This window comes from Pseudomonas capeferrum (assembly GCF_013523055.1).
GTDB classification, from domain to species: Bacteria; Pseudomonadota; Gammaproteobacteria; order Pseudomonadales; family Pseudomonadaceae; genus Aquipseudomonas; species Aquipseudomonas capeferrum_A.
Map to the genome: position 1 here is coordinate 1 of NZ_JAAMQM010000015.1, position 56,697 is coordinate 56,697.

58 protein-coding genes (1 of these 58 only partly in view) are annotated in these 56,697 nt (G+C 55.6%); 45 read left to right on the forward strand and 13 right to left on the reverse strand.

Translation table 11 applies throughout. The features are described from left to right. Window positions 1-42 precede the first annotated feature (42 nt). Window positions 43-2,385, reverse strand: coding sequence for an autotransporter domain-containing protein (locus G7009_RS17270; protein WP_181131274.1), 2,343 nt, complete (start codon window positions 2,383-2,385; stop codon window positions 43-45). Window positions 2,386-2,602: 217 nt separating this feature from the next. Here G7009_RS17270 and G7009_RS17275 point away from each other — a divergent pair, with 217 nt between their 5' ends. From G7009_RS17275 to G7009_RS17330, 12 genes are all read left to right on the forward strand, one after another. Next, window positions 2,603-2,992, forward strand: coding sequence for a hypothetical protein (locus tag G7009_RS17275; RefSeq protein ID WP_060515420.1), 390 nt, complete (start codon window positions 2,603-2,605; stop codon window positions 2,990-2,992). A gap of 13 nt (window positions 2,993-3,005) precedes the next feature. Then, window positions 3,006-3,305: a hypothetical protein gene (locus G7009_RS17280; protein WP_060515421.1), complete on the forward strand. Its 300-nt coding sequence runs from the start codon at window positions 3,006-3,008 to the stop codon at window positions 3,303-3,305. Window positions 3,306-3,410: 105 nt separating this feature from the next. After that, on the forward strand, window positions 3,411-4,265 hold the full coding sequence (locus G7009_RS17285; protein WP_060515422.1) for a hypothetical protein: 855 nt from the start codon (window positions 3,411-3,413) through the stop codon (window positions 4,263-4,265). Window positions 4,266-4,380: 115 nt separating this feature from the next. Continuing rightward, complete coding sequence (locus G7009_RS17290) at window positions 4,381-5,073, forward strand: N-6 DNA methylase (RefSeq protein ID WP_181131275.1); 693 nt, start codon at window positions 4,381-4,383, stop codon at window positions 5,071-5,073. Beyond that, a complete protein-coding gene (locus G7009_RS17295; RefSeq protein ID WP_181131276.1) occupies window positions 5,070-5,558 on the forward strand; it encodes a hypothetical protein in 489 nt (162 codons plus the stop codon). Before G7009_RS17290 ends, G7009_RS17295 begins: the two co-directional genes overlap by 4 nt. 143 nt (window positions 5,559-5,701) lie before the next feature. Further along, window positions 5,702-6,331: a hypothetical protein gene (locus tag G7009_RS27790; RefSeq protein ID WP_223843666.1), complete on the forward strand. Its 630-nt coding sequence runs from the start codon at window positions 5,702-5,704 to the stop codon at window positions 6,329-6,331. Window positions 6,332-6,595: 264 nt separating this feature from the next. Then, window positions 6,596-7,177, forward strand: coding sequence for a hypothetical protein (locus G7009_RS17305; RefSeq protein ID WP_181131277.1), 582 nt, complete (start codon window positions 6,596-6,598; stop codon window positions 7,175-7,177). 20 nt (window positions 7,178-7,197) lie between these two features. Further along, window positions 7,198-7,380, forward strand: coding sequence for a hypothetical protein (locus tag G7009_RS17310; protein ID WP_181131278.1), 183 nt, complete (start codon window positions 7,198-7,200; stop codon window positions 7,378-7,380). Between the two features lie 1,056 nt (window positions 7,381-8,436). Next, entirely contained in the window at window positions 8,437-9,129 is a 693-nt protein-coding gene (locus tag G7009_RS17315) for a hypothetical protein (RefSeq protein ID WP_060515427.1), read from the forward strand. A 33-nt stretch (window positions 9,130-9,162) separates the two neighbouring features. After that, window positions 9,163-9,570, forward strand: coding sequence for a hypothetical protein (locus G7009_RS17320; protein WP_060515428.1), 408 nt, complete (start codon window positions 9,163-9,165; stop codon window positions 9,568-9,570). Between the two features lie 617 nt (window positions 9,571-10,187). After that, window positions 10,188-10,697, forward strand: a complete 510-nt coding sequence (locus tag G7009_RS17325) for a hypothetical protein (protein ID WP_181131279.1) — start codon at window positions 10,188-10,190, stop codon at window positions 10,695-10,697. A gap of 84 nt (window positions 10,698-10,781) precedes the next feature. Then, entirely contained in the window at window positions 10,782-11,576 is a 795-nt protein-coding gene (locus G7009_RS17330; RefSeq protein WP_181131280.1) for a hypothetical protein, read from the forward strand. Window positions 11,577-11,672: 96 nt separating this feature from the next. On the opposite strand, the gene G7009_RS17335 is transcribed toward G7009_RS17330, so the two are convergent. Then, window positions 11,673-12,248 (reverse strand): hypothetical protein, encoded by a 576-nt coding sequence (locus G7009_RS17335; protein ID WP_181131281.1) that lies wholly within the window; start codon window positions 12,246-12,248, stop codon window positions 11,673-11,675. 127 nt (window positions 12,249-12,375) lie between these two features. Between G7009_RS17335 and G7009_RS17340 the strand changes: the two genes are divergently transcribed. The 5 genes from G7009_RS17340 to G7009_RS17360 all read left to right on the forward strand — a co-directional run bounded on the left by G7009_RS17340 (window position 12,376) and on the right by G7009_RS17360 (window position 15,127). Further along, window positions 12,376-12,843 (forward strand): hypothetical protein, encoded by a 468-nt coding sequence (locus G7009_RS17340; RefSeq protein WP_060515432.1) that lies wholly within the window; start codon window positions 12,376-12,378, stop codon window positions 12,841-12,843. A 185-nt stretch (window positions 12,844-13,028) separates the two neighbouring features. Then, window positions 13,029-13,436: a hypothetical protein gene (locus G7009_RS17345; RefSeq protein ID WP_060515468.1), complete on the forward strand. Its 408-nt coding sequence runs from the start codon at window positions 13,029-13,031 to the stop codon at window positions 13,434-13,436. Further along, window positions 13,433-13,948 carry a hypothetical protein gene (locus G7009_RS17350; RefSeq protein WP_060515469.1) on the forward strand — a complete coding sequence of 172 codons (516 nt, stop codon included), beginning with the start codon at window positions 13,433-13,435 and terminating at the stop codon, window positions 13,946-13,948. Before G7009_RS17345 ends, G7009_RS17350 begins: the two co-directional genes overlap by 4 nt. A gap of 58 nt (window positions 13,949-14,006) precedes the next feature. Next, window positions 14,007-14,297, forward strand: a complete 291-nt coding sequence (locus G7009_RS17355) for a hypothetical protein (protein WP_060515470.1) — start codon at window positions 14,007-14,009, stop codon at window positions 14,295-14,297. Window positions 14,298-14,467: 170 nt separating this feature from the next. Then, window positions 14,468-15,127, forward strand: a complete 660-nt coding sequence (locus G7009_RS17360; protein WP_060515471.1) for a hypothetical protein — start codon at window positions 14,468-14,470, stop codon at window positions 15,125-15,127. Between the two features lie 95 nt (window positions 15,128-15,222). Here the strand turns inward: G7009_RS17360 and G7009_RS17365 are convergent, their stop codons facing one another. Further along, window positions 15,223-16,083: a hypothetical protein gene (locus G7009_RS17365; protein WP_181131282.1), complete on the reverse strand. Its 861-nt coding sequence runs from the start codon at window positions 16,081-16,083 to the stop codon at window positions 15,223-15,225. Window positions 16,084-16,334: 251 nt separating this feature from the next. Between G7009_RS17365 and G7009_RS17370 the strand changes: the two genes are divergently transcribed. The 6 genes from G7009_RS17370 to G7009_RS17395 all read left to right on the forward strand — a co-directional run bounded on the left by G7009_RS17370 (window position 16,335) and on the right by G7009_RS17395 (window position 21,543). Further along, the gene (locus tag G7009_RS17370; protein WP_181131283.1) at window positions 16,335-17,393 is read left to right on the forward strand and encodes a tyrosine-type recombinase/integrase; all 1,059 of its coding nucleotides are present in this window, start codon (window positions 16,335-16,337) and stop codon (window positions 17,391-17,393) included. A 1,174-nt stretch (window positions 17,394-18,567) separates the two neighbouring features. Beyond that, entirely contained in the window at window positions 18,568-20,058 is a 1,491-nt protein-coding gene (locus G7009_RS17375) for a hypothetical protein (protein WP_181131284.1), read from the forward strand. A 300-nt stretch (window positions 20,059-20,358) separates the two neighbouring features. Next, window positions 20,359-20,622, forward strand: a complete 264-nt coding sequence (locus tag G7009_RS17380) for a hypothetical protein (RefSeq protein WP_181131285.1) — start codon at window positions 20,359-20,361, stop codon at window positions 20,620-20,622. Between the two features lie 11 nt (window positions 20,623-20,633). Beyond that, window positions 20,634-20,882 carry a hypothetical protein gene (locus G7009_RS17385; protein WP_060515501.1) on the forward strand — a complete coding sequence of 83 codons (249 nt, stop codon included), beginning with the start codon at window positions 20,634-20,636 and terminating at the stop codon, window positions 20,880-20,882. Between the two features lie 138 nt (window positions 20,883-21,020). After that, the gene (locus tag G7009_RS27795; RefSeq protein ID WP_060515476.1) at window positions 21,021-21,245 is read left to right on the forward strand and encodes a hypothetical protein; all 225 of its coding nucleotides are present in this window, start codon (window positions 21,021-21,023) and stop codon (window positions 21,243-21,245) included. A 34-nt stretch (window positions 21,246-21,279) separates the two neighbouring features. After that, window positions 21,280-21,543, forward strand: coding sequence for a hypothetical protein (locus G7009_RS17395; RefSeq protein WP_060515477.1), 264 nt, complete (start codon window positions 21,280-21,282; stop codon window positions 21,541-21,543). Window positions 21,544-21,621: 78 nt separating this feature from the next. Here G7009_RS17395 and G7009_RS17400 read toward each other — a convergent pair whose 3' ends face one another. Further along, a complete protein-coding gene (locus tag G7009_RS17400) occupies window positions 21,622-22,350 on the reverse strand; it encodes a hypothetical protein (RefSeq protein WP_181131286.1) in 729 nt (242 codons plus the stop codon). Window positions 22,351-22,460: 110 nt separating this feature from the next. Between G7009_RS17400 and G7009_RS17405 the strand changes: the two genes are divergently transcribed. The 4 genes from G7009_RS17405 to trbC are packed head-to-tail and all read left to right on the forward strand — an operon-like array spanning window position 22,461 to window position 25,706. After that, entirely contained in the window at window positions 22,461-23,258 is a 798-nt protein-coding gene (locus tag G7009_RS17405) for a DsbC family protein (protein WP_181131287.1), read from the forward strand. A 36-nt stretch (window positions 23,259-23,294) separates the two neighbouring features. Beyond that, a complete protein-coding gene (traW, locus tag G7009_RS17410) occupies window positions 23,295-23,993 on the forward strand; it encodes a type-F conjugative transfer system protein TraW (protein ID WP_082425845.1) in 699 nt (232 codons plus the stop codon). Continuing rightward, complete coding sequence (locus G7009_RS17415; RefSeq protein WP_060515480.1) at window positions 23,990-25,027, forward strand: TraU family protein; 1,038 nt, start codon at window positions 23,990-23,992, stop codon at window positions 25,025-25,027. Before traW ends, G7009_RS17415 begins: the two co-directional genes overlap by 4 nt. Further along, the gene (trbC, locus tag G7009_RS17420) at window positions 24,975-25,706 is read left to right on the forward strand and encodes a type-F conjugative transfer system pilin assembly protein TrbC (protein WP_258197967.1); all 732 of its coding nucleotides are present in this window, start codon (window positions 24,975-24,977) and stop codon (window positions 25,704-25,706) included. The genes G7009_RS17415 and trbC overlap by 53 nt, the downstream gene beginning before the upstream one ends. 177 nt (window positions 25,707-25,883) lie before the next feature. Here the strand turns inward: trbC and G7009_RS17425 are convergent, their stop codons facing one another. Together G7009_RS17425 and G7009_RS17430 are read right to left on the reverse strand one after the other, a co-directional pair. Then, on the reverse strand, window positions 25,884-26,264 hold the full coding sequence (locus G7009_RS17425) for a hypothetical protein (RefSeq protein WP_060515481.1): 381 nt from the start codon (window positions 26,262-26,264) through the stop codon (window positions 25,884-25,886). 80 nt (window positions 26,265-26,344) lie between these two features. Next, window positions 26,345-27,337, reverse strand: a complete 993-nt coding sequence (locus G7009_RS17430) for a recombination-associated protein RdgC (RefSeq protein ID WP_256817004.1) — start codon at window positions 27,335-27,337, stop codon at window positions 26,345-26,347. A 26-nt stretch (window positions 27,338-27,363) separates the two neighbouring features. On the opposite strand from G7009_RS17430, the gene ligA reads away from it, so the two are divergent. From ligA to G7009_RS17450, 4 genes are all read left to right on the forward strand, one after another. Continuing rightward, window positions 27,364-29,370 carry an NAD-dependent DNA ligase LigA gene (gene ligA, locus G7009_RS17435; protein ID WP_181131288.1) on the forward strand — a complete coding sequence of 669 codons (2,007 nt, stop codon included), beginning with the start codon at window positions 27,364-27,366 and terminating at the stop codon, window positions 29,368-29,370. A 15-nt stretch (window positions 29,371-29,385) separates the two neighbouring features. Next, the gene (locus G7009_RS17440; RefSeq protein WP_256213817.1) at window positions 29,386-30,498 is read left to right on the forward strand and encodes a toprim domain-containing protein; all 1,113 of its coding nucleotides are present in this window, start codon (window positions 29,386-29,388) and stop codon (window positions 30,496-30,498) included. Between the two features lie 145 nt (window positions 30,499-30,643). Continuing rightward, entirely contained in the window at window positions 30,644-31,741 is a 1,098-nt protein-coding gene (locus tag G7009_RS17445; RefSeq protein WP_181131289.1) for a hypothetical protein, read from the forward strand. 106 nt (window positions 31,742-31,847) lie between these two features. Continuing rightward, window positions 31,848-32,390, forward strand: coding sequence for a YcbK family protein (locus G7009_RS17450; protein WP_082425846.1), 543 nt, complete (start codon window positions 31,848-31,850; stop codon window positions 32,388-32,390). Between the two features lie 51 nt (window positions 32,391-32,441). Here the strand turns inward: G7009_RS17450 and G7009_RS17455 are convergent, their stop codons facing one another. From G7009_RS17455 to G7009_RS17470, 4 genes are all read right to left on the reverse strand, one after another. After that, on the reverse strand, window positions 32,442-33,347 hold the full coding sequence (locus tag G7009_RS17455; RefSeq protein ID WP_060515487.1) for a hypothetical protein: 906 nt from the start codon (window positions 33,345-33,347) through the stop codon (window positions 32,442-32,444). A gap of 11 nt (window positions 33,348-33,358) precedes the next feature. Next, on the reverse strand, window positions 33,359-34,633 hold the full coding sequence (locus G7009_RS17460) for a hypothetical protein (protein ID WP_181131290.1): 1,275 nt from the start codon (window positions 34,631-34,633) through the stop codon (window positions 33,359-33,361). Continuing rightward, a complete protein-coding gene (locus G7009_RS17465) occupies window positions 34,626-36,386 on the reverse strand; it encodes a type IV secretory system conjugative DNA transfer family protein (RefSeq protein WP_060515489.1) in 1,761 nt (586 codons plus the stop codon). Before G7009_RS17465 ends, G7009_RS17460 begins: the two co-directional genes overlap by 8 nt. Window positions 36,387-36,449: 63 nt before the next feature. Further along, on the reverse strand, window positions 36,450-37,322 hold the full coding sequence (locus tag G7009_RS17470; RefSeq protein ID WP_060515490.1) for a hypothetical protein: 873 nt from the start codon (window positions 37,320-37,322) through the stop codon (window positions 36,450-36,452). Window positions 37,323-37,542: 220 nt separating this feature from the next. On the opposite strand from G7009_RS17470, the gene G7009_RS17475 reads away from it, so the two are divergent. The 13 genes from G7009_RS17475 (at window position 37,543) to G7009_RS17535 (ending at window position 53,560) form a co-directional block, all read left to right on the forward strand. Beyond that, window positions 37,543-38,154, forward strand: a complete 612-nt coding sequence (locus tag G7009_RS17475) for an OmpA family protein (protein WP_060515491.1) — start codon at window positions 37,543-37,545, stop codon at window positions 38,152-38,154. Further along, entirely contained in the window at window positions 38,151-38,435 is a 285-nt protein-coding gene (gene traL, locus G7009_RS17480) for a type IV conjugative transfer system protein TraL (RefSeq protein WP_023383785.1), read from the forward strand. The genes G7009_RS17475 and traL overlap by 4 nt, the downstream gene beginning before the upstream one ends. 58 nt (window positions 38,436-38,493) lie before the next feature. Further along, window positions 38,494-39,126 (forward strand): TraE/TraK family type IV conjugative transfer system protein, encoded by a 633-nt coding sequence (locus G7009_RS17485; RefSeq protein WP_181131291.1) that lies wholly within the window; start codon window positions 38,494-38,496, stop codon window positions 39,124-39,126. After that, window positions 39,123-39,968 (forward strand): TraK domain-containing protein, encoded by an 846-nt coding sequence (locus G7009_RS17490; protein WP_060515493.1) that lies wholly within the window; start codon window positions 39,123-39,125, stop codon window positions 39,966-39,968. Before G7009_RS17485 ends, G7009_RS17490 begins: the two co-directional genes overlap by 4 nt. A gap of 2 nt (window positions 39,969-39,970) precedes the next feature. Next, window positions 39,971-41,173, forward strand: a complete 1,203-nt coding sequence (locus G7009_RS17495) for a TraB/VirB10 family protein (protein WP_181131292.1) — start codon at window positions 39,971-39,973, stop codon at window positions 41,171-41,173. Window positions 41,174-41,187: 14 nt separating this feature from the next. Beyond that, entirely contained in the window at window positions 41,188-41,796 is a 609-nt protein-coding gene (gene traV / locus G7009_RS17500; protein ID WP_082425847.1) for a type IV conjugative transfer system lipoprotein TraV, read from the forward strand. 19 nt (window positions 41,797-41,815) lie between these two features. Further along, the gene (gene traA / locus G7009_RS17505; RefSeq protein ID WP_060515495.1) at window positions 41,816-42,157 is read left to right on the forward strand and encodes a TraA family conjugative transfer protein; all 342 of its coding nucleotides are present in this window, start codon (window positions 41,816-41,818) and stop codon (window positions 42,155-42,157) included. A 112-nt stretch (window positions 42,158-42,269) separates the two neighbouring features. Continuing rightward, window positions 42,270-44,702 (forward strand): type IV secretion system protein TraC, encoded by a 2,433-nt coding sequence (gene traC / locus G7009_RS17510; protein WP_060515496.1) that lies wholly within the window; start codon window positions 42,270-42,272, stop codon window positions 44,700-44,702. Window positions 44,703-44,886: 184 nt separating this feature from the next. Next, window positions 44,887-45,351: a hypothetical protein gene (locus G7009_RS17515; RefSeq protein WP_060515497.1), complete on the forward strand. Its 465-nt coding sequence runs from the start codon at window positions 44,887-44,889 to the stop codon at window positions 45,349-45,351. A gap of 4 nt (window positions 45,352-45,355) precedes the next feature. Continuing rightward, window positions 45,356-45,919, forward strand: coding sequence for a S26 family signal peptidase (locus G7009_RS17520; RefSeq protein WP_060515498.1), 564 nt, complete (start codon window positions 45,356-45,358; stop codon window positions 45,917-45,919). Next, window positions 45,919-46,929, forward strand: a complete 1,011-nt coding sequence (gene traF / locus G7009_RS17525; RefSeq protein WP_256213818.1) for a conjugal transfer protein TraF — start codon at window positions 45,919-45,921, stop codon at window positions 46,927-46,929. Before G7009_RS17520 ends, traF begins: the two co-directional genes overlap by 1 nt. Beyond that, a complete protein-coding gene (locus G7009_RS17530; protein WP_060515499.1) occupies window positions 46,919-48,370 on the forward strand; it encodes a conjugal transfer protein TraH in 1,452 nt (483 codons plus the stop codon). The genes traF and G7009_RS17530 overlap by 11 nt, the downstream gene beginning before the upstream one ends. 9 nt (window positions 48,371-48,379) lie before the next feature. Further along, on the forward strand, window positions 48,380-53,560 hold the full coding sequence (locus G7009_RS17535; RefSeq protein ID WP_258197968.1) for a conjugal transfer protein TraG N-terminal domain-containing protein: 5,181 nt from the start codon (window positions 48,380-48,382) through the stop codon (window positions 53,558-53,560). 176 nt (window positions 53,561-53,736) lie between these two features. Here G7009_RS17535 and G7009_RS17540 read toward each other — a convergent pair whose 3' ends face one another. From G7009_RS17540 to G7009_RS17550, 3 genes are all read right to left on the reverse strand, one after another. Continuing rightward, window positions 53,737-54,357, reverse strand: a complete 621-nt coding sequence (locus G7009_RS17540; protein ID WP_256213733.1) for a thiol:disulfide interchange protein DsbA/DsbL — start codon at window positions 54,355-54,357, stop codon at window positions 53,737-53,739. After that, on the reverse strand, window positions 54,263-55,897 hold the full coding sequence (locus tag G7009_RS17545; RefSeq protein ID WP_060514582.1) for a GspE/PulE family protein: 1,635 nt from the start codon (window positions 55,895-55,897) through the stop codon (window positions 54,263-54,265). The genes G7009_RS17540 and G7009_RS17545 overlap by 95 nt, the downstream gene beginning before the upstream one ends. A gap of 288 nt (window positions 55,898-56,185) precedes the next feature. Then, window positions 56,186-56,617, reverse strand: a complete 432-nt coding sequence (locus tag G7009_RS17550; protein ID WP_181131293.1) for a lytic transglycosylase domain-containing protein — start codon at window positions 56,615-56,617, stop codon at window positions 56,186-56,188. Window positions 56,618-56,665: 48 nt separating this feature from the next. On the opposite strand from G7009_RS17550, the gene G7009_RS17555 reads away from it, so the two are divergent. Further along, window positions 56,666-56,697, forward strand: the 5' end (the start) of a protein-coding gene (locus tag G7009_RS17555) for a tetratricopeptide repeat protein (protein WP_181131294.1). The gene runs 931 nt beyond the window's last position; the window shows 32 of its 963 coding nt (coding positions 1-32); it begins with the start codon at window positions 56,666-56,668; the stop codon falls past the right edge of the window.

Sequence of the window (56,697 nt, forward strand, 5' to 3'; positions counted from 1 at the left end):
CGCCCCACTGGGGAGTGGGGCGCTTGGTGAATCAGTTTCCGATTAGAAACCGACCGACAGGGACAACGTCGCGACGTCCGAGGCAACGGCTTTGTCGCTGCCGAAGCGGTGGCCGTAGGTGATGCCCACGCGGGAGGCCTTGAACGGGCCGGCAACCTGCAGCCCTACGCCCACTTCGTTCCAGCGCTCAGTGGTGTCCTGCTTCATGTCGAAGCGCGACACGCCCATCACCTCACCGGTCAGATCGTCTTGCGAGTTGTTCAGGCGGCTGACGTGCTTGATGTTGGCCGAGACGATGGCCTTGTTTGCCAGGTTCATGCTGGCGTTCAGGCCCGCGGTACCGTAGATATTCTCCTCGGTACGCTTATCGAAGTGCGCCGGGAAGGAACCACTGGTCTCGGTGTAGCTGTCCAGCTTGGTGTTGAGGTAGTCCAAGCCCAGGAAAGGCATCACCGCGATGTTGTCTTGCAGGATGAATACGTAACCGACCTGGCCCGATACAGCACGCTGGCTGACATCGGCCTTGCCTTTCGATTCGACGTCGCCGGCACCCGTTTTGTAGGAGCGCTTGATGGTGGCATCGCCTTCGGAAACAGCCACGGCGCCCCGGGCGAATACGCCTTCGCGAAGACGGTTACCGTACTCGACGAAAGCACCGATCGTGTTGGTATCACCCTCGACGCGGTCATCGTTTATCTTGAGCGAGGTGTTCGGGCCTTGGTAGCCGATGCCGGCAACCAAGTCAGGAGTCAGTCGATATGCAGCGGTAACGCCGCCGTACACGTTGTCACCCTGGACCGTGCCCGAGTGGTGAGTCATCTGGCTGCTGACGCTGACACAGATGCCGCTGGTGTCGAATGTCGAGCAGGACAGTTGGTCCTGGACGAAGCCTTGCAGCTGATTCTGCATAGCTTGCGCGTACAGGGTCGCATTCTGCAACGAGTCACCGAGGTCCAGCAAACCGATCACGCCAGTCGGTGGAGTAGTGACGTCAGCGCCACCCGCGCCAGTGCCAGTTCCGCCGGTACCACCAGTACCCGTGTCAGTGCCCCCAGTGCCACCGGTACCCGAATCGGTTTCGGTACCACCGGCGCTGGTGCCCGTGCCTGCATCGCTACCGCCAGTAGAAGTGTCCCCTGCATTGGAGGAGCCTCCGGTGCTTGGCGGCGTTGGGTCAGTAACTGGCGGGGTGACGACGGGAGGGGTTACCTCTGGAGTGGTCTCTTCAGGCGGAGTGGTTACGACTGGTGGGGTAGTGACCACAGGTTCAGAGATCGGGCCATAGGAACGCGCTACGAACGGCTGCGAGCGGCCGTTCAGGAAGCCCAGGCCGAAGACGGTGTTGCCATCAGCGGACACCGAGGTGGCGGTGTTCAGGGTGTTGTTGGCCAGCAGTGTGTAAGACGGGTCGTTGTCCTGCAGCCACTCAACCAGCGATTGCATGCCAGTCTCTGCTGTCCAACGGAACCCGGAGAGGACGCTGCCAGTGGTATCCGCGACACCGACGACCACGGCGCCATTGGCAGAGACGCCTTCAGCCTTGGACAGGGTACCGTCGGCCAGCAAGCCCAAGCCCTTCATGCCAGACAGCTCGGACCAGATCATAGCTTCGCTCAGGGCGAGCGAAGAGTCACTCGCACCGACGATGTAAGTGCCATCGGCACTGGTCGCCGTGGCGATGGATTGAGTACCTCCCTCCAAGGTGCCGAGGCTCTCGGCGCTACCGCCGCCCACCCAACGAGTGGCGATATCACCATTGCCTGCGCCGTTCTGCGCGTACCCCACGACCACATTGCCGTCAGCACTGATGCCCATGGCGTAGCTGTAGGTGCCGTCGTTCAGGTAGCCCAACTGAGTCACAGCGCCAGCCAGGTCCCAGGTCACTGCCGATCGGTTGCCGGTCAGGCCATCGTCGGCGGAGCCCGCGATGACGCTGCCATCAGCCGAAACAGCGCGAGCTTCGGCCTCGGCCCCACCGTTCAGGAAGTCCAGCTTGTGAATGCCGGCGCTGTTCCAGTACACGGCGGTTTCGTTGTCCGTGAGGCTGTCTACGGAGCTACCGACGATGACGTCAGCTTCATTCGATACCGCGTATGCAGCGGCGTTGGTGCCGAGATTGGCCAGCAACTGCTTACCGCCCAGCAAGGTCCACTTGAAGGCCTCGGTGGTGTCGGTGCTCGGGTTGTATTGGGCGCCAACCAGGGTGGAACCATCACCCGAGCCGCCGATGTGCGGATCGTAGGTGGTATCGGAGGAGCCAAGCGTTGGCGCGTAGACATCAATGCCGGCGTAAGCGGCATGCGCAGTGCCTGCGTTCATGGCCAGTGCGATGGAGGCGACAAGCAGGGAGAGACGTGGCTTGAAGGGGGTTGCATTGTTGTGCATGGGCTGTTTCGTCCTGACCTTGTTAGGTGATATCAATTGGATGGCCGGATAATACTGTCAGGATTCAATACAAAGCAAATGGAATCTTATACGTACGTGTTATTTATTGGTTTGCACTCGCTCTGCGGTGATCGAGCATTAGGTTTGCATTCCTATGTAGCGCATCTCCCATGACCAGGTCTTCGCAAGAGACCGTCATTCCCTGAGGAGAAACCTCATGCTTCAAATCCCTAAAGCGCTGCTCGAAAAACGAATCACCAAAGAAACCCTTCACCGCTCGGGCAAGCGCTTGCTCAAAGAGATCGCCGGCCGCCTGAAGCTTCCAGAATCAAGCTACGAAATTCGTTCGTGCAAAGGCGGAAACGCAGTCATGGGGGAGGTGATCCTGCACAGCGATCATCTCTATCTGATGGTTCATCTCGGTTTCGATCGAGTGCTCAAAGTGCTCTATCGATCCTGTGAGGGCCGGAAGGACTATGCCGGCGGAATGAACCGTTTTGAGACTGTCTCTGAATTGGCCAGCACCACTGCGGCTGAGCGGTTCCTCGCAAAGCTGGACTCCCTCAATGAGTTCGGCAAGCACCAGCACATTCACCAGGCCGCTTAATCGAGAGGTTCGTATGTCTTCAGTTCTGAAGGAATTCCCGGAAGCCTTTGCCACCCGCATCAACAAGATCCTGGAAATGCCGGATCCGGTTCCTGGGAATCGCGAGAATGGGTTTTTCGCTGGATACGGCTGCCGCTGGTGCCATTTTTCTAACGCTTGGCACACGGTTTTGCCGTTTGAGATGCAGCCGGTGGCTGAAACTGTGGCGAGCATGTTCCGCAACGCTGGTCTGCAGGACGTGACAATCACGCTTGAAGGCGGCGTGACGCAGGCAGAAGGAGGCAAGGGTTACCAGGTCTCTGCTCGAATCTAAACCGCTGTACCGCCGCTCCTTATGGGGCGGTTTTTTTTCGCCTGTCGTTACAGCTGGCTGTGCTTCATCTCAGACCAAGATGACTACCCAAAGAGGCGCAGCACCATGGACGTAATTGCAAGCAACGCAGCTGGTACCCAAGAAATGGTCATGACCGAGGTCCTGCCGAATGGCGAGACGCTCATGCGGCCGTATTCACCGTCGGAGATGGCTTTCATGTTCAACGACGTGGAGATTCGCAACCCCTACTTTTCGCCGTGCGGAACAACAGTTGTTGACCCCATACAGGCGTATGGCTTCGAGGTTTATCACACCGGAAGCGGTTGCATGGCTTTGCGGAAGGAGTTCTGCAACGGTCAGTACCTGCTTCTTTCGATCGAGGTGTCCATCGCTGAACCTGAGGAGTGGGATGAGTGCACATTGGGCCTGTATGACGCCGATGGCGATGAGAAAGCCTACTGTGAGCTCAGGGATGTTCCCTATGCACATGTCGACCTGACTGGACATCTCGATGCCCCGGTGCGCTTGTTGTGCCCGTGCTGTGGTGCTCGAACCACCGGTCGGCAGTGGGGCAATCAAGATGCTGGTCACGGTCTGTGCAGTGATTGCATCGAGAAAGTGCTGGCCAAGATGACGGCAGAAGAGTTTTCCAAACGCTACGGGCACCAAGGAGTTCACTTCGGTCTGTCGCAGTGCGCTCCCTCTGTTCAGTTGCTCGATGATCTCGCTCAAAAGAAACTGCTGGAGCAAGAAGAGCCGGATCAGCAGGCAGTGGACTCGAACGCTCTCAAGGACCGGTACCGTTCATGGGCGCTGGACAACATCGCCAATGATGATCTGCAGGTCAATGAAGATGCCCAGGTAACGCTGTGTGAAGATGGCGCATTTGTCGCAACCTGGACATGGGTGCCGCGAGATTCCATTCCGGACGTTGCTGATCCGGAAGAGTCCGCTGACTAACGCTACGCAACCGCTCCCTCACCGGAGCGGTTTTTTTATGCCCGGGCGCCGGCCGGAGTTGTAGGTCGCTGTGATGCATCCCAATCCATACGACTAACCTCTCTGGAGATTGCCCATGGCAAGCAAACTAGCACGCGCGGTACCACCCACCATCAAGCCACTGGCAGAAGCATTGTGTGATGGCCACCGGTATCCACCGGCGGAGATGTTTCGTTTTTTCCTCGGGGCAGTGATGGAGCTTTGGGGCTTTCAGCCTTGGTATCCAATTCCTGATGATGCACGCGGAAAAATAGGACGAGTCATCACGCTGTACGATCAGGCGGTGGCCAATGAAGAACCGTTCAAGGACATTTTAGGCCCACTCTACGAAGAGCTGGCCAGCCATGGCGGCAAGCAAATGCTGGGGCAGTTCTTCACGCCCTGGTCGCTCGCCAGCATGATGGTTAGGATGAGCGATACCGACATCGACGCGCCTCGCGCCGGTGATCTCAAAGCGTACTCCGATCCGGCATGTGGCAGTGGGGTTATGCTGTTGGCAAAAGCAAACCACCTACTTGAGACGAAAGGGCCTGATGAGCTGCAGCAATGGCTCTTTCACGCGTGCGACATCGATGCAATCTGCGCACGTATGGTTGCAATTCAGCTGGCCGCGAATTGTGCCATTCATAGAGTCGAAATCGGGGAGATCATAGTGCTCCTTGGTGATACGCTCAGCACGGAACCCAAGCAGCAGATCTTGCACGCAACCTCTCCTACGCGAATGCGTTCACGTCAAATATCAATTCCGAAACTTGAGGTCGCCTCATGAAACGCTATTACGCGATCGCCGCGGCTCTAGCCTTTCAGGTGCTTCCGCATGCGGCAAGCGCTTCGGAGGCTTCAGATGCGGTTCAGTCGGTTGCCGCCTCAAAAATGTCCACCGTAGCTCGCATCAACGGCGCCACACGGCCGGTCATCTACGTGGGTAAATTTGAAGGCTGCGACTCAGTCTCGATTCAAAATGCCCCTGGGCGCTTTGAGCACTTCCGTGTATGCAGTAACCAGGTCAGTGCTCGCAACACAGTTTCACCCAGTTGGACTGAAGACGATGGCGCCGGGGATGTTCTCCGCGCAGTGGTCGATAATGCGGTTCTATTCGGTGCTTCATCGCAAGTGGACCCCAATGGTTACCTGATCGCAGCACGTGCTCTGGGGCCTTCCCAGCGCTCGTGCACCAATGTTGAGGTCATCTTGAGTTACGAAGGTGACCTGGTCGACAGGGCATTGAAGAGCATCTGCTTTCACCGCCGTTAACCCCATCAAACCCCGTCCTTGAGACGGGGTTTTCTTTTGGGCGTCATTCAAGCGGCCGAAGATATGGGCTTCAGTCCGTAGCGCCGATTCATGTTGGCTGTGACGCATCTCGCTTTACTAGACCAACACCTGAGGGTACCGCTATGCATTCGTCCGTAACCACCAAGAGCTACACCGTCGAAACCCGTGCCACCAATGGCGCAGAAGGCACACCGGATTATGCTTCCTTCAACATCGATTTGGCTGCAGCACAGGGCATCATGAACCTGGCTCGCCTAGTCAGAGAGAATGGGCTGCACAAGGTCGAAACGTTCGACAGCACTGCGTCATTCCATCAGTACGCCCCGGGCACGGAGGAGGCGGAGGAAATTGAAGCTGAAAACGATGTGCTACTGAAGGCCTGCTGCCTGAATGTGGACTCGACCAGCTTCTGGTTTTCGGGATTCGTCAGAAACACCGACGTCGAGGTTGTTAGCGCACGCCAGCCGATCGCCGAACTGGAAAGCCACTTCCGCTTGGCTGGAGGCACCGAAGAGGTTGAAGTTGATGGGGAACGACAGTATCTCGTTACTTGGAGTGCTGATGTTGAGGTTGAGGGGGATCACCATGCGGCAGCCCAGGCTGTCGCGGACCGGTATTTCCGCAGCCACATTGCCGCCGGTGAGCAGGACAGCGCGTGCACCTTCGTGGTGACCGCAAAATCCGATCAAAAGCCAGTAGAGATCGATCTCTCGGCTTGCCACTCCGATGACGAAGTCACGGAGTCGGCATGACTGCTGTACTTCAGCCTTTAGCGCCAGCATGATGCTCGCGTCAAACGCTGCACATGACCCGGTCAATAGACCGGGTTTTTTCGCCCGGGCCCCAGCGCATTTGTCCCAGGCCCTCCGTATCCTAACGCTACACCCAACCCGGCCATGTGCCGGGTTTTTTTATGGTGCCCCGGGCGCTGTGCCCGATCCGACAAAATTGGTGAGTTTCGCGGTTCATGTGACTCATCCCCTTGGACTTGATCAACGTTCTAAGGGGACACACTCATGCTCGCAACACTTGAACTGACTGATGGAATGATGGTGATGGTCCAGGCTGGTCGCCAGGGGCTGACCGGCATCCGGTGGTCGACCCCATTCGTTGACCGCCTGAACATCGAGACAGACCGTGAGGGTGCCACCTCTGGGCTTTCACTGAAGCACACCAGCTTCGCTGAGTTCGATCCGCGCTATCACCGTGATGGGCGGAATCAGTTTGTCGCGCAGGATCACGCGCTCCGGATCGTGAGCGGCAGACTTGAAGAACACCAGCAACGCTTCGACACCACGGTCGACAAGCTCGTAGCTGCGGGCACTTTGAAACGTAGTGAATTCCCTGCATTTGGGAATCTGCTCACGGCGATGACCGCCCTGGCAGCCTCAGAAGAGGTCTGCTTCGATCGGTTTATCGACTTTCACAGATACCGTCGGTTCTCCGACTTCCTGTGTGATTGGCAGGCGGAGAAAGCGAAAGCTGCTGGTGAGAGAGCATTGGAGCTCGCCCACCAAAAGCCGGCCCTCGAAATCGCATTCAGCACCCTTGTTGAGTTCGGGATTTTTGGTGAGACGAAACCAGCTGGTCGACTGTGACCGCGAAGGGGGATCAAAAAATGTCGCCTTACCAAGAGCAGAAGGTTGCTGAACTGAAACGCTTGGGCTGGTCTGAAGTCGGAAAACGCCATCTGCCAGGCCCCGGCCGGACACCAGCGAAGCAGGTGTATGAGCTGTCATGTCTGCAGGGAAAACTTCAGGTCTTCGTCTACCCGGCGGAACTGTTCTACCAGACCGCTTAACGCTATACCCACGCCCGACCTAGTCGGGCTTTTTTTGCCCGCGGCCAAGCTGCTTGCGTGGTGATCGATGTGCGCCATCTCCACGCACTAGGTCAAAAATCACAGGAGCAACCCCAATGATCACCGCAAGAACGCAGCAGTCATCCCGACCGAAAGCACATGCCCTGTTCAAGTTGAATTTCTGTCTACGAATGGCAAAGGAAAACTCGCTCTCCGCTCGCACAGAACCGCACCGCTATAGGCCCGAATACCGCCGTATGAGGAGGGAGTCGATGCAGGATGCCCGTTACTGGCGTGCCCTATGTAGCCGCTTAGATACCTGTTCAGAAGCTTGATCGCAATCACAGACAATGCCCAGGGGGCCACCATGCTGCAAACCCTTACTGCTGCCCACGGGGCTTCGGTGATCCCAACAGGATTCCACCTAGCACGTGTCGTAGGTGTGAAACCGAAGTTCAAATCTGTCCCTGACATGCGTGAGGTCGTGTTCTACCAATGCTTCCTCTCCGAATGCCATGGAGCCAACGGTCTTGAGCCTTGCGAGTACTTGGCAGAGAGAGACGTTATCTGTTGAGTGCAGCGAAATACATGGTCAATACCGGCCTTTCCACGTGCCCAGTGATCCAAGAGCTGGTGAGGTCCGAGACCGAGGTCAAGTATCTGCCGGCTTAGGCTGGATCATCTCCAAACGCAGCACAGACCCGACCCTAGTGGTCGGGTTTTTCATTAGTGAAAAGGTGGGGCAGGTCAGGTTGCTCACTGGATTGCAATTCGGATATTATTTTGAGGTTCGACCGTTTCAGTACGCGCATGCCAGATGAGCCTCTCAGCTCATTTAGCCTAAGAAAGCCGCCCATTCTCAGGCGGCTTTTTTTGTGCCTGCGATTTAGCCTTGTTCGGCCATATTGCTAGGGGTTGCGAAGCCCACACCGACGTTCTAGGGTTGCAGTGATGAAGCGAGGCCGAACCTGGCAGATGAATGCATAGCCGCAGATCTGGCGGTGCAGAACCCCATCCACCACAAGCTTTGCAATCAACTGTTTCAGAGGACGAACGATGTTTGATGCAGCCCACTATCACGTGAAAGCCACAGAGCTGTTGACCGCCTTCGGCGTCCACCAAGGTGCACTGAGCACGTGGTCGCTGAGTGATGTGGGAACGGCCAGTCACGGCTATATCCACCACTCGCAGAAGCCCGCAGCCCTCGCAGCATATGCTGCGGTCAACCCTACCTTCGCAGCCGGGCGCTTTCCTGGATATACGTTGGTGGACCTGGTCGACAAGATCCCGAGCCTGGACTATGCGGAATATGCTGCCCTGGCGATCGTGTGCGGGGCTGAGCTGCCTTCGTTCAAGGGGTCAGATGATCGAGCACGCATTTTCGGCGACGCGGTCTGGGCTATCGTTGATAAATACCAGCTGCATGGGTGCTTTGAACGCCACAACAAGCCGTTCCAGGCTGTTGGCGATCATTACAGCCTCCGCCCTCAGGGCTGTGATTGGGCGAGGGGCCACGCGGAGATCCCGGAAAAGCTCACCGCCATGCGCAAGGCGTACCGGGCAATGAGTCCCCTCCAGCAGGTTATGACTTTGACAGTTATGCACCTGTACAACCAGGGTAAGGACAAGCTGTTCCTCACCGGCGGTTGCCCAACGAAGATCCACGCCGCCGAGGCTCTGACCATTCTGCGCGACAACTCGGCTCTCGCTGACTGGGGCCACCTGGTGTCGCACTACGCCGGTTGGTAATCGGCGATCCCACACCCTTCAGGACGTTTACAGATGACCGAATCACCTTTCGCCACCTTCCGCTCAGTGCTGGTCGACAGCGACTATGCGGCTGCGGTTTTTCTGCAGTCGTTCGCGATGTCCATGTATGCCGGCGCTGCCTTCCCACTGGACGCTAGTGGCCTGCGTAATCTGGATGACCGGCACATGGTGATCTTCCAAATGATGTCGGCATCCTACCGTCGCCATGGTGAAGGCGATCCCGACTTCATGGACGTGTGCAAGGCGATCAAGGCCAAGCGCGCAGCTCACGCTCTCAGGGTCAAGGGTATGCTCGACGAGCTCTTGAACAGCGATCCAGACCAGTACGACGGCGGCCGACATGAGCATGCTAGAACCGTGAGTGCCTACGAGCGTGAGCATCAGCTGAACATTGAACGTCGCTGGTACGTACCTTCGTAAATCGTACCCGGCCAGCCTTACTGGGATGCATCCGTGGAAACAGAAAGGCCACCTCTGCTTTACGCTCGGGTGGCCTTTTTACATCTCAACACTGGACGGGCGTTTAGACCGCATCACAGTGGTCACGCATGAATCCCCACACAGCCGACAAAAGCCGGTAGAGAGTCCAGACGTGGCTCAGAAAATTCAGCATACGCTTCATAATCGTTGACCTCCGTTTCAGGAAGGCCAATCTTCCAACGCCTAACCGGCACTTCAGCGCTTTCAGAACGCACGTGGTGCATTCCAGAAGAGGCCCTGGTGGCCCTTCGAATGCAGCAAGCCGGCACGGTCTAAACACCGTGTCGAAAGGTGTATCTCATCCTCGGAACATCGAGATTCTCGGTAACCGAGCAGAGGACATATCACCAAAAGGGCCTCTTGAAATGCAGGTCCACACGCAAGCTGGCGCATCATACCTGTGCCGGGTTCAGAAAGCCTGAAAAAAATTCAAACTGTCGTGAAAATGATCTCCGCCTGCGGTCATCTCCAGCCGGCAGCTTTCCACAGTCGTGTGACGCATTCCTGCGGTACCAGGTCTTCGCAACACCTGGCTTACCTTTCAGGAGAGTCATGCAATGCACACCCAAACCGTAAATGCCGTAGCACAGTTGGACACCATTGACGATTTCAACCAGTCGAAGCTCCCTATTGACCGTGAGTCGATTCGCTCGCGACGTCTCTTGCGCTTGATCGAGCTGGTGGAGGTCCTTCGCGTCCCGGACAACGATCGCACCATCTGGCAAATGCTGCTTGATGCCGGTGCAAACCCCGATTTCATCCTGTTGCGTGACTGCGACGATGATTCTCGGCTTGCCCGCCGCCCGGCGCTGCAGGTGAATGTAAACACGAGTAAGCTGCATGGCTTTCTGGTGATCACCCACAACGCCGACGATACGGGCTACAAGCTCCTGCTCCAGGACAAGGGCCATTCGGTGCCTGTCAAAACGGTCGACAACGTCATCGTGCGCAAACTTGCCGCCACGCTCGTTGAGCTGATCGATGACGGCACCAAGCGTGTCGAAATCCCTTCACAGGGCCTGTCTACCAACGCTGTCATCGCCGGGGACTACCTGCTCAGTTCTTGAACGCTACACCTGACCCACCGTTCGCGGTGGGTTTTTTATTGGGTCCTGCAAAGCATTCCCTCAGACCAAGAAGAGGGTATACAGATGACCACCACCGTACAGTTCAACCACAGCTACAAGCCTCACGGCCGCATTGTGTTTCGCCTAACCGGAGGAGGGGAGACGGCACTTGCCGGCGTGCTGCACTTTGACCCTGCCTTTGAAATCGCCGAGGGAGCCAGTTACCTGGCGCGAATCGGCGCCGGTGGGTTTGAGGTGTTCGATGCTGTTGTCGACACTGATCTACCTGCGGACCTGGCGCCCTACAATATCGATTACCACCTGCGCGCTTGCATCTGGCGGAAGCCTCTTGTCGACGGCTCCCTGATGGTGAGATTCATCCGTCAGTGGGCTGGCTGCCAGAGCTGGGTGGTCTATGGTTGCGCACCAACGTCACCGATCAGCGCGGTTGCTTATTCGGCGACTGGCCATGCTTGGTTCGATGTTACAGGGCTCGAACTCTCGCCCATCGCTGCACCGGCAGAAGAGGCGGGCCTAACCATGGCACAACTGACGACCATTCCCCCGGTATGGCCCGATTCGGATGGCGTACATCACGCGCTTTGCGCTATCCCTTTAAGCTGGCGCCCAGACTACCTGGCGTACTCGAAACTGCAGGTCGCCCTCGGCCGTGGGGAATTGAGTCGAGAGGAGTTCAAGGCACATGTGCTCAACCACGAGCGGCTGAGGCACCTATGGTCGAATCCTGGTGATGATTACTTAAATTACCTGGTGCACCTCGATGACCTGGGCGGCGTCCAGGTGGTTGAGCCGTACAACTGCCAGCAATTGCTTGAACGCGAGGAGCGGAGCCGTATGGCAATGCTCGCTGCACGCTGAAGGAAACGCTACCGACCGGCCCTTGAGGCCGGTTTTTTTTCGGCCAAAAAAAACCGCTGACCTAGGTGGCCAGCGGTGGGGTATTGCGTTGGTACCTCATGCAGCAAGATTGCGCGTCTGGAAAGTCACGTTGTCCATACAGGCAAACAAGCTTTGCGCTCTCTGTTGGAAAAGGCACAGGGCGATTTGCTTGAAGTCAGTCTCTTCATCCCTGCTCGGTGTTGATTCGAAGGAGAAGCTGACGGTACCGCCGTATTGGCCTCGGTTGTACAACACCTCGATGTCAACCAGCGCAACGAGGCGGCCGCCTCGTTTGATGTGCCGTCCCTCGAACTTGTATTGCTGGTGCCGTAACAGGTCACGCCCCATCTCCACGGAGATAGGTTTAATCGTCGCAGCGCCATCCTTCAGCAGGGTGATTTCGAAAACCTGCAGTGCCTCCTTCATGTCGAGCGCGCATTCCACAAACTCAGTGAGCTTGGGATGCAGGCCGAGTGAAGCCAGGTGTGTGCCGTTTTCGCGGATGACCCAAACGTATCGACCGCCGACCGTCCCAGTTTTGGTGAGATGGAGCAGGTCAAACTGGTAAAAGTCTTGTTTGTATCCCCGCAGAAGGCAGTCATCAGCCTCAACGATGGCACGCATTTGCTCGAAGGCTTGTTGGAATTGCATAGGGTCTCTCCTTGAAAGGCTTTTCATGATGCAAGGAGATGTCCCACAGGCATGTAGAAAGGGGTTTGTAGGGCTGTGTGCAGCATCTCCTGAGGTCAGTTAAACAACCAACTACCTGGTGCCTCTCATGAGCCTGAACGATCCAAAAATCTCCCTGCAAGCTGTGGTCAAGCTTCTCAGCGCCGTCAACGCGCATGCCCGAGACCTCAACGACAAGGAATTGCCTCCCGATGGGGATAGCTACAACGAGCTCTTGCACCTGGTCACTGATCAGTTGAATGAGATTTTGGCCGCTGCCCAGGGCCTCACCGTTGATCCTGCACCTTACACAGCGAGCGCTGTAGCTAAAGCGACTCAGGTGTGTGGCTCTCCTGTTGCCATCGTGTTGGATGCCATAGTCGGTCGGCTCTCCTTAGGCAATCTCCGGTCAATTCTCCAGGCCTCTGAGTGCTGCTCTCAAGAGCAGCTCAACGGTAACGCAAACTCGCAGCAAATCGCTGGAAAGGCGCTCTCTGCTGCTATTTTGCGGGGCGTCGATTCGATGGTCGCAAGTGATCGTCAACACCTTGAGCTACTGCTGACGCCGCAAGCGTGAGCAGGTAACCCCATAGCCCGGCATTTGCCGGGTTTTTTTTCGCCCGCAGGATGAGCGTGCTTCACTGCAGGCCACAGTTATCTCTAATCGACTTATGTTTACGTGTTAAGTATCGATATTATTTAGAATGCATGGTTCAATTGGTGCACACACAATGGTGCCGGAGCCTTAGGGAGGGACCCAGCATGTGCAATCGGAATTTGATTGAAGAATGGTCGTGGGATGGATCATCGATCGAGGGCATCAAACGCTTCGCTGCCGAGCTCGGAATCGGCCTGCTGGAATTCGTCGAGTCATTCTTTTGCGACGGATGGCCCGAGACAGTTCCAGAGCCATACCGCGGGGTCGCCAAAGGGCCGATCAGTCGAGATCTTACTCAAAGTGAAAATAGCCTGGCAGGCCACCAAAACTACACCCACATCCTGGCAATCGACCTTGCCGGCGCTGCGCTCGTGATGGATACCACGGGCTGCCTGTACACCGATGGGGAAACGCAAACCCTAGTCGAGCGCTCGGCAGCAGACGCGCTGGCCAGGGTGGACGAGTACCGTCTCGGATGGTCTGCACATCGCCCGGAGGTGCGCGAAGCATGAACTATTTGGAGCGTGCAGCGGACGACGCAGGCTATCCCAACCTCGACTTCGAAGATATGTATCAGAAGGGCCTTGCGTGCTTTCAGTGGGGCCTACCAAGGCCTTTGGTTCGCCAGGCATTCAGGCATGCATGTGCAGGGTGGACTGAGCGAAACCGCCCGGTCTTGATGTGGCATGTCCGTGCATTCGTATATGGGTTGTCCGGCCGCTGTGACGGCGGAATTCGGAAGCGCCTGGGGCCGGCGGGCTACCAATGGCCAATCCCCCCTGATCCGTCCTGGGAGCTTGTGGTGTGCGCCTATCCCGACGGCACCTGTGAGCTTGACCTGGTTCATCCAGTGAGCGGCCGATTCTGGTCCGAGGACAACGGTTTTTTCGAACTCCCCACCGAGAAACGCACGTTGATGAACCCTGTGTGGTTCAAGTCCATGGGTTTTGACGTAATGCACATGCAGCCGGCGCTGCAGGTCCGTATAGGCGACCCTAAAAGACCCCATCTGAAGCTGGTGTGATGTAGGGACCAGAGGACCTAATCGCATCCCTGTTCCATTGACCTAGGAGATAACCGCTATGACCGATCAAGTGATGCACATTTTCGCGCCCGAGCAGTCCAAGATCACCCCGTTCATTACCAAAGTTGAGATGCTATTGGGCGGGATACCTCAGGTGATGTTCCCTGACGGCACCCTGCAGTTCGCAGATCAGGACCAGCGGCCAGTGATTCTATTCTCGCCGCGGTTACCCGAGCCTGAGCTGGAAGAGTTCTGCCGCCTCAACATCAAGATTTACGAGCAGCATTACCAGCAGCACAAGGAAGCCATCGACAATTTTGAGACCCGGCCTATCACGCAGTTTTGGTGATGCCCAGACCGTTGCCAGGCGGGTGGGCTAACCCAGCGGGCCAACTCGCCGTTGCAGCACTCGATCTGCCCGGGCCGGCCCCAGGCCTATGATCCCCGATCGCGCCATTGCCCGGATTTACCGCTCTGTGTTGCACATCTCCGGTTATACAGCCAACAGGAGATTTTCCAATGCAACATTTTCAAAAAGCCGCAGTGGACCGCACCGATCGTCAAGCGATGATCAGCTTCCTGGCTGGTCATTATCGCTATGACACAATGAACTCTTGGAACCGCGTCACCAGTTACGCTCACTGCGTGAAGATTCATGCCCTTGGCCTGGATCGGGAGCAGACAGAGAAGGCCTTTGAGCTGCTCAATGTCGACTACTGGGATGACTTGTCTCTGGTGATCGAGGACTTCGTCGTGGAAATGAATGGCGAGTTCACCATCAGCAGTAATGGACGTTCGAGCGGGTATCTGGTGCTCATGAAGAGCCACTGGGAGTCCACCGGCTATCAGTCCTACTGCCGAAGCTGCTCTCAACGCAATTACCAAGGCTGTTCCGAAGGTGACAACCGCTGCGGTCGCTGTGGCGCCGAAGGTCATGCAGGTCGTTTAAACTTCCAGCATCCACCCAAAACGCTTCGTGTCTCTGGCCAGGCGTTGGACCAGGATGAAGACTTCAACGAATGGTCTCTGGACCAACTCGCGAACCGCGTGGAGGTCGTCGAGGCATTTGACAATGCTTGTGACAATATCCGCTCAACCTTCATCGACATGCTGAGCCTAAACGTCGTCGAAGAAACAGTGCTCATTCCGCAGAAGCGCTATGTGCTGAAATCGGCATAGCCCACACAAACGCTCCATCCGCCGCTGGTCTTCGGACTGGCGGTTTTCTTTTGCCCAAAGAAAAGCCCCGACACAAGGTCGGGGCGGGTAGAGCGTTATACCCCCTCGGCATCAGCCTCAGGGTCTGCGATCAGTCGCAGCAAATCAGCGACAGGCAGAGAGCAGAGCTCGCGCATGTCGTCGTTCGTGTCTTCCAGTCGTTGACGCAGGCCCTGGAGCAACTCGTGGAGCTGCTTTTTCTCCAGAAGGTTGACCGCCATGACCAAGACTCGCCATACCAGCTCGGATTCTTCATCCAGAGTGTCGGTGCGTTTGCGAAGATCCGCGAAGAAATCGAGGATCTCACCGCTGTCCAGGTGGTCGTAGACGCAATCCGGACTCCAGGTGACCTCGGTACCGTAATCAGCCGCGAGCGCAGCCGTGACCTGGTCACGCAGTTGCGGCATCGAGGCCCAGTCCCATACGCCGAGTTGCGCGGCTTTGTTGAGTGTTTCCTGGACGGTGTTCAGCGTTGCAAGCATCTGCGGGAACAGCAACCGTCGGACTGACTTCGAACCTTCCCAGACAGCTACCTGCAGGGCATTTTGCATGGGCTTGGTTGGCAAGTGCCGGCGGCGATTAGCTTCCAGCAACAGTTCACGGAGCAAGGCATCGAGCTCGTTCGGCGTGCTGCAGTCGGGTTTGATTGTTGTCGTCTGCAGTAATTGCAGCGTCACCTCGCGGCCGTGAATATCCAGGCAGTGGAACGTGTCGTCGACCCAGTGACCAGCCGACAGTGCCTCAGCAGTGATCAGCGTCTCGCAGTTGCTCGACCACAACAGGCGAAGCAGGGTGATGGTGGAATCCGTTTGCTCGACCTCCGCAGTGCAGCGCGTGGTAAGCCCGGGCAGCGTCAGCTGCACGTGGGAGGCGCTGTGCAGCAGGTTGATGAAGCTGATGAGCGATACGTTGTTCATGGCGAACTCCTGAAAGTAGTTGAACTTGCCCTCAGGGATGCCACACACGCACGAATACCCCCTCCCTTGTTCTGTGCTCTTGAAGCCGCCGGTCCCTCTCGGCCCGCAGTGCCGGCGCCAGGCACACCCCATTCTGTCAGTGAAAAAACCAGGCGAGTACAAATGTTCTCCACTACACTTCATCGACATGCAATTAACAGTCAGAGCAGGCCGACCTAGCTCCCGTCCATCCTGTACCTCCGGAGTCGCCCATGAGCGCTACTGAAGACCTCTTCAAACCTGATAGTCCTTCTTGGAATGAACGGCCCAAGGAGACATTCGACCACTGGATCAGCCAGCAGGCGGGGCGGGGCACCTCAGTCCGGATTCGAGTGTCATCTGCAGAGGTCTACCGTGCACAGTGGGGCCGGTTTGTCGACTGGATTGAGCAAAAGAGCATTAAATTAGACGAAGTGGATGCAAGCGATATTTCAGACTTCCTCGATAGCCTAACCCCTGAGATCGAGAAGAACGAAAAGCGAGTGAACAATAGGCCGCAGCGCGACCGGTACCGCAAACTCATACAACGGGTGTTGGCCGACCTGTTCAAGGAAAAGGAAGAGCCAGGCTTCCTCAACCCGGCGGCGCAGGCGTTGAGGGCTGAAGGGGTCAAATGGAAGGATGTCGACGGCAACCTGCCTACGAGCTTTCTGCGGCCCCAGGAAGCCGAGCTGCTGGCCAATCACCTGGTGGCGCCGCTGACGGCGCAGAACGAGCGGGGGCGCTGGCGCGAAGCCCGCGATCGGGCGATGGTGGGTCTGTGTGTGGGGGCTGGGCTCAAGGTGCAGGACATCGTCGGCCTGACTGTTAATTGCATCACCCCGCAAGCCGCCCCATGGATCATCATTTCCTATGCGGATTCGAAGTTCGAGCACCGGACCAAGCCGTTTGACTACGCCGCCCGGGCGCTGGCCACCTGGTTGCACATCCGCCATCAGGCCGGTACCGAGGGCGACCTGGTGTTCCCGAGCGACATCACGCCGGTGGTCAAGAACGGTCGCAAAATCACCTCGATCAACCCGTCGACGGTGAACCGCATCACCGAGGCCGTGATCGTCGAATCCGGGGTGAAGGCCATTCGCGATCCTGAGCATCGAGCTAGCCCGCAGACCCTACGTAATACCTTTGCGGCTGAGTTGTTCGAAAGAGGTGAAACGCCGGCCCTGGTGGCGGAATGGATGGGCTTTGCACAGCCCGTATCCGCCGAGCGGCTTTATGAGTCCTGGAAACTGTGGCGGCAGTCCACCAAAGGCACAGAACAAGGGGAGTGATCTGTAGTTGGGTAGAGGCGTGATCACCTCCGCCCTCTGCGGACTCTTGTTTAGCGAACCCATGCACTGCGTAAGAAACGCGCATGATTCACGAACGCCAGAAACCACAAGGCCCACTACGAAGTAGCGGGCCTTGTGGTCGCAAGTTCAACCTTTCGGTTGATTTTCCCAGCCTTTCAGGAGATTGGGTAGGTTGAGGCTTGATCGCCTGCATGGGCCCTATTAGACACCGATTCCGCTGGCGATGCAACATGGATCTATAAAATTCTTCAGACCATCGCTTGCGCCCCCTAAAATGGCGGAAATTAGCCGCTTCTAGAGGATTAGGCATCCTTATACACTGCTTTAAAACCCTCTAATCAGCACTATAAATACTCACAGTATCGGAATGGGCAAAGGCAACCCATGCATTCAGAAGCACGAGGCGTATAGGTACGCGTTCCAGGCGCGACTTCTGCCTTAACCCAATAGGGACAACGATGGCCACCATACTCTCACACGAACAGCAGCAGCGCCGGGAAGATAACGAGCTCAGCATGCAGCCTATCAACCGAGCCAAGCCTCCAACCGTGCGGGCTATGATTTTGATCGGTTCAAAACATCCTCGGTCCAGCCAGATTCACCCTATGCTGGCCGGCTGAACTGCTTCCAGTACTCGGCCTCCTCGATCGCGAGAGCCTGGCATGCAGGCGATAATCATGAGTTCCTGATCTTTCGCTTATCAGCCACCTGAATTCCCCTAGTGGCTAATCCGCGGGAGGTACCGAGGACAACGAGGGGTGGGGGATAATAGCCACGCCCGATCAATGGCTCGAACGGGTCGAGGTACTCTGTAGGCTGCAGTTGTCCCTGGTGCAGAATACGAAGTGCTGTAATCGACATAAGCTTGTTGGCCACGTCCATTTTCGGCTTCTATGCAGGCCATCACCATTGCTACCTCCCTGCCATCAGTTGTGAGTCTCACAAACAGAGACATCAGGTCGCCAAAATCGGCCGATGAGTTGGATTTCAAGCTTCGCTGCCATGGACAAAGGTTATCCGAATCAGCCTCGGTAGTCGTCTCGACAAGCAAGATAGTGGCAGTGCCCAGCGCCGAGGGATAGTGTAAAGTACTACGCAATATCGTGCTTAGTTTCTACGCTTTTTTCTGACGTCAAATAATCAGGGAAGACTGATGTATCACCATTACAAGCCACTTCGTAATTTTGTTGCCAAGCTTGACCGTACTGCAGCCCTTCTACAAATATGTCGGTTTTTTCAGAATATCCAATATGGGGAATCTATTCCTCTGCACTTTTCACGCATTCATCCAAAGGGCAAGTGTTCTATAAAGGGTGTAGTATTTCCTTGGGAGCTCGATATCCTTGCGCGTGAGGTGATCTTGAACTCTGGAGTGGGTGCTACAAAAAACCTTTTTGACTTAAGAGATTTTGTTTCCGCCATCGAGAAAGTCAGGAAGCTGCAAGATCAACAGGTGCACGGCCGCCTTGAAAAGATGATCTTCCAAGAAGTGCATCGGATCATTCAGCAACAGTTCCCCTGGCAGGCCCACACTGTCGAATTGCGGCTTGCTCGATACTTTAGGATTTACAGAGCGCCTGAGGTTGAAGCCCTTTTGGAGAAGGAGACTGGCCTCACTATCAAGAAATTCTATCTCCTAGGTATGGCGACAGCCGGTGCGTTCATCTCAAAAAATTCATATGATCTGAATACTGATTTTACACAGCTCGGAGTTTCTGATCAGCAACGGGATTCATTTTTCAACTTGATTGTGATGGATTTTCAGCCCCTCCGAGAGCGGACCAAGTCAGTTCAAGAATACAATGAGAACTGGTCGTACACTATCAACCCTTTGCAAAGTACACCTTTGGTTCGTGTTTTTCCAGAGGCCCCTAATATTGTAATTTGCCCGGTTCCTCATTTTATCTTGTCGAGAGTGTCGGAAGGCTTATTTTTTGACTTGGGAAGAATTGAGGGGTTTGAGAATCCATACGGGGCGGCGGTTGAACGATATGTTGGTGAAATAAGTGCTGAGCTTATAACAACGGGCAATCTATCAATTCGAGCGGGAGAGGAGTATTTCGTTAAAAAGACTAAGAAGGATGGGGTGGACTGGTATGTGTACGATGGATCGGCGGCTATGCTTATTGAGTGTAAATCGAAGCGCCTTGGACTTCCAGCTCGTTACCAGCTAGAGGAGGGCGCTCTAGAGAAAGAGGTTAATCATCTGGCAAAATTCGTCGTTCAGAACTACAAGAATTTGGCGGATGTAGTTAGTGAGTATACGCCATGGAAGCCAGAGGGTCGGAAACTCTACCCGGTTGTATTGACTCTCTCAAACTGGTATCTCTTTGGCCCATCCATCTTCCAGAAACTTGAAGACGCTATTCTTAATCTCCTAGACAAGGCTGGTCTTGAAAAGAGCATGGTAGATCAGTACCCATACACAATCATGTCGATTGAGGAGTATGAGATCGCAATTCAGGTCATTAGTCAGGTTGGCTTGACGGAGTTTTTTGAAGAGCGATCAAAAAGCGAGCATAAAGGGTGGATGGTTTCCCCATTCATGGATTCCAAATATCCAGATGTAGTCGCTAATGCTCGCTTTGATTATTTGCGGTCTGAACTAGACTTCATGATCGATGATATTGAACCTGCGGTTTGAGGTATCAGGCTCTGCCTCGGAGTGTGCGCGAGCAGGGCCGAATTCCTGAGGATTTATCGGATTCAACAAAAAAACTCCGCATGGCTACCGCACCAAGTGTACAACCATGGCTGACCAACCAAAGTAGAGAAACCAGCACACATTGGAGCTGAGCTCTGTCCTGTCGGCCTATCACCGGAGCAGAGCTCGCACACTCGCATCAGCACCCCTACCTCAAACCGAGCCCAGCTTTATTGCTCGATGCTCACCATCTCCTGGGACCAGGTCATCGCAAGACCTGTTTCATTCAGGAGATTCAGCATGTCCAAGCAAATCCAAGCAACTCAAACTGCAGTTCTGGTCGATGACCGTGAACAAGGTACGATCCTCGCCTCACTTCGCCACTATCAGGAGTTCCTTCGAAGCGGCGAGTCAGCAACTCCGGGCTTGCTTGATATCGCAAGCAATTCCGGACAGCTCACCCCTCTGTCCATCCAAGAGATCGAAGGGCTCTGCGAGAAAGTAAATTTCGGCTCGACCGTTAAGGAACTCGAATCGTTCGTCGCCAACACCAAAGCTAAGTGAAGGGTGGCGGTATGCATCCCATCATCGAAGCCTCGCGACTGATGAAAGACGCGCAGATCACCCGTAAAGCAGCGGTGCATGCCAATGGTGGCACCATTTTCCTCTGGGAGCTTTCAACAGGAGGCACCATTGAGACCATCCGCTCAGCGCATGGCTTCAGTTCAACCGCGTTGAAGGCCATCCCCTTCATCGAACGCGTCAATTACTACAGCGCCATGCGCGGTACCAAGGTAACTGGTAGCTACCAGCTGCAAGCTTAGAAACGCTCCATCCAACCCGGCCACGCGCCGGGTTTTTCATGTGGATTTATAGGCCCATGAGGGACATCCCCAAAGGCAAGTTCAACGCCAGATGGCGACTCAAGTGCCTCGGCACACCTCACATGAATGGAGCAGGCGATGGCCACTCTCACCGCAGTTATAGCAAGGAAGAAAATTGAAGATCACCTGATGAAAGGGGCGGGCATCTACGCCTACCACCCGAAGCTGGGCGGGCGCTACTTCGATGCACGTGTGTCTGGCGAAACGCTGGAGGTCTGGGACGGTTACAGCTGGTTCGAAGTGCCTCGTGACACGAAGTTCAACAACGGCAATGGATCTGCGGGTGACCTGTTCACTTATTGATCTGCCAGCAATAAACGCCTTTCAGGAGATACACATGAGCACCCGCACCCCTGTCGCAAAACTGGGCAAGACCGTCATCGCCGCCACAATCGAGCTGAAGGTGGGCCGAAGCGCTTACCAAATTGACGTACCTGCTGGCACCACATGCTGTTTCCTCGTAGGAGGTAGCAATGGAGGACGTTGGGTCGTTGAGGATCTGTCATTCCTCAATCCGAACTCATCGGTGTACCACGATGCCGACCACTACGGGATTCCTATCCCGGAAAGCAACGTAATGGAGAATGCAGGCCGGACATGAGCCGTTTGGATTCTTGCGAGCGAACCAGCTCTGCATAACTGCTTCACCATCCCTCGGACCATTGGTTCGAGGGATTTTTTATGCCGCCGGCTGCACCAGAGTTCTGGCTGACGAATGCAGTATTGCACCCGACGTCGACATCTCGGCGCCTTCGCGCTCGATCGCTCCCGCAGTAGATACCTCAGCCGTTAGCGGCAGCTGGCAATCACCGCACACCAGGTTGAACTGGTCGCCGCCGAGCACAGATTTGTTGCAGCCAGCACATGTGTATTTCGTTCTGGCCCAGGCTTTTTTGTTCGCGCTTCGGAGGCCAGCACCAGCAGGCCCGGCCGCACCCGCCAGATTGATATTCAGCCCTTGATCGTGAAGCTCGCGGATGAGGAGACTCAGGCCCCCGCCTTCGAGAAGGTAGTGCGACACCTTCTGCCCAGTCACTCGGCCACCAGGCATACCGGTACTGGACGGTTGCAGACCGATCTCGACCATTTTCTCGGCCCAGACCTGGTCGTGGTAGGACCGCCGCGGGGGCGGTCCGGAGTGCTGGCGGTACTGATGACAGGCCTGATGCGCCAGCGATTCGATCATCTTGCTGCTCGAAAGGTGCGCCCCGATGGCGATTTGGTCCAGGGCCGGGCAGAGCTCCCCGCTCGGAAGAGCGCCAGGCCGGTAATGGCCTTCAGATCCATGGCGTGTCGAAAATCCGATTTCACAGCCAGGCAATGCCCCGGAAAAGAAACGCTCGTTGATGGCGTGATAGGCGTGCTGCAGTTGCTGCAACGGGTGAGATGGCGGCTTTGCGGTATCCATAACTCTCTTTTAATACTCGCTGCGTATAGTCACGCGTTGTCGGTATTGCTAGTATATGATCACACGTACACATAATTCTACCGATGCCATTTCTAAATCTGAGGTAACCGATGAAAAAGCTCGTTGTCGCTATCGCTCTCGCCAGTTGCTCGCTGGCTGCATTCGCCCAGGCCGAGTCTCCTGCACCAGAGGTGGCTCAGGCCCCTGCAGCAGCCATCGCTCCAGCTGCTGCGGCAGCGGCGCCAGCTGCTGACATCGAGATCATGACCGTGCTCAACACGCTCAAGGGCAAATACCCCTCCACCAACTTCACCAACGTGGAGCGGGCGCCGATTGATGGCCTCTACGAAATCACCATGGGCAAGAACATTGCCTATACCGACGCTTCAGGTCGCTACCTGTTGTTCGGCAGCGTCTACGACATGCAGACCCGCAAGGACCTGACGGCACCTAAGCGAGCTGCCGCTGAGAAAATCGACGTATCGAAGTTTCCTCTGGCCGATGCGATCACTCGCGTGAAGGGCAACGGCGCCCGCAAGCTCTACCTGTTCTCTGACCCTGACTGCCCGTTCTGCAAAACCCTGGAATCGGACGTCCTGGCCAAGCTCGACAACGTCACGATCTACACCTTCATGTATCCGCTTGACTCACTGCACCCGCAGGCTCGCGCCAAAGCAGAATCGGTTTGGTGTTTGCCTGAATCGGGCCGGGCTGCAGCATGGGAAGCACTGGCGCATGGCACCCAGCCTCCGGCGAAGAAATGCGACAACCCAATCGAGCGCAACATCGCCCTGGCTGAAAGCATCGGCTTCCAAGGCACCCCAGCCATGGTGAGCGAAGACGGCCGAAAGCTGCCGGGGCTGGTACCACTTGAGCGCCTGGATAACTTCCTCAACGGCGGTTCCTGATCCCCCTCCGACAGTTTTCTCCACGTGGCCATTTCGATGGCCACGTTGGTTTCTGATCACCTGATCATCATGAGCCCCGGGCTGGGCATTCTCATTGGAGTTGTGATGAAGCTACGCCGCTTATGCGCATCCGCTTTCCTTACCGCCCTCTACCTCACGTCATCCACTGTTCATGCCGAAGATCTCGGCAAGTACGGAAACACCTGGGAGATCCAGGAGCAGGATGCAATCGACATGATCCAAGGTCGATTGAAAGCGATGGACAAGAAAGGCGAACTCGACAAGTTCTGGAACGACTACCGCGACAAGCAGTTGGCCGGAGCAGAAAACCCCAAGCCGGTACCCGGCATTGGGCCCGTCGTTGAGCCACAGATCAGGATGTACGACCCGACCTACACGTACCCTGAGACCGTCAAAGATCATCTGGGCAACATCCTGGTGCCGGCGGGCACTCGCATCAACCCGCTGGACCACATCACCCTCAGCAAAGCGATCATCTTCATCGACGCTCGCGATCCGAAGCAGCTGCAGTACGCCAAGAAGCGCACCGATGAGCATCCCCGGGACAAAGTGATATTGGTCGCGGGTTCGTTCCTGAAGCTCAACCGGGAGTGGGGTCGCCCGGTCTACTTCGACCAGATGGGGATCCTCACGAAGAAGTTCGGGATCGAGCGCGTTCCCGCGGTCCTGACCCAAAAGGGCAGGGAACTCCAGATCGAGGAGTTGAAGCTATGAAGAAACTGCTTATGGCCCTGGGCTTTGTGGCAACGGCCCTGCTCAGTCCGGTCAGCTCTGCCGATGAAGGCGTGTGCACCGGTAAATTCCCGAACCTGATTTCGGATGTCTGCTGGTCCTGCATGTTCCCGATCAAGCTTTTCGGTTCAACGGAGCTCATCTCCGATGGCCAGGAGGACTTCGACAGTGGGAACAAAAGCGCATTCTGCACGTGCGACAACCCGCCCAAGGTCGGCATTCCCACATCGTTCTGGGAGTTCGACATGATGACCGACGTTACCACGGTGCCTGGATGCTTCCCCTTGCTTGGTGGGGTGAAAGTCAACGTAGGCGTGAACGCAGACGCCTTCGGCTACATCTCTGACGATCAGAGCAGCGGCATCGGGAGCACACGCGACTCGTTCATGCAGGTCAACTTCTACATCAACCCGGCCATGTATGTGATGGGCGCCATCCTGGACGATACCTGCATGGACAACCGCGGTATCGACGTCCCCTGGATGTCTTTTGCAGACCCCACCCACAACGACGACGAGCTCGCCGGCATCCTGACGCCATACGCATTCCCGTTCGGAAGCATGCTGGCGATTGGGGCCATGTCCGCCGATGCCGTTGCCGCCGCCGCGGGCTTTCCACTGTCCACGATCTTCTGGGCCGCCGGCTCGTACGGTCACATGTACCCGCTGACCGGCCGAAACGAGGCGCACCTGAGCATGGAGCAAACCGCCCGGCTGCAAACCACGCGAATCCTCGCAAAACTGCATGCCGCTGGTACCCAGTGGGCGGCAATGGGGGGTGACGCCATGTGCGGCTACTACCCGCAGATCATCATGGACAAGCGGCAGTACAAGCTGACTCGCCTCTACCCCAAGCCTGAGACCGCAAAAATCGCAGGCAAGTGCTGCTCTCCAATCGGGCGGTCGACCATTCTGACCGAATCGAACACTGAGTTCCCTCTCCCAGGTTACAAGGACTTTGGCTATGGCATTTTCCGTAAACGCGACTGCTGCGGCGGCGCTACTCTTAGTAACTAGCTTCATCGCCGTGCCTGCCGTGTCCCAGCAGCTGGAAATTCCTTCCAACGAAGCTATCCAGAAGATCATGCAGGAGCAGGCGGCATCTCGAAGTGCCGCTCTGAACGGGAAGATTGATCCGGTGAAGCCGGGCACGTTCAAGGCCACGGTACCGGTCATTGACGCCCCAGCACCCACCAAGACTGAATCGCTCGACGACGTGATTGCCCGATTCAACGCGGCCAAGGACGGGAAGAAGGTTAGCCATGGCGCGAACGACTTCATCATCTTCGTGTCGTTCTCAATGCCGAAAGATACGCTTGAGCGGCTGGCGCAACAGGCGCGTGAAACCGGTGCCGTCATGGTCGTGAGAGGGTTTAAAAACGGCTCCCAGATGCAGACCAAACAGGCTGCGCTGGAGGTGAACAAGGCCGGTGTGCCGTGGGAGATCAACCCCAATCTGTTCAAGGCCTTCAAGGTGGAATCGGTACCGACGTTCGTCGTGGCGTCTGCAGAAGCAGAATCCGTTCTGGACGATGGCTGCTCACCAGATGCTACCTTCACGTCGATCACTGGCGACATCAGCGCCATGTTGGCCCTGGATACCATCCGCCTCCGTGCGCAGCCTGAGATCGCGAAGCTTGCCGAGGCCAGGTTGCAGAAGATCTACAAACAACAAGCCCCAGGCCCCGTCCACTGATCACGATCAAGCCCGGCATCGCGCTGGGCTTCTCGTGAAACATGCCAGTGGGTATGCGACCGTCAGCCTGGGTGAGCTCAGCGACGCCTCGGACGAAGCAGTCCAAGAGGCATGGGACGCGCTGTACGGCGAGTAATAAAAAACCCGGCCTCAGGTGAGGCCGGGTGCTGTAAAACGTTAATCGGCTTGCGCCAAGCGCCCAGAACCGAATGCCACACGGCGGGCCACTGCATCCCATTCCTGCACAGTAACCAGCATGCTGGTGCGAGCCTTCTCGTGACCGTTCACCGTCTGGCGATACTGCAAGCGCACATGGCCAGGCGTGACGCTTGGATAACCTTCAAGCTCGAACACGTTACGGAAACCGTCAACATCAATGTTGCTGGTGGTGTAGATTTGCGAGAAGAACATCCTGTAGTAACCGGCCTTTGCCAGCATCACAGCAATCTCACAGAGCAGTTTCAAGCGCATGCAGCACGCGGTGATGAACAGAGCGAGTTCAAGCGACAGAGCTTGAGCCTTACGTTTGCAAACATCGGTGTCGATAGTCAGTTTCATGGTCATTCTCCCGGGTTGAGTGGCTAAGCCTTGCGTTTGCCTAGTACCCGGTAATGCACATCACGCATCTACAAATCTGATTACCCCTGTGCTGCCTCCTCGCCGCCGAGCGCTTCCATTAGAGCGGGCACGAGCTTTGACAGCACGCCAGCGTAAGTCAGGAACATTGCACCGAATGCGGCCTCTTCATCCTCCTCATCGGGAATCTCTTTATTCACGTTTTCGAGGAAGACGATGCGCTTGAGGGTCGACTTGTCCGTCAAAACGAAAGACACCTCTTCATTGAACGTCATGGCCAATCGTACGGGCCGCCGACCTTCCAGTAGATGCTGGCGGATCTCTTCTCGCTCCAGGCTGATCGAGGCGTAACCCACCTTTGACTTTTCAAGGTCCAGCCCCTGCAGGTTGACTTCACGGTCGACCGTGAATTCGTCAGGGGATTCGTTGTTCATCAACCAGGTGGCCATCGCAGAGGAGGGGTCCATCGAGGTCCGAATCAGTGATGCGGGTATATCGATGGCATCATGGATTTGAGTGACAACATCATCGGCTTTCGCCGGTGAGCCACAGTCAATGCCGATCAGCCCCGCCGCGGTATCGATCCACACCTTTTCCGTGCTCTGTGCTTCGAATGCCCTGGGCAGAAGTTCGATAAACGCTTCGTCCTTCATCGCCTTCAGCTGGTCCCGGCTGGGCTTGTAGCCCTTCTCTGAGAGCATTTTGGCCGCCTTCTTTGCCACGTGTCGCTGCAACACCGGCTCTGGGACTTTCTTTTCTTCAAAGCACAGATTCAGCAGGATCTGTTTCTGCACCTCAAGCACGAGACCACCGCCCACGCGGGGCTCCACCCACCCCTGGGTTTTGGTGACGCTACCCGAACAAGGGGTGAAAGCCTTTTTTTCCAGCCGTTTCGCAAGGTCGGCCGTAGACAAGCCCCAGGGCTCAGTAATCCGGTAGAGGTGAAGGTTCGAAAACATGATGCAACTCACTCCTGGCCGGCTTACCGCCAGCACAATTTGGCGCACGAAAAAGAAACATGTACGCATAATACTGGCAGATTTATAATCATGCACACACCTATCCTGCCAGTGGAAAAACCATGTCTGAATTCGCCCAGGTTGAGCAACGCCTTCTTCAACTCCGTGCAGAGGTCGCTGGACACATGGATGCGTACCACCGACTCGATGCCCCGACGATCCCGGACGGAGAATTCAACCTCCTGTTTCGTGAACTGGAGCAACTGGAAGCTGCGTATCCAGATCTGGCTACCGCCGACTCACCAACGCAGCGGGTCGGTGGCCGGGTTCTGGAGGAGTTCGTCCAAGCACCACACGATGTGCCAATGCTGTCGCTCAAGGACGCCATGAACGAGGAAGAGGCACGGGCATTTGCAAGCTCTGTGCTGGATGAGCTGTCACAGCCGGCGGACATCGAGTTCACCGCTGAACTGAAGTACGACGGCTTAGCGCTTTCGGCGCGATACCTGGCTGGCGTCCTGGTTCGCGCAGTCACCCGCGGGGATGGTACGACCGGGGAGGATGTAACGGCACAGGCCAAAACCATCCTGAACTTGCCTTTGACCCTCCCTGCGGCCATTGATTTGGAGGTTCGTGGCGAGGTTGTCATGCTCAATAGCGATTTTGAGATCGTGAATGAGCGCCTCAAGAGCCAGGGCTTGAAGACCCTCGCCAACCCCCGCAACGGCGCCGCCGGCAGTATGCGCCAGTTGGACCCCAAGGTGACTGCCTCCAGGAGGCTGTCCTTCTACGCGTATGGAGCCCAGGAGCTCGATGGCACGCCTGCGTTCAAGACAACCAAACAGTGGAAGATCATTGAGGGCTTGCTTGAGCTCGGATTCAGCATCGCCCCTGAAACGACCGTGGTCCGCGGCTGGGATGGCATCAAAGGGTTCTACGATGAGGTGGGTGCGAATCGAACCAACCTCCCAGTAGCCATCGACGGCGTCGTATTCAAGGTCAACTCCCTTGCCGACCAAGAAAGCCTTGGCTGGAACAATCGCACCCCCCGCTTCGCCATTGCGTTTAAGTATCCGGCAGAAGAGGCCGTGTCCATCGTCGAAGACATCGTGGTGCAGATCGGCCGAACTGGGCCTGCAACCCCTGTGGCGAAGCTTAAACCTGTGCGAGTCGGAGGTGTAGTGGTGTCCAGCGCCACTCTCCATAACGCTGATCAGATTGAGGCCAAGGGCATCAAGGTCGGTAGCACCGTTATCGTTCGCCGAGCTGGGGATGTGGTACCGGAGATCGTTCGGACAGTGCCCTCGATCGGCGATGAGTCCCTCTCCCGCTATGTGATGCCGACAAAGTGCCCGTCGTGCGATAGCCCCCTAGTTCGCCTGCAGGGCGCCGTCGAGTTGTATTGCCCAGGTGGCATCAAATGCCCAGCACAGAAGCAGGGCAAGCTCGCTCACTTCGGCTCTCGGCTGGGAATGAACATCGACAACCTGGGCGACAAGTCGGTCTCTACTCTGGTCGCCGCCGGCCTGATCAGCATGCCCTCCGACTTGTACAGCCTGAACGACAAGGTAGTCGCACCGCTCCCGGGGTTTGGGACGGTCTCCGCGAAGAACCTGATCGCGGGCATTGAGGGCTCCAAGGCTCCTGAACTCCCGCGGTTCATTTTCTCGCTGGGGATCGAGGGTGTCGGCGAGGCCACCAGCAAAGCTCTGGCGGCGCAGTTCGGGTCCTGGTCAGCATTCCGCGCAGCGACATACGCGCAACTGCTGGCCACCGCGGATGTTGGAGACGGTACCGCCACCAACATCACCCGATTCTTCGAGGATTCAACACTCGGTGCTGAGGCGGATCGCCTAGCCGTGATCACCACACCGAACGACTTCATTGCCATCAGTGGAACCTCGCTGAAGGGCAAGGTCGTCGTCCTCACTGGCACTTTTCCAACCCTTAGCAGAGAGGCTGCCAAAGCCCTGGTCGAGGGAGCAGGGGGGAAGGTCTCCAGCAAGGTTTCAAGCAAAACCAGTTTCGTCGTTGCCGGCGAAGAAGCAGGCTCGAAACTCGAAGCTGCCCGGGAGCTAGACATTGATATATGGGATGAGGCTCGGCTGCTGGCCACGGCCGCGGGCTGAGGTTTACAGGCCGGCGTGAAGCATCACAAAGCATCAAGTTTTCATCTGGAGAACCAGAAAATGTCAGTAACTAATGGACCATACAAGCGCGATGCTAATGGAGTCGCCTATGAGGTCGACTTTGAGTATGTGCGAGATAATGTCCCGCTCGACTGGTTCTTCGAGCACATGCTCGGTGCGAAGGCGAGACCGTCAGCAGGTGCTATCCGGTACAACATCTGTCCAAACCCTGGGTGCGGAGCTTCTTCCGCTCACTCGGTGAAAATCAGCGTAAAAAATGGCGGGTGGCTTTGCTACTCGTGCGGTGAGCAAGGTGACGTGGTCGCTGCGGCGGCTTACTACTGGGAAAAATCACATCGTGAGGCTGGCCTGGAACTCATGAGCGCCGACGTGGAGCTGCTTAAGCACTACATTCCGCCGAAGCCCATGGACGCGATCCAACGCGATGACAGTGCTCTTGCGCTGGTATTGCAACGGGTCGCCGAATCTCGCAATTATCCGTCGAATGACGCCCTGAAGTACTTTGCTGGCCGGGGTATATCCGAGGGTGTAGCACGAGAGGCCTGCAATCGAGGCATCCTGATCACCATCCCGAACAACCCAATGGAAGCCAAGGGCTTCTTGACTGAGGTCGCAGGGCAGGAACTGATGGTGAAAGCTGGCCTGTGGAACCCCGAAAAGAAGGCGCCAGCCTGTGCATTTCGGCCACTGTGGTTTCGGTCGCAATCGCACTGTGCTGCAGAGTTCAGGCTTATGCGTGAACCCAAAGAAGGGGAGAAGAAGGCCATGCGTTACGGCGGAAAATCTCCTTGGATTTGGGAAGGCTCTGAGAGTGAGTTCATGATCGTCGAAGGCCCTATCGACATGTTATCAGCCGTCGAAATGGGCTCGAAAAGGACGATCTTTGCGCTACCTGGTTGTGAGAACTGGGAGCCTGAATGGTTCAACATGATGGCCAAGAAGAACGTGCTTCAAGCGCTCGATCCTGATAAGCCGGGCTTCAAGGCTGCAGAGAACCTCAAGCCAGTGCTAGAGGCTCTTGAAGCCAACCTTGGAACCTTCAATCCACCCAACCGGGTCGGCGACTTAAACGAGCAGCTCAAGCACATGCGAGGGCTCTTAAATTAACCCCCCAAACCCGGCTCTTGCCGGGTTTTTTTATGCCTACGCATTGGGTGGTGATTGCAATGGAACGATCGGTAGGACTACTCCCGTTGAGACATCCGCTACGCTGAGATCAACCTGCATACCTTTAGTTGATCGGAGCCCTCCCATGCACGAAGAGCCATTTGTTTTGAGTTCGATTGATCGGGCTCGTGACTGGGTTGACATATGCAGCTGCGGAGCAGAGCTGCCCAAGGATAAGGTGGCAGCGATGCTCGCAAGTCTGTGCGGCTTCGGTAGCTGGGACATCATGAGTTACGCCATTGAAGCTCTTCCACCCTCACTGGTCGACGAGAAGGTTGATTCGGAAGTTGTCCAGGCCAGACTTAAGCATCACATGCAGGTCTTGGTTGGAGTGCACCAACTCGATCCCCCCCTCGCGATTTTTATCTTAAGCGTGGTCAACCCCACCTCGGGAAAGCCGCTCAAGGCTTTCTCGAAGTCAGATGAGTTCGCTGTCAGCACTGAACAGAGACTGGCATTTGAAGCATTCCTCAATGAGCTACCAGAGGATGACGGACTCAAGTTTTTCGCTGCACCAGGCAACCCCGAACATTTCGAGCTGCAATGTGAGCCTAACCGGACACAATTGGCACTAGCTCTTTGCGGTGACACAGAGCCGTTTCTTTGGTGCGAGGTCTTTGATGCCCTCGGTTGGGAGTATGAGCTCGCTGATGACGATACCCCGGATATCGACGAGCCCTCCTTTGAAATTTACGACGACATTCTCGGGGAGGTTCCGGTATACATTACTCCGTTGTCTCGATCACCCGCGACGCCAGATGCACCGATAGACCGTGCCCTGCGCCTGCAGAGAGCAGCATGCTTGGGAGATTTTCTTACCCAGGATTTTCCTGGTGAAGCCGCTCTGATGTTGATGCGCTGGCCAGTCATGAAGGAAATTGATGGTCACACCTATTGCCATGCGGGCAGCGTCTACCACTTTGAATTGGGCGAGTGGCAAGACCTGCTGTTCAACTTCCGATGCACAAGCGTGTCCGAGCTTCTGAATCTGAATAATCTCGTTGAGAACATCCACCAGGGGCACCCAGCGCTAGAAGATCATGGGGGTAATTTCTGCACCCTGCTCAGTATCTGTCTCTCCGGTCATAGCGCGGATGATTTTGAGGGTGGGATTGTCCCAATGATACGCCAACAAAGTGCAGAAACGAGTTGGTTCATGCAGCGGGTGAACGAGGACGAATAGCCCTAGGGCTACTCGATTAAAGTATAAATCACAAATCCATACATAACACGTACACATACGCTGCATGCAGTGATAGAGTCTGCTTCACAGATAGTGGAGCTCTCCCTTGGATCGTCGATCATTCCTACACTACGCCCTCGGCTTGGCCGCCTCCTCAACACCGCTACTCTCAATCGCCAGCACCTTCTGGGATCAACCGAGACGTCTCTGGCTGAAGCGTGAGGTCGAGCCTGGTAAATGGGAGGAGGTCGATAAGGTCTACTTCGATAAGGGGGCTCTTGTATGGCCCGGTTATGATCCGATATGTCGGCTGATGCGCGATGTTCACACCGGACAGGCCGTACAGATTTCCGTCCCACTTTTGAACATCATGTGCGGAATACAGGGCTGGTTCTCCATCAACGGCATACACAAACCTCTCATAGTACTTTCAGGCTATCGGGAGGAGTCGACCAATAAAAAGGTGGGTGGCAAGAAGCATTCAGCACACCTCCGTGGCGGTGCATGCGATCTCACGGTACCAGGTATTCCGGTTGATTACCTTCGACGTCTTGCCCTGTATCTAGGTGGCGGCGGGGTGGGGTTTTATCCCGATGGAACTGGCTTCATCCATGTAGATGATGGGGATGTGAGAGTCTGGCGTGGGTAGGGTATTACCAGGCCCCCGCGCAATCGAGAGCCTGGCTTCCTCTTCACTTGGTTAGAACATGCTGGACCAGGAGATCTGATTAACCAAGGGCTTGTGGGGCAACAGAGCCAGGTCCACGGCCCTCAGTGCTGGGTTACGGCCGGTGAGGTACCAGCAGTCATTCTGCTGGCTCAACATGTAACGATCACTCAGCCGCTCCAGGGCCGAACGGTAGGCCTCTGTGACATTGTTACGGGATGCCAGTGCCAATAGGTCAGCCGATCGAATGCCAGGCTGCCCCCATGCTACCCGGGCAAGATCGAAACCTTCATCACCGGCCAGAATGAAGATCTCATCCGCAACAGCTTCAGGCACAGGGTCGATCATGAAAGGGAACTCGACAGGGAACACGTACCAGCGACGCCAGAACTCGTAGTGGATCCGCAGGCGGATAACGTCCTTACGAGCGCCAAGCACCTCGCAGCACTTATCAAATGCCCAGTCGCCAAGAGTAGGCCCGAACACCCACTGCGCAGCCGTAACGTACACGTCGGTCGGTAGCTTCTTCGCGAACAAGGCTTCGACGTTGGCCTTGATGATGCGAAACGCGAGACGCGTTACGCCGTCCTCGAAATCCTCTTCATCAAGCCGGCGCAGCTCATCCTTCTTCAGTTTTCGTCTTTGCGCTCCAAGGTTCGATAGATTATTGAGTGCGGCGAGCCCAAGTTCTTCAGCAAAAGGATATGACTCGACCACAGTTTCGTCAGTCCCCAGAAAATCCACTTGAGCATCGTCTGCAGCGTTATCAAGATCGAAGGCGTCAAGACCTTCGAAAAGATTGGCGCTATCAAAGCTCTCAAGCCAGTTACGAACATCGCCAGGATCAGAAAGACCGCCAGAATCGTCAGATAGAAGCTCAGATCCGAAGACATCATTTTCTTCCTCGTTGCCCAGGGGCATATCAGTGAATTCGTTCATTGGCACCACCCTTAAACCGGAACTGTTTGCGTGAATTGGTCTGCGCCAGTCATCCGGGCATGCTGGCGCCTGGCCGGCCGTCTGATGTCGGCCGCTGTGGCGAACCTCACTTCACCCGGGGTGGCCACACTCGCCCAGGTCACCTGGTGCTCGCCGGAAACAATCGCGTAGTCGGTGGTGCCCATCGACAAGAGTTTTTGCATCACATCCCCTGTGCCCTGGGCTTGCTCAGGCTCCATAGGCAACAGCTGGGAATAGACCTGCGCTGCCGGCTCGGATTGAGGTTTGAACAGAACCAGGTTGCGAGCTCGACTCAGGCAGGCCTCGCGCAGATCCAGAGACTCACGCCCAAGATCGTCGAGCGAACCAGCTGCAACCCATACGCTCATCACCTGCTCAGTCTGTGGCGAGAGCAGCTGCTCGATGCTCGGGTCATTGCAACCACCTGGATCGGTGAACACAGCCAGCGCAGTGGGTGCACCAGGCTCACCGATCGACCGCAGAACAGCATCCGCCAGGTTCGAGATCACGATGCGGCGGAGATTGGACGCAGCCTGGCCTCGGCCGATGTAGGGAATTGCGAGATACACGATCTTTCGTGTTACCAGCGCCTCGTGCAGCACGACGTCAGGCTGGTAGCTGTTGAACACTTCACCCGCTCTACCGGCGCCGAGCATGCACATGCTCCCAGCGAGGCCCGAGAAGCGTCCTTTCAGCTTTACCGCACAGATGTCGCCATCATCATCCTGAAAGGCCTTGCAGGCCTGCTGCAGGGCTCCCAGCTGCACTGAACGAGGGTATGCAGTGGCCATGTGTTCGATCAGCGCTGAAATAGCGTCAGGCTTCATCACGAACATACCTAGATCAAGGTACGAGTAGGGCAGGCCAGCGAGCTGCAGCGAGGATACAATCGCCCGAACAAGAGCTGCGGTTGGGGTTGAATCGTGACCTGCCGTCGCATCCTGATCCGCGAGGAAATTCAAGACATGGCTCGCGACCTTGGTAGGTGCTGTGTGCAGCACCGGGTTGTAGGTATGGCTCAAGGCGGGACTACCAGGATTCACGATGAGCAGATCAGCTCCCCGACCAACTGCAGTGCTGGCGCCGATCATCGCTCCCAAAAGTGATTCATCGACCGATGAGCCGACCACGAAGACCGCAGCGCCGGCTGCAATGCGTCGCTGAATCACCTCCCTGATCAGTTGCCCCTGGCCCTCAGTGCTCTCATCGAGCACAAGGGTATGCCCGGGCACAACATGAGCGCCCTTAGGTTCTACGTTACTCATCTCTCAGCTGCTCCTGTTGTTTCTTCCGCCCACCAGTGGGCAGCCCGCTGCCACCCAGGTACTTGTCACTGTTCTTGAAGAAGTCCGCACCCTTAACGGACGGCCTGCGGAAGTGGTTGATTCGAATAGGGCCGATTTCTTTCTGCAGCTTTCTGTCGATGCTGATCATCGGCACCCGGACGTTGAAGATCTGGTCTCCGCCGTACTGGATGATGCATTCCCCCTTACCGAGCGCTTTGAGGTCATCCGGCGAGACCTTGTACTCCTCCTGCTCTCGCTCACCGACCGATATGCCGGCGGCGGCACCGGTGCCACCCTCTGGCGCCACATTGAGAAGGGGGGTGCTACTGCTTTCGTTCTGCGTACCGCTCAATGACTTCGTGATACCGATTTTCATGCCGATGAGGTCTGCACACTCAACGGCTGTGGCCTGGGTACCGATCTTGAAAAAGATCTTGGTCCAGGTGTTACCGATGACCATCTCTTTGAAGTCAGGGGAAACCACATCCAGGTTGGCCAAGGTCTGGGCTGCGGGGAACAGTGCCATCTGCGCGCTGCGCCCCTGTTCAAAGGGGCGTGCTAGCGACTGAACGGCGTAACTGCCCAGCTCATCCATGAAATTGAAATGCGGGGGGTTAGGCCGGTCCTCTTCAGGCAGCGCCTGGATCCACGAGATAGCCGTACGCAGGTCGCCCAGGAACATCTTGCCGAAGTTCGAGGCGGCTTCGTTTTTACCCATCGTCGGGAGAGCGACGTAGATGATCTTCTTCGCCCGGATTGCTTCGAACAAGTCGATTTCGGGGGCGTAGGTGTTCATCACGTCACCGAATTTCCCCGTACCGAACAAGTACATCCGGCCGGCAAGACCGCCGAACGTTTCCTTCATCCGCTTGATGTCGACAACGTTCTCCATACCCGGCTTTCCGCCGATCTTGTATTGCTCAAGGAACAGGGAGAAGTTCTTGGTCGCCGGGTTGTGAGGCTGGGTCTTCTTCAGCAATGTTTCCAGCTCCTCGATCGCCTTGTGGTTCATCAGCAGAATCGTGAAGTCGATGAAGTTGTAAGCGAGGCCGGCAGCTTGCATAGCCGCTACGAGAGTGGTGATGCCCTGGTTCGCCGACTGTTTGTAGTGGTCGGCGCCAGGGTTATTCTCGGTAGACGGAATGATGGATAGGATGCGTGCGGCGATCTCATCCGGGTCACCCCGGAGGATGGGGTTGTACGTGTTGCTGAGCGATGGGTTACCAGGATTCAGAATCAGCAGATCCTGCTCGCGGCCCGCCCAGACGCAGTACTGGTAGATCGTTTGAATGTCGTCCGCATTCATCTTGCCGTCAATAAACGTCAAGCCGCCGCCACGCTGAATTTGCTGGAACATCATCAGCTTGCCCAATACGGTTTTACCGACGCCGGACTGGCCCAGGATAAATCCATGTCGCATGAAGTCTTCATCAGGGACACGTACAGGCTGGCCCGTGTCAGTAGTGAAGCCCAGTAGCAAGCCATCACCGTGCGCCAGATCGGTAGCCGACCGGATGTTTATCTTCGACTCAAGGAGCAGCTGGTTCTTCCAGAAATCAAAAACACGGTTGCCGATGTATGCCGAGCCCGCAGCCCCCATGGCAAGGGGGAGGGTGGCCGGCACCGAGCTGAAGAAAGGTGATGTCAGCAGGCCTCCCGCACCGATTGAACTGAGTGCTAGGGTGTCTTTGAAGCCACCGATTTTCGAGCGAAGTATCTGATCCATACTCATGGAAGTGAGCCTTTAGCTACGCACAAAAAAACCCGAGCACCGTGAGGCGCCCGGGTTGTGGGGTTAGAGGAACACGCCAGACGCTGAAGCCTGCGCATTGTCTTTCTCTGCTGCGGGTAAGCGCAGCAGCGGGGATTGCAGAAGCGTTTGGATTTCCATCTGCGACAGGAGCGTGTCCTGCTCAATGGTGGTCCGAACGCTTGGCACGTCCTTTACGGCCTGCCCGGTTTGAGCAATTTGATCCAGCTGATCCTTGTATTTCTGGTACCGAGATTTCTCTGGCGGTTGCGTAGATGCCTGCTGTTGGGTATCTGATTGAACAGTCTCGGCTGCACCTGTTGTGCCTCCAACTGATTCGTTTACCTGACCTTGCTGGGCTTCCTCGCGGAGACCCTCGACATACTTGGTGTCATCGAATTTGCCAGTGAAGACATCAGCACTGAAACCGAGCAACGAAAGGCATTTTGAGGTCGCGTCTGTGAGACTTTTCTTGGCGTGATCCTCATCACTACTGATGATTCCGTAGGAATCTCGCGTGATGTAGGTGGTCGCGCCGAACTGCTTCACTGAACCGCGGAAACCCCGTTGGAGATACCACAGCTCGACGTACACCTTGTGAATGACCTCTTTACCAACTACCTGGCTATCCACCACGAACGGTTTTCCGTCCACGTACGCCTCACTTATCAGTTCGACACCCCAGCCAAGGCCAAAAGGTCCGAAAACCTCAGTAGCACGCTTGATCTGATAGATGGGCGCGATCGCAGTCCCCTGGAAGCCACCCTTGTTGAAGGACTTGGTCTCATCAGGATTGGTTTTCTCAACCTTGTTCCACACCTCCAGGCCGATAGAAGCCGCGGCCTGGCCCTGGCTGGACCAAAGCGATTCGCCGTTGGCCGAGCCTTGGTGGGATGCTGCGTCTGTTCTAGTTTGCATTTTTGACTCCTACGACTCTGCAAAGAGGGAATACCTAATGCAGGGGTATGAAGCACAGCTGCTGATAAGGTGGGGGCTAGACCGCGAAAGCTCTAAAAGCGTTTGCAATACGTAACACGTCGCTATATTTTAGGCGCCACAAGAGGACGGTTGCAACAAAAAGCCAACTATCTGTATTATCGCTACGTGTTAATTCGCATTTCAAACCAACGAGTACCCTATGAACACCTTGAACAGAGCCATTCTGCTTGCAACGCTTGCGCTCTCAGCAAGCACCGCGGGTGCCGTTGATGTGCGACAGGTAGTGGTTCCAGATAGCTATGGCGTTGCGGTTGAGCCCGCGCACGCTGGCCACGCGCTTGTTGAATCCATTCGCGACACCCAGCAAAAAGCCGAATCCCCGATCTGGACTGTGACTGAGCCAGCCAGGGCCCGCGCTCTTATGCCGGCAGAAGAGGCTCTGCTCGATGCAGAGGACGCAAGGGTGGCCGAGGAAGCCCGCCACACACGCGCCACACTTTATTTTGATTTCGACAAAACCATGCCGACGGGCTGGTGGCCGCTGAAGAACGTCATCGCTGACGCTCTCCGCCTCGGCAGCACCATTACCTTGATCGGTTATGCAGACGAAGTGGGTGAGGCGGTTTACAACCAGCGCCTGTCCGAGAATCGCGCCATCGAAGCTGCGCGTTACCTGATCCGGCAGGGTGTTAAGAAGAAAAACATTAAGGTCTACGGCCGGGGCAAACGCGATCCTGTTTCGAGCTCCGACAGCTCGATGAACCGTCGGGTCGAAGTCGACATCGTGAAAGCCGCGGGGAAACCTCTGTGAAAGAGATCGATATCCCCCGGTACGTAGACAGCCAGGTGCAATTACTTTTCTGGGAAATTGATGAGGCTGCGATCTTCATTGGCTGCTTGGGCGCAGGTATCGCACTGGGTGGCTGGGCAACCATCGCTTCCCTCGCCGGCGGCTGGTATGCAGTGAAGCGGTTTAAGCGATTCAAGAGTGGTGCACTGGACGGTGTTTTGCACCACCTCTGCTACGAGGCAGGAGTCATGGCGCTGAACAAGCACTACGACGACTCCTCGAAGCGCGACTACTTCTACTAAAGCTTTCGAATCAATTTATCTGTACGCGTTATGTATCTGATAGCGCTCAGGGGCCGGAATGAAGATCAAGAAAATGCAGAAAACGATGGAAGGGCTGAAAAGCCTCACAAACTTCCAGACCTTGTCGAACGCTTGCCTTGCGGTAGCGGTCCTGCTACTCGCCTTCAACCAAATGGGGCAGCACGAAACCACGCGTTTGGTGCCGCCGAACCTGGACAAGGCGGTGAAAGTTGGCTGGAACAACGCGGACGACGAATACATCAAGTCCTTTGGTCTTTATGCCTCGACCCTGATGGGAAATGTCACGCCCAAGAACGTGAACTTCATCGCCGACTCTGTAAGCGCCTTCGTTGATCCGAAGATCTACGCAGACGTTCGCAAGAAGATGTTCGTGTTGGCCAACGATCCCGTGTTCGCAACGAACGCCGGCTCCGTGTCTTGGAACGCCACTGACATCAGCTACGAAAAGGAATCCAAGAAGGTTTTCATTCTCGGTTCGATGGAGTCACGCAGCGCAGCCGGCAAGCCTAAACAGGACTACCAAGTGGTCGAGTACGTCATCGAGATGCGTGCGGGCCGCCCATGGATCACGGGCATGGACCATTACCCAGGCAGCACCCCCAAAACACTCAAGTGGCTTCAGTCTCACCCGCCTAAGCCAGCAGAACCAACCAAGGAGGCGCTTCAGTGAAACGCTCAGCCATTGCTCTAGTCGTGCTGGCCACCATCCATGCATCCATCTCATGGGCTGATGGGATGGCGGAAGTCAAATTGCCACCCGTTCCTACGGCAGCTAAACGTGTCAAACCTGTCGAAGCGCAGCCTCTGCCAGGTTTAGGTGTAATGCCGGGTGCCGAATCAGATTCGCGCACCCAGGTTGTTCGCGTGAGTTCAGACCGGAACGAAGTTATTTACGTTTCGAACATCTTGCCGAACCGGATTTCTACTCCGTTCGCTTCGCCTAAAGCTGTTGACCAACAACCAGATGATTTGGATATTAACCAGATTGGTCAATCGCTTTATGCGACGATGAAAACCAAGGATAAGCCTGTCGCACTCTACGTGACAGGTTCCAATCCAAACGACCCGGTTATCTCTTTGACCTTGATTCCGAAGGAGCTTCCACAGCAGACAATTACTCTGCAGCTGGACAAGCCAATGGCAGAAACTGGTGGGCATGCCTCAGAAAATCATGCGCCAGACAGCAACAACTACACCGATACCATTCGTTATGTGCTACGAGAAGCAGCTCTTGGCAAAGCGCCTGAGGGTTTCAGCGAAGGTCTGCTCCCAGCATCGGCTGCGAACATTGGTAATGTGATTGCCTATCCTAAGGTGCGTTACTCCGGCCCAGAGTACGATATTTATCGCTACAGCCTGCAAGGAACATCAAAAACCGATGTTGATCTTGATGAAGGCACTTTCTACAGCGAAGGCGTCCGTGCCGTGTCTTTCTTCCCGACCGCCACCCTTCGTGCCGGTATGACCACTGATGTTTTCATCGTCTCTGATAAGTCGGCAACGGGGAACTGAGCATGGCTATCAAGGACCAGTTGAAAGATAAGTGGCAGGATCTTAGCCCTGGCGTTCGATCTACCATTGCAATTATTGGCCTTTTAGGCTTTTTGATGATCGTTGGGTCTGTCATTGTTGGTAATGACAAGCCTAAGAATAATTCGAAAACCGACGCGACCTCTGATACCAAACTGCTATTGCCTCGTGGAGATAACAATACTCCCGAGCAGATCATGGCTATGTTGGCTGTTCAGAACAAGCGTCTAGATGAATTCGGCAGATCGATCAAGCAGATGGATCAAGATCGTAAAGATGATCGACTGCGCGCACTCGAAGAAGAACGGCTGCGGGGGCAACGGCCAGACCCAGTTACCCAGGACACGCTTCGCGAGCTGAAGCGTTTGGGTGATCGGATGGAGAAATTGGAACTGAACAAGGGCGGTAACGCGCCAGCACTGAATAGTGCGTTGCCAGGCTATGAAGGCGCCACTGCCACTGGTGAAGCTCTACAAGAGCCGAAACCAAAGGCAGCAACCCTGCGGGTTACTGGCGGCACTCAAACGTCCCGCAATGAGGCACCGAAGCAAGCAGAGAAGCCGACCCCGGCTATGCCAGCCGGATCGTTCTTCGAGGGAGTGCTGTTGAACGGTATGGACGCTCCTACCAGCTCTACAACGCAGAAAAACCCCGTGCCGACAACACTGCGAATCAAGTCTGACGCAGTACTTCCAAACAAGTACAGCGTCGATGTCAAAGAATGTTTTGCGCTCGCTTCAGGCTACGGTGTTCTGTCCAGCGAACGCGCCATGCTTCGAACCGAAACTTTCTCTTGCGTACGCAAGGACGGAAAGATCATCGAAGGGAAAATGGAAGGTTACATCGTTGGCGAGGACGGGCGGGTCGGTATGCGTGGCCGTCTCGTGTCCAAGCAGGGCCAAATGATTGCCAAAACTTTGGTTGCCGGCGGTCTCTCGGGGCTCGCACAAGGCATGACACCACAAACAATCCCGCAGTTGAGCTTGGGTGACAATAGCACCACACAAACCCAAAGTGCTGATACTTCGACCATTCTGCAAACTGGTGTGGCTAAAGGGTTCTCTACTTCCGCGAATGAAATTGCCAAATTCTATATGGAGATGGCTCGCGAAATGACTCCGGTGGTTGAGATCGACGCCGGCCGTAAAGTTACGATCATGCTGGTGAAAGGGATCGAACTGAAATGATGAAAGGTAATTACATGAAACGTACTGCATTAGTCGCAGCGCTGTTGCCTATTGCTCTTCTGAGTGGTTGTTCGTCCTGGCTGAATACTGCCGGCGAAGACGAGTTCTCATGCCCCGGCATGCCACAAGGCATCATTTGTAAGTCGCCAATGGCCGTTTACAAGTCCACTGAACAGAGTCCAGCGCTGACTGACAGTGACATGCCAATTGGTCAGAAGGCGCCGAACGTGAAGTACGGTGACGACATGGGAAAGACTGCCGGCTCTGAGCATAACCTCAAAGTATCAAACGGTATGCCAGGGCCAGCTGTTGCAGAACTTGCTCGACCAGTCCGAGTTCCAGCCCAGGTCATGCGCATCTGGATTGCGCCATGGATCGACAGCAAAGACGATTTGCACTTTCCGTCCTACCTCTTTACCGAGATCCAGCCACGCACTTGGTCGTTCGGGAAATCCGAATATTCAGGCCAAGGCATGGTTGTCCCTCACCTTGAGTTAACCGCTGTACCGCCAGTCAGCGTTGCCGCACCTAAATCGGAAAACGTTGCTGCAGAACCAACCAATTACGGACCGCAAGTTACATCGTCCGCAATCCCATCCACAACTGACATCAATCTGAACTGATAACACTGGGAGCTACACAATGACCGCACAAATCGCACAAATCGAAACCAACGCAGTAGCCGCTGCTCCATTCAAGAAAATCGACAAGCGTGCACTGCTGAGCATGGCTGTTGTCGGCCTGGCTGTCGCCGTCGACGTGACAGCTGGCTCCGACTCCACCTTCACCGAGATCGTCACCAGCCTCGACGGTTGGATGACTGGCTCCCTGGGTAAAGTCTTTGCCCTGGGTGCCCTGGGTACCGGCCTGGCAATCGGCGTGGTCAAGCAGTCGGTCATGGCTGTTGTGACCGGCGTAGCTGTAGCCCTCTCCGCGAGCGTTGGTCCAGGCGTGCTGACCAACATCTTCACCGCCACGCTGTAACGCCTCTCAAGGCGCACTAGGTCGCTAGTGCGCCTTTTCAACTGGCTCTGCCTGCGGGTTGCCCTCCAGGCCTTCCAAGCCTACTCAACCACCACATATGGCGAACAGTGAAATGGCAGCCTCGAAAGCGACGATCAAAGGGGATAGAACCTCCACCCCTCAAAAAAAACTCAATGTCAGGGCTATCGATCCCGACTCAAAGGTATTCTTTTGCTCCGATGGAAATGAACATTACCTCGGGGCATGTTTTGTATCTGATGCCCTGACAGGCGCCAGCTCCTCAACCGTTGACAAGCTCCAGTCTGCCTTGAGCATGAACTTCGCGCCCGGCACCTTCATTCAGATCGCTATGCTTGGAAGCCCCGATGTCGGTGAATACATCGATGCCTATCTGAACAGTAAACCTGCGCTGAACCCGATCCTCAAGGCCCTCTCTCGGCAGCACGCGAATCTGATCACCGGTGGCATCGATACCCCGTTGGTTCAACGGAGCGGTGTGATGCTGAATCGTCAGCGCGTCATCGTGACAGTAAAATTCCCGTGCCGTAACGAGAGCCCGGATGACGCAGACATTGCGGCAACGAAGGAATCGGCCGACCGTGTCACGGAAGCGCTTAAAGCAGCGTCCCTGAACCTGTTCCAGCTCGATGCCGTGGGCTACCTAGTGCTCATGCGAATAATCACGAAGCTCTGGGATGCTCCTCGGTCTCACTACGATGAAGATCAACTGATCAAGGATCAGGTTTACTACCCTGGCGACTCCATCAACTATGATGATCCGTCGACCATCAATTTCAATGACGGCGCCCATTATGCGAAGGCGCTGAGTGTCAAACACTTCCCGCAGAAAACCAGCCTCGCAATCATGAACCACATGATCGGGGACCCGAACGGTCTTTCGAACCAGATCACCGACCCGTACTACATGGTGCTGACCATCCACTATCCGGATCAGGTCGTGAAGAAGGACGAAGTCAAGCAAACGTCCTCAATCATCAATCACCAGGTCTTTGGACCGACAGCCCACCTGATCCCCATCCTCAGCTACAAGAAAAAGGGCATCGACACCCTGGTCCATGAGATCGACGGTAAGGGTGCGATCATCGTAGAAGTAAACTTCACGATCTTCCTGTTCTCAAGGGATAAGCAGCGCCTGAACAAACTGTCCGCAGGCCTGCAGGCTTATTACACATCCCTTGCTTTCGAGCTCAGGGAAGATCGCCGAATCTTGGAAGCGCTCTGGAACAACCTGCTGCCACTCAACACATCGCGAGAAGGGGTCAAGAACCTCTATCGCTTCCATACGATGGCAGTTCGGCATGCCTGTCAATTCCTGCCAATCCTTGGCGAGTGGACTGGTAGCGGCATGGCCGGAGCAATGCTCATGCTCACCCGCCGCGGCCAGGCGGCATTGATTGATTTGTATGAATCGAGCACCAACTACAGCGGAATCATTTTTGCTGAGGCCGGCGCTGGCAAGTCGTTCTTCACTCAGAAAATCGCCGCCGACTATCTCGCTGCTGGTGCAAAACTGTGGGTGATCGACGCCGGCCGGAGTTACCTGAAGCTTTGCAAGATGGTTGGCGGCGAGTTCATCGAGTTCAAGCCTGAGTCGGATGTGTGCCTCAACCCGTTCACGCACGTCGAAGACCTGCACGAGGAAATGGACATCCTCAAAGCCACCATCGCCAAAATGGCCGCCCCAGAGGACACGCTTGACGATTACCAGCTCTCTCGCGTTGAACAGGCCATCACCAGTACCTGGGAGAAGTATGGCAACGCAGCGAACATCACTGCAGTTGCGGAGTGGTTCATCAATCAGTCGGACGACCCGGAGTGCTTGCGACTAGGGCGCCAGCTGTTCCCGTTCGCCGGCGGCCAATACACCAAGTGGTTCGATGGTGAGAACAACCTGGATATGAGCAATGCGTTCATCTGCATGGAGCTGAGCGACCTCAAGGGGCGGCCGGCTCTTCAACAGGTAGTGCTGCTGCAGCTGATCTCCCGCATCAACCACGACATGTACAAGGCTCAGCTGGGTGAGCGGGGCCGGAAAAAAATCCTCATCGTCGATGAGGCTTGGGAGATGCTCGATGATCCGATGATGGCCAAGGCGATGGTTGCGGCTTACCGCAAGGCGCGTAAAGAAGACGGCGCAGTGCTGGTGGTCACGCAGGCTATCGGCGACGTCTACGCGTCGAAAAACACTGAAGCTATCGCTGCGAACTCGGCCTGGCAGTTTATCCTGCAGCAAAAATCCGAATCGATCGACTCGGCCATCGACAGCAAGCAGTTCAAGATCGAACCCTACGGTGCTCACATGCTGAAGTCAGTTCACACAATGCCTGGCAAGTACAGCGAGATCATGGTCAAACGCAGCGAAACCGATTGGGGCATCGTGCGTCTTGTTGTGGATGAATTCCACAACGTGACGTTCTCCTCGAAAGGGGCAGCGCGCAACGAGATTCTTGACGATCTTGACCGTGGCGTCGATGCGGTGGAGGCAGTGAACAACTACATGGCCCGCCAAAGCTCCGCGGCGTAGAGAAGCCAGCAAGCTATCCGCACCTCCAGCTCGCACCGCATGCACTGCAATGCTCAGCCCGGCCATCAGCCGGGCTTTTTGTTGCTGCAATCTAATACTGTTGTCGTAGTGCTACGTGTTATGCTTGTCAAACAACTGCGCGCAGAGCGCTATCTTTTTCCATCGCTATTAGGGAAACGCCGAGATGACTGATACAGCGAATAGCCAAGAACAACAGGCAGGGGAACAAATCCGCCCTGATGACGACCAGGTTAGGACGAAGCCAGCACCAGCTACCAAAGCCCAGCAAGGACCTGCTGGTGTTTCCTTTCTGACATGCGTCATCGTGGCCCTCGCTGTATCCAGTTTTAGCAGCTTCATGGCTTATCACTTCGCCGGGCAGAATCTCAATGTGGGTGCTCAGGTAGTGTTGGTTGACGGCACAAAGCTCGCCAATGCACAGATGAAGCGAACCCTCGATAAGGCCGAATTGAGCCCCGAGCAAGCACAGGCCGACGGCCTCGCGTTTGTGACAGACCTCCAGAATGTACTGAAGGCGTACACGGATTCAGGGGTACTGGTTATCAACTCATCGGTAGCCTTGAACGCCCCGGCAGGCATGAACGTAACTGTCCAAGTTGCTCAGCATCTTGGCCTTGAGCTGGAGTGATCGCATGAACGCTAAAGCACTGGTGTCTCGACTGGTGTCCCCGCTCAAAGCCCTTCGGTCAGACAAGGCACGGCTTCGATTTCTTCGAAACTCGCTCATCGGTATCGCCGCTTCTTTCATCGTTGCAGTTGCCGCTGTTACGACCTTTCGCCAGGACTACCGGATCGGCGTTGATCTTGCGTCAGTACGTTGCCTGCCCTGGCGCCTGTACATGATCACTTATGGCCAGCCTGCCGAGCTCAAGCGTGGTGATTTCGTCGCTTTCGTGCCAAAAGGTGGCTTCATGGGCGAGCACTTTGAAGGGAAGACCGTCGGAAAGATGGTCGCAGGCCTCCCGGGCGACAAACTGGTCGTGAAGAACAACGTTGCATACATCGGCGATCGACTGATCGGTGAGCTGGACCTCATCGGAAAACTGGGCAAGAAGTCCGGCGATTTCGACCGAGTCATGACAGTACCAGCCGGCAAGATTCTGGTTATTGGGACTGAGCCACGTAGTTATGACGGTCGCTACTGGGGCTTCCTTGATTCGAAGCTGATCATTGGCAAGGTAGGGCCTATCATCTGATGAAAGCTCCATTCAAGCGCCTTTCACGTATGCGTACGCGTAAAGGATTATCAAAAGCAATTTCGGTATTGGCGCTGTTCTCGATCGCTGCCTTGCCGAGTGCTGTCTCTGCGGATACCGACAGTGGATCTCCGAGGTTCATCGAGCGGAAAGCAGAAGGGTGGTTCTTCTACAAAGATCCAAAAGAGACCCCCCCGGCTCCGCCATTAATGCAACGAGAGCCAAAACCGCCCGCCGGAAAAACGGCCGCCGAAGAACCGAAGATCCAGCCGTTTTCTGTTTCGTGGTTGCGCGAAAACATGCCGAAGCTGTTGGACGCCGCGATCGACGACCCTAGCAAGGAAAACGTTGAGGCGTACCTCTACGCGCAGCGCGTGGCCATGGACAAGTCCCAGCGCTATGCAGAGATGACAACCCGTGTAGTGGCAGCCGATCCATTTTTGGACGAGAACAACCGAGTCCCTATCGCGACATATACGAAACCCTTCTTCCTGCGGAATGCCCAGGCCGGTGTAACCGAGGCTTTAAAACATGTCGCGACAGTCGGCGGTTTGTGGGTTTTCTTCGATTCGAAGTGCGAGTTCTGCCGGCCTCAGGTTAATACCGTTCAAAAACTAGCCAAGGAGTATGGATTTGTCACGAAGTTCATTTCCATGGATGGCAAGCCCTTACCGAATGTTACAGAGTTCGAGAAAAACACTGGGCAAGCGAGCATCCTGAACTTGCGCATCACGCCAACTACTGTTCTCGTTGTTCCGCCGAACAACTACTACATCGTGTCGCAAGGGATGATGGCTCAGGATCAGCTCGCGGAGCGGATCATCATTGCAGCTGACAGCAACAATCTACTGCCGAAAGATATTGCCCAGAAAATCAATACCTATGATCGAGGCGTCTTGACCAACGAAGACACTCAAAAAGGTGCAAGTGATGATCCAAAGCAGTGGGTTAAATATCTAAAGGACAAATTAGAAGGCCGCTACGAGGGGGGCAGCAATAATGCGGAATAAATTTAAGCAGCTGGTTTCGTTATTACTGGTTGCAACACTTACCATGGTTTCAGTACCTGCTTCAGCTGGACTTGCAGATGCGCTTGACGGCATGTTCATGTCGAACAGCACGAGCGCGGGCGCATTCACAAGCCAAAGCCGGGGCGGCATGGTCGGCGGAGGCGCAGCCCTTCGAAGCCCGGTGCGAAACATTAACCTGGTAGCTTTCGACCCGCCCCGATTCTCGGCCGGTTGTGGCGGTATTGATATGTTCGCGGGGTCGTTCTCTTTCATCAACGCTGACGCCCTAGTTGCGCTGTTCCGCCAAATCGCAGCAAACGCTGTTGGTGTTGCGTTCAAAGCCGCCATTGACGCTATTAACCCGGCCCTGGGCAAGCTGATGCAGGACTTCCAGAATAAACTTCAAGCCCTGAACCAGATGATGAAGAATACCTGCGCAGTGGCGAACTCGATCGTCAAATCGTTCACTGACCCATCAGCCCGAAAAGAAATGGTTGACCAGGCTTCGACGGCGGCCTCGGCAGCAACTGGCTCTTTCTCTGATCTGTTTGCTGGTTTGTCGGACCTGTTCAGCTCTCCAAACAGCAGTTCTGACAAAGGCACAAATGACGGAAGCTGCGAGGAGTGCGGCAACCCAGTATGGAAAGCATTGACAGATACCTCATCCGGCCAATACCTGGGCAATCCCGACACTGGCGAAGCTGACAGCAACCTCGCTAATGAAGTTGTGATGAGCATGATTGGCGCAGTGGTAATGACCGCTCCTGACAGCTCTTCCAAGAACTCTGACGGTTCTGAGAAGCCAAAGGTTGGCCAAATCTACAGCCCGACTTTGACTTTGATGAACTTCAAAAACGGCTCAAGCTCAAACAGCACCCCATTGAGAATCCTGCATTGCAACAACGGGTACGACCGGAACAAGTGCACTAGCATCAACCCTAATAAGACGTTGAGCTTTGATGGCACGTTGGGATACACCAACAAAATGCTGTTTGGCTACGCACAGGGCGCGACTACTGGGACAGCTAGTACTTCGATTGTTGGTAAACTTACAAACTGCACTACAAACTCATGTGACTTCACCGCTGCACAGAAACAATTCATCAATTCTGTAAAAACACCAGCGCTGGCTCTGATAAGAAAGGTACAACAGTTCCCAGGGGCCATTCAGACAGTTGCTGAGCAAATGGCACCAATCATCGCCAACGAGCTGGCCCTTAAATATGGTGAGGCGGCACTGTATGCCGCCAATCAGACCTTCAATGGAGTCAAAGGTATTAAACCAGACTTTGTTGACCAGAACATCAGTAAGCTCACTCAAGAACTGGCGGCAATCAGGGCGGAAGACGCAAACTTCCAGCCCAGAATTGTAGCTACTGAGCAATGGGTCAAAATGATTCTAACCAGTAACCCCGCCATCTTTGTCAAGCCGGGCCTCTAGGAATAAACTATGGACTTCACTGTATATGTACTTGGTGATGTTTCGACCTTCTATAATACGCTTAATAGCGTAGCGATGGTGTTCAACGCTAAGGGATTCATGACTGGCGTGTACCTGGTAGGTGGGTTCGTTGCGTTGATCTCGGGAATTATGTTCGTCATCCAAAAGGGTGCATCTGAACAGTTCATCCCTGCTAACGGTCCTGTAGGTGGTCTATTTGGCTTCGCTATGATGGTTGCCTGTTGCACCATTAAGGCCGATGTCAAGATCGAAGACATCTACACAGGGACGGTGAACAAGGTCGACAACGTCCCCCTCGTACTTGCCGCCCCGGCCAGCTTATTCACGACGACTATGTACGGTCTGTTTGAAAAGATTACCACGGCATACCAAAGTACTTCTGGCAGTTACATGGCCGTAACTCAGAACGGCTTTGTAACGCCATTGAAACTGCTCCTCACTCTGCGTAAAGGGGTGGAGAATGTTGATCCCTATCTTGTTGCCAGTCTCAAACAATATGTGATCGACTGCGTTCCAGGCTCTACGACGTTCAGCATCGCGGATTTTCAGAAATCTACGAACATAGTGTCTTACGTTTTAGGTCATTCCCGCGGCACAGGTCTTACAACCTACTGGGATAACGTGAACATTAGCGGCTTAGCGCTTTCGTGCCAGGAGGCACAAACGAGGCTTGACGGCCGAGTTGGTTCTTTCCCTTCCTCTGATGCCGCCAAGAAAATGATCAATGCGGGCATGAAGGACAAAAGTCCTTCAGGTAGCGCTTACACGCCAGATGATGTCAGTGCCGCCATCACTAACTTGGTGCCTTCGCTGTGGTCATCAGCACAAAGCGCTGATGATTTCATGGTCAACGCATTCTTCTTTAACTCTATAGTTGGCACATATAACTGTCTCGACAGCGTTGCGGATCAAAATAGCTTCAACCTCTGCATGTCCTCCCTTACCCAGCAAGACGAGCAGTTCCGTTCCGACGCAGCAGCATCTGGAAGCTTCTTTGCTAAAATCATGATGCCGACGATGGTCTTTCTTCAGATCCTTTTCTTCGGCTTCGCCCCAATCGTCATCATTTACAGCCTATTCAAAGGTGCTGGATCTTTGATGATGTATGTGAAATTCCTTGGTTTTGGCATCTGGACAACTTCGTGGTTACCATTCTCCGCAGTAATTCAGATGTACATACAAAACGATGTCGCTGAAAAGCTGACTGAGTTCACCGAGAAAGGGTTGGTGCCGAGCAACTTGAAGGCCGTATATTACGATGTCCTGGCAACTAGGCTCGGTATTGCATCGGACATGCTTGCCGCAACCCCACTCATTTCGGCAGCAATGCTTGGGCTAACTGCTTACGGTATGGTGAGTCTTGCAAGTCGCTGGTCAGGACGTGACCACAATGACGAAAAGCTCCAGTCACCTGATCTCGTAAAGAACGGGGCACATGTCGATGTTGCAAGTCGCAACCAATACCAGTCCGAACATTCTGGCAGCATCAATAATGGGCTTTCGCTGAATGGCGCCAACTGGAACTCTGCGGATCTGAAAAATACTCTAAGCACTTCTACCCAGAGTGCCTTCGGTTCTGACCATTCGAAGCGCAGCGAGAGCTCCTCAGCAGTGGAGGCATCTCTCCGTCAGATGTCCTCGTACAAATCCGGTGATAGCTGGACAGATCAACGTATGCAGTCGCTTGATCGGCAGCATAGTAGTATCTCCCAACAGGCGATGAAACTGGGCGATAGCATTGGCCAGGCCTTGGGCTTCACTGGCAAAGAGATGAACTCGTTCAAAGAGGCGTTCGACGCTAAAGTTGGCTTCAGCGGCATTTTTGGAGGTGTTTCTGCCGGCATCCAGAACGCCACTGGTAAGGATATGACCAAGTCTCAGGCCTCAACGATAGCATCCCAATTTGGTACGGAGATCTCCAAAAATGAAAGCGACATGTCCGGGTGGAAGGCCTCGGTTGCTGACACGTTCTCTCATAGCACCGGTAGAGAAGCCGCAACTGAAAACGCACTCGGTCGTCGTCTGAGTGCAACAACCGCTGACACCCAGTCGTCGTTCAATCGCTTCCAGCAAGCGACCTCAGCGGAAGCCGGCGTTTCCGCAAACGCGAAGATCAGTGAGGAGACCACCGGTGGGAATCTCACACGTTCGCAGCAGGGTATGCAGGCCCTCAATCAGGCCATCGCGGGTCTCAGTGATTCTCAGCGCAGTGAGTTCAACAAAAAATTCCCCGAGCTAGAAACTCGATACGCCCAACAGTCCACCGGAATGGTTGGGGCACGTGAGTCCGCTCAGCTGTGGGCTCTGAAGTCGATTGGGGCGGACACCGAGTTCGCTAACGTCATTTCGGCTATGACGGGCAACGTTGTGGGCGGTCCGAGCGAAGGTGATGCGAGTAAATTTAAGGGCGTAGGGGGCAAAGCGGCCCAGATCAGTGACAACCCAGCCGGTCAGGTTTCTCGTGCAAATATTGGCAATCCGTCGATGAATGTTTCTGGCGTTGATGCAAACCAGGTCGGGCCAACAGGTGCTCCACAGCCACAGGAGTTGAGAGAGGTCGCATCAGGAATGGATCCTTACCGTTCTTACGAAGACCGCGAGACATATGTGTCGTCACAACTGCCAAGTAGCCGTCCTAAAGCACAAGAACAGATGCGAGCAGGGAAAACCGCACTCGAAAATTCAGACACCACGCTTTCCCCTGAGCAGATCCGCGACACCATGTCGACCAAGCCAATCACAAACACGATGATTGGTGCAGGTCAGGCTGAACAGCAATGGGAGCAAGAGAACCCTAAAACTGCGATGGCCGTTACGGCAGCGACAATGTTTGTGCCAGGCGCAGGGTGGGGTAACGCTGCCCTCAAAGGCGCGCAAGCTGGTAGGGCTGTGATGGCAGCAAGAGGCGCAGAGGCAGCACTTAAGACCGCGGAAGCTGGTACAGAGGTTGCGCAGGCTGCACGCGTCGCCAACGCTGCTGGCCATGAGATACCGGCACTTCTCCGTAACCGAGGTCAGGCCTCGCGAGTGGTGAATGGTGAACATGTGGCAGAAGCTGCAGAAACTGCGAAAGTCGCCTCGGCAACTGCGAAGACAGCCGTTCGGGAGGCCGCAGCCGCCACCAAGCTCGCCGGCAACGTTTCGGTCGTCCCAGGGATGATGATCGCTTCCGACCACATGGCTGACAACTACAACGCTGATGTGGCCGCGAACGGCAAGCCTGAACGCTATGAGCCCGGCTCAAGTGTGCGCTCGATGCTCCAGAGTGATGGCGCAACAGCAGGCGCTCAAGCACAGAGTGGTCAGCCGCTAGTTACTCCAATGCCGGCGCCCGCCGATGCTCTTGCTCCACTGGGCGGACACGCAGGCAACTTGATGGCCGCCCCGGGCGAAAATACGCAAGCTGCAGCTCATGGCCAGCCACTGGTCACACCGATGAAAGCGAACGCTGAAGCGCCTGCACCTGCACCTGCACCTGCACCTGCACCTATTCGACAGCACGCGACTCCTGCGCAGAGCAATCAGCCTGTAACAGCGGCAGCACTGACCGGCGCCGAGGCACACGCACCGATCCACCAGGATGCCGCACCTGCTCAAGTCAACCAGCCCGTGGCAGCGGCAGCGCTGACCGGCGCCGAGACACATGCACCGATCCGCCAGGATGCTGCACCTGCTCAGGCCAGCCAGCCCGTCGCGGCCGCAGCGCTGACTGGCGCCGAGACACAAGCACCGATCCGCCAGGATGCTGCACCTGCTCAGGCCAACCAACCCGCTGCAGCGGCAGCCCTGACCGGCGCCGAGACACAAGCACCGATCCGCCAGGATGCTGCACCTGCTCAGGCCCGCCTGCCCGTCGCGGCCGCAGCGCTGACCGGCGCCGAGACACAAGCACCGATCCGCCAGGATGCTGCACCTGCTCAGGCCAGCCTGCCCGTCGCGGCCGCAGCGCTGACCGGCACCGAGACACAAGCACCGATCCGCCAGGATGCTGCACCTGCTCAGGCCAGCCAGCCCGTCGCGGCCGCAGCGCTGACCGGCGCCGAGACACAAGCACCGATCCGTCAGGATGCTGCGCCTGCTCAAGCCAGCCAGCCCGTGCCGGCCGGAGCGCTGACCGGCGCCGAGACACAAGCACCGATCCGCCAGGATGCTGCACCTGCTCAGGCCAACCAACCCGTCGCGGCCGCAGCCCTGACCGACGCCCAGGCACACGCACCGATCCGTCAGGATGCTGCGCCTGCTCAAGCCAGCCAGCCCGTGGCGGCCGGAGCGCTGACCGGCGCCGAGACACATGCACCGATACGCCAGGATGCTGCACCTACTCAGGCCAACCAGACCGCTGCAGCGGCAGCCCTGACCGAAGCCCAGGCACCGGCACCGATCCGTCAGGATGCTGCACCCGCTCAAGCCAGCCAGCACGTGGCGGCCGCAGCGCTTACCGGCGCCGAGGCACACGCACCGATCCGCCGGGATGCTGCACCTGTACAAGCCAGCCAGCCCGGGGCAGCGGCAACGCTGTCCGGGGACCAGGTACACGCACCGATCCGCCAGGATGCTGCACCTTTTCAAGCCAGCAAGCTCGCCGCGGCCTCAGCGCTGACTGGCGCCGAGACACATGCACCGATCCGCCAGGACGCTGCACCTTTTCAAGTCAGCCAGCCCGAGGCGGCCGCAGCGCTTACCGGAGCCGAGGCACAGGCGCCGACCGGGGGCCACGCCGGGGAGCTAAGAGCGGGGATAGGTGAGGGACTCATGACAGCGGGGGCTAATCAGAACCTAATGGAGCCCATTGAACTCGGGGCCACCTCAGTTCATACCGGACAACTCCATGTTGGATCGCAACCAGCCCTCGCCGAGTCTCATACAGAACAAGCTGGTGAAATGATGACGGCATCGGGTGCTGGTTTGATGAGCGCGGGTGAGCAATCGCATGCTAGCGCTGGACTCTCAGCAGGTGAGCCACAACTGTCCAGCTCAGACAATGGGTCTGGTAGCCCATACGGAGATGGCATGATGGGGGCTGCGGATGCTTACGAGTCGCCATTCAGTGGAGGAGGGAAGCCAGCCCCCGTTACGAGAGTAATGACCCTGGAAAAAACCGTTGTGAACCCGGAAGACAAGGGTGACGACGACGCCAAGCCGCCGACGACTAGAGGGGGCAAAAGCTAACCTCATAGGATTAAAGAAAGCCCGACTATACGTCGGGCTTTTTTGTGAAACACTGCCTGCATTCGGACTAGACAGATCTTCTCTGTAGCGGGGCACCCAGACACCCTAGCCGCATAAATGCAAAACCCCCGTTTAAACGGGGGTTCGTGCTATGACAGAGCAAACCGTGGACTGGGCTATTGCTCCTGCATCACCTTAGAAATCATGCCGTTTGCCAAATTCATGTAGAGCGCACTATCACCGGATACATCGTCAGGTGTGATCACATACTTCCCACTGATGACCATGGAAGGTGTGGCATCGACGCCATATGTGAGGAGCTTGGCAAAAGCCTTCTCCAGCCGTTGCTGAGTGACGTTGAGCCAGGCATCGTTGAATCCCCGGACGTTTGCGATCGCTACAGCTTTCGACCAGGTATCAGGGCTCTCCATCGTCATGCCATTCTGCTGGATCAACGTATAGGCCGCAGACATGAAGGCATCAAGGCGGGCTGGATCTGCGTCCTGGACAGCAAAGAATGCACGAGCAGCAATGTAATTGCCTTTGTCGGGCACCGCTACTGGAAGGAACTCTGCGGACCAGCCAGGCGGCATTGTTTTGGCCCACCGAGCAAAGGTCTGATCGTACGAAGCACAGACGGGACACGCAAAGGAAAAGAAAACGATGACCTTGTGACTGTCTTCTGCCTGGGCCGCAACCTCTCTATACGGCAGCGACGGCAACGCCTCCTGCGCTAAGGAGAGAATTGGAGTTGCCAGCAGGGCTGCCATAGCCATCCGCGAAATAAACTTCTTCATATAAACGATCCTTGCTGATCAGGTTCTGCTCGATGAGCATGTCGAAGATTGACTCTTGATTTCGTTCTGTGCGCCACAGCTCGACCGTGTCGTTCAGTGCCTTGAAGTTGATTTTTCGGGCCGCGGCCAACTCAGTTAGAAATTCCACTGCCCCCTCTGTGAAACCAAGGGCATTCACTACGTCATCTTGTGACACTAGCGCTAGATCAATGAGAGCTTGCCCGAACTTTTTCACTTTGCCTTCAATAGTGCAACGTAACTGTAGTTCAGCGGCCTGATTTGCTTGCGTAAAGGTAATAAGACCCTGAGCGATTAGAACATCACCGATGCGCCTGACAGTTGGCTTTACGGAATCATCTTTAATTAGCGACCGTACCCGTGCCATGGTGGTTATACCGTCAGTCACCATCCGCACAGCGGATTGGCCAAGAGTGTCGAATTGGGTTTGCCGAGCAGCAGCGTTCAGGATTGTCATCTCGCCACCGCCACCGATTATTGCTGTACGTACAGATTTGTCAGATCTGATTAGTTCAATGATTGGGCACTTACCTGAGAACGATTCTTTCGATGGTGCAAAGGGTACCTTGCCGGTGATAGCTGGCAGCCCGTTTTTCCTCAGCCACATACGCTCTACATCATTAATGGGCACCCATTCGTGATCGATATCAGACCGCAGAGTCTGAACTAGTCGCTGAGCAATCACGCCAATGAGTACAGAAGCAAGTGTTTGGGCATCAACCCCAAGATCAATGATGCGAGGGACGGCTTGAGCTGCACTATTGGAGTGCAATGTGGCGAAGACCAGGTGACCCGTGTTCGCTGCCTGAATGGCAATTTGCGCCGTTTCCTGGTCACGAATTTCCCCGATCAGAATTACGTCAGGATCCTGACGCAGCAGGGCGCGTAGACCCAGCGCGAAACTGAGCTGGGGCGTAACGTTGATTTGGACAAAGCCCTTAACTACATACTCCACCGGATGCTCAATCGTACAAATATTGAGCGTTCCGTCATTGATGGCATTGAGTGCTGCGTACAGGGTCGTTGTTTTACCTGAGCCCGTTGGGCCGGTGACAAGGATCAGCCCTTGAGGTTCGTTGATCATCTCGCGGAACGCGTGCTCAACCAAAGGCGGCATTCGGATTCGTTCAAGATTCATCGATGCGTTCTGCTGGTCGAGCAACCGGCATACGATCTTTTGTCCGTTGTGACTCGGTACCAAGCTCACACGGACTTCCAACTCCAACCCTGGGTATCTCAATCCGATCCGGCCATCGAGGGGGATTTGATGCTGCGAAAGGTCCATGGTGGCCCGCGATCGAATTTTCGTATCGATCATTTTGCCCATAGCTGGCTCTATGGTTTCAAAGTGTCTCAGCTTACCGTCTTCCCTGAGTTGGATGTGCACGTCACCTTGAACCCATTGAAAATGAATATCCGGAATCTTATTTTGGGCGGCCATCCGGAACAAGTCGTTCAAATATGTGGCCGCAGGTTTATCTGCCGGAGAGTTGTAAATAAAAAGATCTGGTTCCCTTGCCACAGTAAGCTCCTATTACGCCTGGCTGTTAGTGCAGTTGAGCTCTGGTCCGTAGAACAAACGAGAGATGAAACTTTGCACGGATTTATCAGCTGAAACGCTCCAAATCAGCAAGTCAATCCTAGAATCCGTGCTGAGGTAGTTCGTGCCCGCCCAACGGACTGCGTCAAACACTACTCGGACCGGTAAAGCGCCACGCTCGACGCGTTCACACGGTTCCTCCGGGGATACCGTGTACAAAATCCAACCAAATAGTAGAACAGCAAAAAAACTGCTGAATAGCTGCTTCATTTACAAACCGCCATAGGTATTCATTACCTTCTGAATATATATCCGCTGACTTTCCGCATTAGGGCTGTTGTATGCACCCACAGCCTTCCAAACGGGACCGTGAGAGGCAATGTTGCTCGCCAAGATCCAAGCTCCAACATTCGCGCTAACACAACGATCTAGAAGCTCTTTCTCACCAATGCCAAATTGCGAAAGCTTCGGGAGCCACGATGAGTTGATCTGCATCAAGCCAATATCCCAGGTGCCATCGCTGTTTTTTGGGCTCACTACGTCTGGTTTGCCCGGCCGGTTCTCGGTGACCTGGATGGCGCGAAGTAGCTTCTCGCTAACCCTATAGCGCTCAGCTGCCTCGGCGAAGCAGTCCGCGTGTCCTGCAGTGGGATACCCGGTCAATGCACCTACCAGGAGAAAAGGAAGGGATAGTTTTTTCATGCGCTAAAGAATACATTACGCGTACCAATAAACAAGGTGTATCAGAAAATGCCTTTACTGAATCGACTGCCGGCTTTGTT

What these genes read in the sequence shown, in the direction of transcription:
- G7009_RS17520 (WP_060515498.1), top strand. Translation starts at nt 45,356, where the DNA reads ATGAACGCTAAAGCACTGGTGTCTCGACTGGTGTCCCCGCTCAAAGCC.
- trbC (WP_258197967.1), top strand. Translation starts at nt 24,975, where the DNA reads ATGGCATTTTCCGTAAACGCGACTGCTGCGGCGGCGCTACTCTTAGTA.
- G7009_RS27795 (WP_060515476.1), top strand. Translation starts at nt 21,021, where the DNA reads ATGGCCACTCTCACCGCAGTTATAGCAAGGAAGAAAATTGAAGATCAC.
- G7009_RS17275 (WP_060515420.1), top strand. Translation starts at nt 2,603, where the DNA reads ATGCTTCAAATCCCTAAAGCGCTGCTCGAAAAACGAATCACCAAAGAA.
- traF (WP_256213818.1), top strand. Translation starts at nt 45,919, where the DNA reads ATGAAAGCTCCATTCAAGCGCCTTTCACGTATGCGTACGCGTAAAGGA.
- G7009_RS17405 (WP_181131287.1), top strand. Translation starts at nt 22,461, where the DNA reads ATGAAAAAGCTCGTTGTCGCTATCGCTCTCGCCAGTTGCTCGCTGGCT.
- G7009_RS17370 (WP_181131283.1), top strand. Translation starts at nt 16,335, where the DNA reads ATGAGCGCTACTGAAGACCTCTTCAAACCTGATAGTCCTTCTTGGAAT.
- G7009_RS17395 (WP_060515477.1), top strand. Translation starts at nt 21,280, where the DNA reads ATGAGCACCCGCACCCCTGTCGCAAAACTGGGCAAGACCGTCATCGCC.
- G7009_RS17355 (WP_060515470.1), top strand. Translation starts at nt 14,007, where the DNA reads ATGACCGATCAAGTGATGCACATTTTCGCGCCCGAGCAGTCCAAGATC.
- G7009_RS17535 (WP_258197968.1), top strand. Translation starts at nt 48,380, where the DNA reads ATGGACTTCACTGTATATGTACTTGGTGATGTTTCGACCTTCTATAAT.
- G7009_RS17365 (WP_181131282.1), bottom strand. Translation starts at nt 16,083, where the DNA reads ATGAACAACGTATCGCTCATCAGCTTCATCAACCTGCTGCACAGCGCC.
- G7009_RS17335 (WP_181131281.1), bottom strand. Translation starts at nt 12,248, where the DNA reads ATGCAATTCCAACAAGCCTTCGAGCAAATGCGTGCCATCGTTGAGGCT.
- G7009_RS17350 (WP_060515469.1), top strand. Translation starts at nt 13,433, where the DNA reads ATGAACTATTTGGAGCGTGCAGCGGACGACGCAGGCTATCCCAACCTC.
- G7009_RS17330 (WP_181131280.1), top strand. Translation starts at nt 10,782, where the DNA reads ATGACCACCACCGTACAGTTCAACCACAGCTACAAGCCTCACGGCCGC.
- G7009_RS17540 (WP_256213733.1), bottom strand. Translation starts at nt 54,357, where the DNA reads ATGAAGAAGTTTATTTCGCGGATGGCTATGGCAGCCCTGCTGGCAACT.
- G7009_RS17305 (WP_181131277.1), top strand. Translation starts at nt 6,596, where the DNA reads ATGCTCGCAACACTTGAACTGACTGATGGAATGATGGTGATGGTCCAG.
- traW (WP_082425845.1), top strand. Translation starts at nt 23,295, where the DNA reads ATGGCCACGTTGGTTTCTGATCACCTGATCATCATGAGCCCCGGGCTG.
- G7009_RS17530 (WP_060515499.1), top strand. Translation starts at nt 46,919, where the DNA reads ATGCGGAATAAATTTAAGCAGCTGGTTTCGTTATTACTGGTTGCAACA.
- traV (WP_082425847.1), top strand. Translation starts at nt 41,188, where the DNA reads ATGAAACGTACTGCATTAGTCGCAGCGCTGTTGCCTATTGCTCTTCTG.
- G7009_RS17310 (WP_181131278.1), top strand. Translation starts at nt 7,198, where the DNA reads ATGTCGCCTTACCAAGAGCAGAAGGTTGCTGAACTGAAACGCTTGGGC.
- G7009_RS17270 (WP_181131274.1), bottom strand. Translation starts at nt 2,385, where the DNA reads ATGCACAACAATGCAACCCCCTTCAAGCCACGTCTCTCCCTGCTTGTC.
- G7009_RS17285 (WP_060515422.1), top strand. Translation starts at nt 3,411, where the DNA reads ATGGACGTAATTGCAAGCAACGCAGCTGGTACCCAAGAAATGGTCATG.
- G7009_RS17380 (WP_181131285.1), top strand. Translation starts at nt 20,359, where the DNA reads ATGTCCAAGCAAATCCAAGCAACTCAAACTGCAGTTCTGGTCGATGAC.
- G7009_RS17340 (WP_060515432.1), top strand. Translation starts at nt 12,376, where the DNA reads ATGAGCCTGAACGATCCAAAAATCTCCCTGCAAGCTGTGGTCAAGCTT.
- ligA (WP_181131288.1), top strand. Translation starts at nt 27,364, where the DNA reads ATGTCTGAATTCGCCCAGGTTGAGCAACGCCTTCTTCAACTCCGTGCA.
- G7009_RS17445 (WP_181131289.1), top strand. Translation starts at nt 30,644, where the DNA reads ATGCACGAAGAGCCATTTGTTTTGAGTTCGATTGATCGGGCTCGTGAC.
- G7009_RS17290 (WP_181131275.1), top strand. Translation starts at nt 4,381, where the DNA reads ATGGCAAGCAAACTAGCACGCGCGGTACCACCCACCATCAAGCCACTG.
- G7009_RS17320 (WP_060515428.1), top strand. Translation starts at nt 9,163, where the DNA reads ATGACCGAATCACCTTTCGCCACCTTCCGCTCAGTGCTGGTCGACAGC.
- G7009_RS17280 (WP_060515421.1), top strand. Translation starts at nt 3,006, where the DNA reads ATGTCTTCAGTTCTGAAGGAATTCCCGGAAGCCTTTGCCACCCGCATC.
- G7009_RS17495 (WP_181131292.1), top strand. Translation starts at nt 39,971, where the DNA reads ATGGCTATCAAGGACCAGTTGAAAGATAAGTGGCAGGATCTTAGCCCT.
- G7009_RS17515 (WP_060515497.1), top strand. Translation starts at nt 44,887, where the DNA reads ATGACTGATACAGCGAATAGCCAAGAACAACAGGCAGGGGAACAAATC.
- G7009_RS17425 (WP_060515481.1), bottom strand. Translation starts at nt 26,264, where the DNA reads ATGAAACTGACTATCGACACCGATGTTTGCAAACGTAAGGCTCAAGCT.
- G7009_RS17465 (WP_060515489.1), bottom strand. Translation starts at nt 36,386, where the DNA reads ATGAGTATGGATCAGATACTTCGCTCGAAAATCGGTGGCTTCAAAGAC.
- traC (WP_060515496.1), top strand. Translation starts at nt 42,270, where the DNA reads ATGGCAGCCTCGAAAGCGACGATCAAAGGGGATAGAACCTCCACCCCT.
- G7009_RS17460 (WP_181131290.1), bottom strand. Translation starts at nt 34,633, where the DNA reads ATGAGTAACGTAGAACCTAAGGGCGCTCATGTTGTGCCCGGGCATACC.
- G7009_RS17345 (WP_060515468.1), top strand. Translation starts at nt 13,029, where the DNA reads ATGTGCAATCGGAATTTGATTGAAGAATGGTCGTGGGATGGATCATCG.
- G7009_RS17485 (WP_181131291.1), top strand. Translation starts at nt 38,494, where the DNA reads ATGAAGATCAAGAAAATGCAGAAAACGATGGAAGGGCTGAAAAGCCTC.
- G7009_RS17375 (WP_181131284.1), top strand. Translation starts at nt 18,568, where the DNA reads ATGTATCACCATTACAAGCCACTTCGTAATTTTGTTGCCAAGCTTGAC.
- G7009_RS17415 (WP_060515480.1), top strand. Translation starts at nt 23,990, where the DNA reads ATGAAGAAACTGCTTATGGCCCTGGGCTTTGTGGCAACGGCCCTGCTC.
- G7009_RS17550 (WP_181131293.1), bottom strand. Translation starts at nt 56,617, where the DNA reads ATGAAAAAACTATCCCTTCCTTTTCTCCTGGTAGGTGCATTGACCGGG.
- G7009_RS17325 (WP_181131279.1), top strand. Translation starts at nt 10,188, where the DNA reads ATGCACACCCAAACCGTAAATGCCGTAGCACAGTTGGACACCATTGAC.
- G7009_RS17315 (WP_060515427.1), top strand. Translation starts at nt 8,437, where the DNA reads ATGTTTGATGCAGCCCACTATCACGTGAAAGCCACAGAGCTGTTGACC.
- G7009_RS17455 (WP_060515487.1), bottom strand. Translation starts at nt 33,347, where the DNA reads ATGAACGAATTCACTGATATGCCCCTGGGCAACGAGGAAGAAAATGAT.
- G7009_RS17470 (WP_060515490.1), bottom strand. Translation starts at nt 37,322, where the DNA reads ATGCAAACTAGAACAGACGCAGCATCCCACCAAGGCTCGGCCAACGGC.
- G7009_RS17295 (WP_181131276.1), top strand. Translation starts at nt 5,070, where the DNA reads ATGAAACGCTATTACGCGATCGCCGCGGCTCTAGCCTTTCAGGTGCTT.
- G7009_RS17385 (WP_060515501.1), top strand. Translation starts at nt 20,634, where the DNA reads ATGCATCCCATCATCGAAGCCTCGCGACTGATGAAAGACGCGCAGATC.
- G7009_RS17360 (WP_060515471.1), top strand. Translation starts at nt 14,468, where the DNA reads ATGCAACATTTTCAAAAAGCCGCAGTGGACCGCACCGATCGTCAAGCG.
- G7009_RS17400 (WP_181131286.1), bottom strand. Translation starts at nt 22,350, where the DNA reads ATGGATACCGCAAAGCCGCCATCTCACCCGTTGCAGCAACTGCAGCAC.
- traA (WP_060515495.1), top strand. Translation starts at nt 41,816, where the DNA reads ATGACCGCACAAATCGCACAAATCGAAACCAACGCAGTAGCCGCTGCT.
- G7009_RS17475 (WP_060515491.1), top strand. Translation starts at nt 37,543, where the DNA reads ATGAACACCTTGAACAGAGCCATTCTGCTTGCAACGCTTGCGCTCTCA.
- G7009_RS27790 (WP_223843666.1), top strand. Translation starts at nt 5,702, where the DNA reads ATGCATTCGTCCGTAACCACCAAGAGCTACACCGTCGAAACCCGTGCC.